The organism is Brevibacillus sp. SAFN-007a (assembly GCF_051967035.1).
Classification (GTDB): Bacteria; Bacillota; Bacilli; order Brevibacillales; family Brevibacillaceae; genus Brevibacillus.
The window spans coordinates 226,422-283,052 of the sequence record NZ_JBQCKK010000003.1 but is presented as its reverse complement, the minus strand read 5'-3'; the positions used below and the strand labels follow the sequence as shown (position 1 = coordinate 283,052).

The window sequence follows — 56,631 nt, the reverse complement described above, 5'->3', positions numbered from 1 at the left end:
GGATGGCGAGAAAAACAACGGGATTGCCAAAGCGCTCGGAGTGTCGCGGCAACGCTATTACGAGATCAAGCGGAGCGCCGTCATGAAAATGGCGTGGGCGATGTACGGAGATGAGATGCAGCAGACGGGGTGAGTTCATAACAAAAAGATCATGTGCACAAGGAAAAGACTCCGCTTTGGTGAGAAACAGTGCCAGGGGCGAGTCTTTTTTTGTTGTTGTGAAATCATGTTGTTGATCGTTGAAAACAAGAATGTTTGCTCTGTAATGAGGGGAGCATTCATCTCCTTTGGGAACAGGACCGATTTTTGGAGAGCAAGGATTATGAGAACGCAACGGAGAAGTGGATAACTATTCCGATAAATACCAAACTCAGAAAAACATCTATTTTCCTCTAGCGTATCCCTTCGAGTACTATTGTAAGGAGTTGTGTCTATGATTACTTGGGACCAAGTAATGGTGTCAACGAGTCGGGGGACTTTTGAAGTCTTTGTTGCTGGTGAAGGTATGCCTGTATGTGTAACCCATTACTACTCGGCGTTTACGAAACGCGGAAATTATTTTGCAGACCCGTTTGCAGAAATAGGCAAGGTCATATTGGTTAACTTGAAAGAATGCGGAAATTCTGAACGTATTGTTGAAGAATCAGAACTGAGCATGACTGATTCAGTTGAGGACCTTGAAGCCATAAGAGTGGCTCTTGGTTACAAGAAATGGTCATTTGCAGGACATTCAACAGGTGGAATGCTGGGGCTTGTGTATGGAATAAATCATTCAGATGCACTTGAGAATTTAATCGTAGCAGGTGCTGCTGCTTCAAACGAATACATGCGGTCGGCGGATTCGATTTATTGCATGGAAAACCGTAAAAATCATCGTCTGCGTGAAATTTTCTCCATTCTAAATTCCGCCGATGCAAGTAATGAACGAAAAGCACAGGCAGCACGCGAATGGACTGAAATGTCGTTACACCACCCTGAAAAATGGGATGAATACTTCCGTATACCCAGTAGCGGAAGAACCGTTCAGAAGCGTTTGGATTATTATAATCAGCAATTGTCCTTGTTCGACATTCGAAACCATTTGCATTTAGTGAAAACGCCAACTCTCGTCATGTGCGGTAGATACGATGCTCAGTGCCCTCTTGCATTTTCGATAGAGATACACCGTTTACTTGCAGGTTCAAAGCTTTGGATATTTGAAGAGAGCAATCATTGCCCTCATATTGAAGAACCAGAGAAATTTCGAGAAGCAATAGATCATTTTTTAAAGTGAGCGGGTGCGAAAGGTCCATTCACCGTTTGATTGCTTCGCCAAAAAGGGTGGCGAGGCTTTATTTTTTATTGGAGTGGATCGGGCGGAGGTGGGGGGCTAGAGGGAGCAGGCAGAACCGCTGGAACTAGCGGAGCTACAGGAACCAGCAGAGCTACCAGAACCAACGCAACTAGCACCCTCCGCCCCACCCATGACTGACACAAGCTGACACCCCCTGACACTTCCGTGAAAAATCCACTTCTCCACGCGCTTCGCGTTATAATCGACTCAAGCGAATCAAGCAAGAACCAAACGAGCCATCTGGTGACGAACCGGGTGGCTTTTTCCGTTCGCTAATCAGACAGAAGGGAGTTGACACGCGGCGAAGGACGAGAACAAAAGGGAGGTGGGAAGATGGAGGATCGCGAGCTCGCCATTTTGACCGAGCTGATCGAAGAAGCTTATCCGCAACTGGCAACAGTCTTGAATGTCGATGACTGGATGGCTCGGCGCTTTTCGCCGCCAGCGGCGTTTCTGATGACGCAAGGGATCGGCGAAACAGGCCGGAGCCACACTTCCTATCAGGTGGAGGCGGAGGCGCTCATCGTGCTCCATTATCCCCAAATAGAGGGCGTGTATCAGAGGCTGTCGGCCGAGCCGCTGCGCCAGCTGTTGCGCCAGTCGCAGTACAGCTACCGGGGCAGGGCGTCCGGGATGTCCATCGAGATCGACAGCTCCACGTTGCGCATCTGGCGGGATAGACGAGACCGCACGGAAATGGCTTTTCGGTTCACGTACATCGTGACGGTACCGAGAGAGGCCGAAGGAACAATCAACGAATTTGAGATCGAGGAGGGACAGTCCTAGTGGCAAAAAAAGAACAACAGCCTGAGGTTGTGAAAACCAAGCAGGAGTGGATCAGGAGCGCCGCTTACCTGGAAGCCGAAAGGTTCGAGGTAGCAGGCGCTCTTTTTCAGGCAGCCGATCACGAACGGTTGCCGGAGGGCCAAGTGAAAAATCGATTGACCAAATACAAAGGCGGGGTGTAATCATGACCATTCAACGTGAACGGCCGGGGGTAACGGTCGAACTGATCGCAAAAGCAAAAGAACGCGTCGTGCCAAAGAGCGGCGTCGTGCTGGTTCCGTACCAGGCGGAGTGGGGGGCGCCGGACGAACTGGTGAAGCTGGGCAGCTACGAGGAGCGCATGGCGCAAACATTCGGCAAGGCCGATACGGTTGAACTGGCGGGGGAGGGGGGCGCGACGATTTTGGCCTACCGCATGACGAACGGAAATGCAAGCAAAGCTGCTTACGAACAGGCGGACGCGATCCGGGTAGAGGCGCTTTATCCGGGCTTAATCGGCAACGATCTCAAGGTCGTCATCAGTGCGTCCACCTCTGAGCCAGGCAAAAAGGAGCTGCAAGTAAAAGGGCCGCTGCAAACCGAGAAGTTTTCGTTTGCCAACGCGGACGAGCTGGTGGGCAAAACCGGCCAATCGATTTACGTGCGTGTGAAAAAGCTGGGAGATGCGGCGATTGCAACAACTTCCGAGACGAATTTGGCAGGCGGGGCGAGCGGGACAGACACGCTTACTGCGGCTGATGCGACCAAACTGTTCATGGCTGTATCCGGCGCCGATTTTGACGCGATGTATCTGCCGTTCGATGATCCGGCTGTGCAGGCGGCAGCCAAGCAGTTTATGAGCGATCGCCGTACGCTCGGCAAAAAGCTGAGCACGCTGGTCATCGGTGGAAAAGCGGCGGAAGACGAGAGCATGGAGAAGCACGTGGAGCGTTCTGTCGCGCAAAACGCCCGCTTTGTCGTCAATTGCGCCATCGCAGGCCAGCACAACAACGGCAACGTGTACGGAAGCCTGGAGTGGGCTGCGTGGGTAGCGGGCATGATCGCGGCGACGCCTGCCCATGAGTCTTTGACGGCGGTCGTCGTGCCGCTGAAAAAGGCGCAGAAGGACTGGGGCCACAGCGATATTTTGCAAGCGCTCGGCTCCGGCACGCTGGTGGCGACGCGCGATGGCGATGTGTACATCATCGAGAGCGCCGTCAACACGCTGGCTGTGCTGGGCAACCATGAACGCGAAGACTACGGCAAAATCCGCGTCAGCATGACGCTCGATCAGATCGTCAACGACATTAATGCCGTGGGCAAAAAGTACAAAGGCAAGCTCGGCAACAACGACCTCGGCGGCGCGGTGTTCGTCTCGGCGGTCAACGCCTACATGACCGTTCGCGAGCAGCAGGGCGCGATTGAAGCAGGCTGGACGTTTACCGACAAAAAGAACGGCAACGGAGATCGCCGGGGCTTCCAACTGTCGGCCAAGCCGCTGGATGCCATCGAATACTTTGACATTGACTGGGAGGTGCTGTAAGTGGCTATTGCACGCGATATCAAACTGAAAAATTGCCAGGTGTACGATGAAAATGGAGATCCGATCTACGGGACATTGGAAGGCAAAATGGTCCTCAAGGTCGAGTACGGCGACACGAACCGTCTGCAAAAAGGGAAAATCCAGACGGTCAATGACTGGCATGTCGAGGTGACGCTGAAAATTACCGCCACCAACGCTGCCCTGAAATACTACGTGGTCGAGCAACTGACGCAGGGCAAGACGCCTGTTCTGCCGTTTTTGATCGGCGAGACGCTGGACAAGGAAGCGGGCCATTCCGAGCGCGTCCGCATTTCCAACATTGTGCTCAATCCGGACGAGATCACGCTGTGGGAAGCGAAGGCAGACGGCAACGATCACGCTACCTACGACCTGAAAGGGATGTCCATCGACAAGCCGGACTACCTGGATGAACTGCCAACCTACATCGAATAGGAGGAAGAAAGATGAGCAAGCTGCAAAAATATTTGGCAAAAGCGAATGAACAGGCCCCGCGCAAAGAGGTGACTGTCGTCATTGACGGCGACGAATGGAAAGTGCGCCAACTGAATCTGACAGAGCTGCGCGAATGCGAGCGGATGGCGGACAAAGGGGAGCAAACAGACTGGTTCCTGTACAACGATGCCCGGATTGTGAAGTCGACCGAGCACGATTTTCCGTGGAACCAGGAAGAACTGAAAAAGGCGTACAAGGCAGGAACGAAGTACGAGCTGGTGGAAAAGATTTTCCGCGACAACCCGGAAGGCTACAGCAAGCTGCTGCAAGCGGTGCGCGAAGTAAACGCGGGCCAATCGGAGGAAGCGGCCATTGAAGAAGCAAAAAACTGATCCGATCTGACGGAGAGGCCTGGCATATGTGCCGCGCTTTTTTAAAGGGCAGAGGCCGTCCGTCGGATCTCGTGGAGTACGAAGTGGATGCGTACAAGCAAAAGCTGTTCGTGATGGCTTGTCAGATGATCGAACTGGAGGATGAGGAGAAGGCTGGGTGATCGCACTCGGCCTTTTTCCTGTCGGCTCTCTCTTCGAGTCAATCAGATCGGACAGGAGGTGAAAAGATTGGCAACAGATGTTGCGAGACTGAAAGAAATGCGCAAGGAAATGAACAGGCTGGTGAAGGAAGCCGGCGGGCTGGCAAGGGAAGTAGACCGGTCCAGCCGGGGGGTGCAGCGCATGACCAGGCAATTTTCTGCGGGAATGGGGCAGATGAAAGCGGACATGCAAAACATCCGGAACAGCCTGAAAGAACTGAACCAGGTAAACGTAAAGCCGAAAGTGGAGTTCGGGGAGGTCACCGGCAAGCTCCACGACTTGAAAACGGAGTTGGCGGCTGCCGGAGGGATTTTGGCCGGACTTGCGATAGGCACGACGCTCGATGGAGCCAAGACCGAAGCGCAGGCAGCGGCACGGGAGCGGGCGCTGTATGCGGCCAGAGGGAAAACAGAGGAGGAAATGAAGCGTTTTGACGAGCTGACGAAAAAGCTGACAACGCTCAATCCTTACCTGAAAGCTTCCCAGGCCATGGCCCTGATCGCCAAAAGCGAGAACGACCACCCGAACTTCGCGCTGGAAGCGGCCAAGCTTGGCGTCACGACGCGGTTTGCTCCGGAAGACAGCGTGAAAATGATGGCGGCCATTGGCGGCACGACTGACACGGACAGCGCCGTGCGGCTGGCGAATGCGCTCCAGTACATGAACAACACGGGAGAAGGCAACCTCAGCGTCAAGCTGGTCGAATCCATCTCGCAATTCAACGCGCAAAACGGAAAATTGCTGAATACGCCGGAAAAACTGGCGGCTGTAGTGGGGGAAATCGGCAAGCTGTCCAATGAAGAGAAGTCGTTTGGCACCTTGCTGAAAAAGACACAGGAGCTTGGCGGAAGCGGAGAGCTTGCTCGCCTCCTGCAGTCCCAGTACGAGGCGCAAGGCCAAAGCGCCGCAGAGGCGAAGAAACGGGCGGAGGACGAGGCGAAGAAGATCAGCCAGGGATTGTCCTCAGGAGACAAAGACGAGCAGCGAATCGCGCTTGGAAAAACGATGCTGTCGATTGCGGCCATGACGGACAAGGCTGCCCAGCAAAAGGCGATGGCAAGCCTGGGAGGAAATGCGGGATCGGCTGTCGAGAAAACGGTTAAAATCGCCGGGGGCGAAATCAGCCCGCAAGTCGGCAACGAAGCCGACAAGTCTTACGCCGCAGCGACCAAGGCAGATCCGTTTTTTGCGTCCATGCAGGCGCAGGCAGCGGCGAAGAACGAGGCCATGGAAGCCATCGGCAAAATTTCCGGCGACCTGTCAGGCGTTTCGACGCTGATTTCCCGTACAGCGGAAGCATTGACCGGGTGGGTCAACGGTTGGTCGGACTCGGTCAGACAGTCTGCCGTGTACGTAATCGGGACTTTTGCCGTAGGAACAGCAATGGCGATCCAACTAACAAGCATGTGGGGAAAAGCGAAAGCCTTCGCTACCGCGACGCGGGACTGGTGGGACAGCAGAGGAAAAAAAGGAGCAGCTGCCAAGACAGCAGGCGGAAAAGGCGAGTGCTGCTGCTGCGACGGCTCCGGTGCAGGCATCAACATCGGCCATGAACGGAACGCTGCTGTCGGGCGGAAGAAAAAGCGGTCGAAAAAGGCAGTTCCGTCTGCCGGGAACAGACCTGTCCCGGATGCTGCTGGCAAAAACGCAGCCCCCCCTGTTGCTCCTGCCCCCAACAAGCTTGAGCCAGATAGCGGCGGCTTGGGTGGAGAGGGAAAAGCAGGCGGAAAAGGCGCTTGGAAAACGATGGCGAAAGCGGGACTGAGAAAGGTGCCTTTCGTTGGAGGGTTGCTCGGTCTGGCGACGATCGCCGGAGCCGAAAACAAGATGGAGACGGCAGCTCAAGTAGGTGCGGAAGCGCTTGGCGGGTGGGGTGGCGCTGCCGCCGGAGCCGCGATGGGCGCAACAGTCGGTTCGATTGTTCCGGGCATCGGTACGGCGATAGGTGGAGCGATCGGGGGCATCATCGGCGGCTTCGGTGGTTCTATGCTGGGCAGCATGGCCTTCGACAAGGCTGCGGAGTGGTGGCAGAGTCAATCATCCGCGAAAGCAAGTCGAGCAGGACAGGGAAGCGAACGCCCGCCAGCGGAAACAGGCGCCGGAAGCCGCCTGGCATCAGCGCCAGCCCCGACATCGGCCGCATGGCCGGGACAGCCTGCCCCTGGCTATTCTCCAGCGGCAAGCGCTGCTTCCCGACCACAGAGCGTCTCCTTGACCCTCCCGCAAGTGACGATTTCGTTGCAGGCGGCAGGCGTACTGCAAGATATCCCGACGATGCTGAAAATGCTCAACGATCCATCCGTCGGCCAGCGAATCCGGGCCATTATCGAGAAAGCGCTGCTGGATGCATTGGAGACGAGAGGAGGAGTGGCTACATGATCCGGCTGCAAGGCAAATATCCATTGACATTCCCGGTCACGCCCGCTGACATTCAGTTTCGCGGATACGGCAACGATGTAGAAGGGACCACGTCCATCACGCTGCTGGCCGGAAATCGCATTTCGGCCAGACGGCCAAAGGCGATCAGCTTCGACTTCCTTTTGCCCGGCGACATCTCGGCCCCGTACATCGAGGTAAAAGGCTACCAGGGGCCAAGGCCGTGGCTTGCCGGGCTGGAGCGCCTGACGGGATCGGAGGCGCTTTTGACCATCGACGAGCTGGACCTTGCCTGGAACGTGCTCATCGGGCCGTGCGACGGCAAGTTTCAGGGGAAAAACGTCGACTTTCACGGCTCGATCGAACTGCCGCTGTTTGTCAAAGACGAGTTCATCACCTGGAGCAATCAGACGCAGTTGCTTTCGCCCGGCTCGGTCATTTCGCGGCAGCAGCCAGCTCGTCCCAATACGAGCGGCAAGGTAGCGAAAAAAACGCAGAAGCAAAAAGCGTGGGCGCAATCCACCGACAGCAAAAAATCGGAGGACATGCGCATGCGTATCCAAAAAAAGCTGGAAGACGAACGCGGTTTTTCACGGAGATGATGAGATGAAAGTCATTTACGGCAAGGAGCAGACCCGCTATGACCTGTCCCCGGCCGTCATCGAGCTGTCCTGGTCTTCGTCCCGCGGCCAGATCGCCCAACAGGCAGAGGTGAAAATCAAGGAGGCCCCGCCGCTGCAAACGGCGGGCTTTTTCATGCTCTTTTCGGGCGTGCAGCTAAAGGAAGCGCAGCAATTTTTCCACGGCCCGCTTGTCCGCCTGGAGCGCGACGACCGGACGGGAGACTTGTCGGCAACCGCCTACGAGTTGGGCTGGTACCTGCAAAAAAACGAAACCTCCCGGATCAAGCTGAACGGCGATGCCGGAACCGAGCTGGCGCGCATCATCAAGGCGGCTGGGGTCAACTTCAGTTGCCCGCCTTTTGGTTTTACGACTAAAGAGCGCATCTCGCCGCAATCGTACACGGCGTTGTTCACCTCGCTGACCGAGCAAGCTTACGAGAAAACAGGCATTCGCTATTTCGTGCAATACCAGCGCGACAAGCTGACCGTTTTGCCGGAAGGGAAGAACAGCATCGTGCCCTTGTTCAAGTCGAGCATGCTCGCAAACAGCGCGACGGGGGAAAGCATCGAGGACGTCTACACGGTTGTCACAGCAGAACGCTATCGGGGCGATCAGGTGGCGAGTAGCGCGACGAAGGCAAACGAAAGCCTCGTCAAACAGATCGGCCGCATGCAAAAGGTCATCGACGCAGGCGAGGACAAAAATGTAGCGGCTCTGGCCGCGAAGCAGCTTGCCGAGCTGTCCAAAATCCCCCGGACGCGCTCGATTACGGTCCGGCATGAGGACGAGCACGCGGCGCGGCTTCGCGCGGGCTGGCTCATCAAGATCATGGAAAAGAACAACCAAACGATTACCGATTGGATCGTCACCAGCTGCCAGGCGCACTGGAAAGGCGGCCAATACACGATGGATCTTCAGTTGGAAAGGAGGACGTAACGATGCAGTCCGTCATTGCAAAGCTGAAAGGCTACACCCGCGACGGCCTGAATAACACGCAGGGCGAGCTGGGACGGCTTTTGTCGCTGTCCCCGGTGTCCGTCAAACTCGACGAAGACCCGACCCCATTGGAGCCAGACGAGATTGTCGTCCTGCGCTCCGCCCAATTGCGCCAGGAGGATGTAGGCAAACAGGTCGCCGTGCTTTTCTGCACAAACGATCAATACCTTCTGCTCGGGGTGGTGGAGTGATGTTTCCACAGTTGCCCGGCACGGAAGAGAACATGCTCCCGACCGCGGCGGACGTGTCGATTCCTTGGACGTATCGCTTCGATTGGGAGACCAAACAGTTGAAGCAAGGCCCGGATGGCAGGTATGTGCGCACGAAGACGTACGAGGAGTACCTGGAGGAAACGGTGCAAAAAATTCTCCACACCCGCCGCTTCCGCTATGCGATTTACTCGGAACGGTACGGCGTCGATTTTTTGGCCGACAAAGGCAGGATGCGCTCAGACATGTCGCTGTCTGTCATTAAAGCGCAAGTCGAGGAAGCCCTGGAAGCCCACAGCGAAGTGGAGCGGGCACAGGTGCAGGACATTCGCTTTGAGGGAGACAGAGTCGTTTTGCATCTGGAGATGGAAGGAGTTCGAGGCACAACCCGAATGGAGGTGGACGCATGGAAACGGTAAAAAAGCCGGAGATGCCCATTCTCCGCGAGACGCCGGATCAAATCTACCAGCGGATGGCGAACCGGATGGCGATGCTCGCCCAGAAGCGAGGGGAGACGCCGCCGGCTACGGGCGAGGGGGAAATCCATTACGATCTGGCTTACCCGATCGCAGAAGAGCTGAGCGAGCAGCAGCAGCTTCTGGAATACGGCTTTTTGCAAGGCTTTCTTCCCTGGGCAGACGGCGAGTTTTTGGATGCGGCAGGTGTATTCTTCGGCCTGACTCGCAACGAGGAAGAAACAGACGACGCCTATCGCCAGCGACTCATCGACCGGGCGCGCAGCGAAGAAGGAGACGGACGCCGCCAGGACTACGAGCGATGGACGCGCAACATGGACGGCGTAGGCGGAGCTGTCGCGATCGAAAAGGCGCGGCACGATCTTTCCATCGACGTGTACATCACGGACGTGGACGGACAGCCGGCTACGCCGGAATTGGCTGCGCAGGTTCGAAGCAAGCTGGAAGACAAGCGGCGTGCGCTGCACGATTTGCAGGTGCTTCCGGCCAATGTCTATCCGGTAGCAATCGCCGTGAAGGTCAGTTTGCGGCCAGACGTCGAGCTGGCAAAAGTCGAGGAGCAAATCGCCTCGCACGTAAAGACATACCTGAAAGGGCGTTCCCAGATCGTGTATCAGCAGATCGGATCGCTCTTTTTCGTGGACGGCGTAGAGGACTTCACCGACTACACGCTGAACGGCGAGGAAGCCAACCTGACCGTGCCTGCTGATTCTGTCGCCACTCTGCAACTGGTGGTGACGACATGATCCCTGAACGGTACAGACAGATGATGCCGCCTTACTGGTATGAGAATGAGGTTGCGGAGTATCATTTCGAAGGAACGGCTTCAGCGGTGGACGCTTTTCACGCACAGAGGGAGGACCTGCAGCAGCAGCTCACTCCGTGGTCGGCCACGTGGGGATTGGATATTTGGGACTGGATTTATTTCGGGAAAAAGCAGCTCTTGAGCGTGGAGGAGCGGCGCAAGAATATCCTACGAAAACATTGGGCTCGACTGCCATTTACCTTACCGGTTCTAAGAGCAATGGGTCAGGCGGTCGGGAAGCTGGAGAAAGTTACGGAGGATTTCGCGAACAAGGAAGTAGTGTTCGAGTTTTCTGATTCACAACCCGTCAACCTCCTTGATTTATCCAAGGATTTTGAAAGGATTAGACCTATCCATGTCAATTGCAGCAAGGCAGTGGTTAACAGTAGAGGCGAAGACATTCTGGTTTCGGTTGCAGCACGCTTTTTCGAGGTTGACTACATTCTCTGCGGTACCTTTTCCGCCGAGGATGACCTGGAAGGGCGCATTTATAAAGAGAGCGTAATGGTGGGAGAAGCAGCCCGGACGAATACTGTGGACCACCCTCTGACCAATACGTTCTACTCTGTTCCTGAATAGGGGGTGAGAGCATTGGCAATTGTTCAAAATCGGCTGTTGGAACTTTTGCGAGACGATCTTAACAATCATGTTGCGAATGCGCTGATCAATGTCGATGGTCAACTGAAGACCTATCCAATCTTTAAGACAAGCATCAGCGGCATGAAGGTCACCAAATATATCTATCTGGACGACGTGCAATCCCAAGGTCAGATTCAGGCTGCATCATTGGTTGACAGTGGTGGTAATGCTTTGGCGGTAAAGCCTTTAAGCATCACAAAAGGCGACAGCGGACTGCTGATCGCCTTTGAATTTGAGGTCAAAGTGGAGGTGAGCGGATAGTGAGCTATCAAAAAAATACGTGGGTCGATCATATCGTGGATCCTGGCACTGGAGAAATCGTTCAACAAGGGACCAAATTTACGGCCACCCGGGCAAATAACATGGAATCTGGAATTGAAAGGGCTCATCAGCTTGTTGAAGGATTGGCTCAAAATATTCTGGGCAGCTCCGTGATCTCGGGGCTTGCATTCACGACCAATGGGTTGACGGCCAACTATACGGCTGGTGCAGCTTATGTCAATGGAGTCAAAATTGATGTTGCTGCAGGCAGCATCCAGTTAAATGGAACCCAAGGACAATACATCTACCTTGACACGGACGGTTTGGTGAAAAACACCACTTCTCAAGCAACTGCTGACGCCAAGTGCAAACTTTGGTACTTCGCCACTGATGCTACTTCAGTCATTACTTCGACCGACAGCCGAACCATCGTATCGAAGGACGCTTTTGTCAAGCAAACAGATGTAGCCGCCAACGGAGCTAATAAGATTCCTCGGCTTGATGGACAAGGCAAGGGAGCATTTAGCATCACCGGCGACGCGTCGACTGTTGCAGGAAAAACGGTAGGAAACGCAGCCGACAACGTCCCATTATCCAATGGAACACTGAACACCAACCTGAATGCAGACATGGTAGACGGCTATCATGTAGGAACAGGCGCAAACCAGATTCCCACCCGCGATGCCAACGGCAAGTTGGTAGCGGATCAACTCGCCCGGCTGAAGATCACAAAGAGTGGGAAGGACGCAAGCGGAAAATTCACACAGGTCGATTACAAACGCGAGTCTGATAATACCCTGTTCATGCGCTCTGTCCTGTCCAACCCTGACGCAAATGGTAACTATCAAACGGACACCTGGACGTATTACAAGGCGGATGGGACGACTGTCGCTGAAACGAAAATATGGACGATCACATATGACGCTGATGGAGATATCACCAGCGTTGCATAGAAAGGGGTGAGATTATGGATGTAATGCAGGTATTAGGAGCGCATGGAATTGGGACAGGGGCACCTGCTGGGGCTGAAACAGCAAATGAGATTGCGAGAAGCTATTCCGTCGCATCTTCCTCGTCAGCACTTGCGGCCGGCAGCCTGGTGGAGCTTGCAAACACGAATCAGGTAAGAGACGCGGTTATTACTGGGGATGGAGTTATTACAGGTGCCACTAATCTGGTAGGTACTATCGCGGCATCAAGCGCGCGCGAAAGTCAACAGATAAAGGTTAAGGAGATCAGCCCCGGACTGTTTTTAATGGCCTGGTATGACAGTGGTGGTTCTAACTGTACCAAGGTAGCTGTTGTGCAGGAGTTGAACGGTGCTTTTACTGTAGGCACGCCGATTGCCATCACTGATGCAACTGGGAATTCTCGTTTCGCTCTGGCTGTTGTATCCCCAACTCAGGCCGTTATTCTGTACGGGGTTGGTTCTCCTAATGTAAAGGCTCAGGAGTTAGTAATCAACGGGTTTAATATCACGTTAGGCAAGTCATCTACCTCTACATCCGGCGTAGATCAGAATAGCGTCCTTGATATGGTGTATATGGGCAACAATTTCTTTGTCTGGACAGCCATGGGAGGCACCTATTCCTATGGGAAAATCGCAACCATGACCATGACCGACACAGGCTTTACCTTTGGTCTACAAGCAGCTTTTCAAGGCGATTTGTCTTACTTTCAGCAGTTGTACCGAGTTGGCGCGAACGAACTGGCCCTGATTTACGACTACTTTGTAAATGCAGTCGGCTACTACCAAGTTATTAGAATATACGAAGTAGACACCCTCGCACAAACACTGGCACAAAAAACAGCTCTTACCATGAACTCAGCAGCTGGCGCGGCGAGAGGTATGGACCTTGTTCAGATCGACAGCTACACACTTTTAGTCGGGTACTGCAACCCTCAACCAACACTTCGAATTATTACCCTAACCCGAGATAGTAATGGCAAAGTAAATGGTATCAGCCAAGGAAATCCCGTTGTTTTGGATACTGGGTCAGATGATATAAGGATCATCCCTTATTCCAATTCCCGGTTCGATATTCTTTATGCTACAGGCACAGCGATCAAGAGCCGTGGCACTAGCATCGGCCCAGGTGGGGCTGTCACCACCGATCCGGTTATTACTCTATCTTCGTCAGCGACCAGTACCGTTGAAGGACTTCGAACGAACTCGGGTACTGTTGTCATTTTCGGGGATAGCACAGATTCGTTAAAAATTAAAGGTCTGGTGAAGCGAATTACCAACGTAATCGGCGTGGCCATGAACGCTGCTACACCTGGACAAATGGTTAAAGTCCTTCTAAAGGGAATTGCAAAAGGCTTTTCGAGTCTTACACCAAACGCCACCTACTACGTCGATTCATCTGGGAATCTGACAAAAACGGGGACAGCTACCAAGCTTGGGGTAGCGATCAGCGCGACCGAATTACTAATTAAGAAAGCCTTCTGGGAAAGGTAGGTGAAACCATGGCGAAGGATCAAATTACCAGAACATATCCAATTTATCAGGGAAATAAGGCGACGCCGGGAAAATTCGTTCAGCTGCTGGATAACGGTCAGGTATCAGACTTGCCCCTGAGAAAAGTGGGATTGATGTACAATACACAACGGGAAATCGTGACTGGTGGACAGAATGGAGCACAAACATATTACCCAAAGACGATCTCACTGGCCGCAAATAAATTCTTGTACTTCTATACAATCATCAGCGGCGGCACGTACACGACCTACGCGGTCGTGGTTACGATCGATGCAAACGAGAATTTCTCATCGGGGACACCAGTCGTTATTCAAACCGCATCTGATGCAAGCGCGGCAATACAGGACGTCGTTGACCTTGGTGGTGGCAAAGCATTTCTGGCTACTAAAACCGCATTTATTGTACAGGCGGATGCAAATGACGTGATCACAGTAGGAACGGGAGTTGCGATCGATACAAACCCAACGAACTTGTGTCTGGAAAAAATCGACGCTAACCGAGTGGTGGCGGCATACAGGCAAGAGAACGCCAGCGGGTACGGTGCGGTTCGGGTATTTTCTATAACGGGCAACACGATTAGCCCCGGAACAACCAACGTCCACTTCACAACAGGAGCAATCTCCACTTCGGATGTTGTTCTCCTAGGAACGGACAAGGCTTTGCTTGTCTTTTGGTACAGCAGCAATTATTACTGCCGCGTCCTTACGTTTTCTGGTACTAGCGTAGCTGTAAATACATCAGGCGGTCTAACAAAAAGCGCGTCAGGTCAGGGGACTCCCATTCTCAACAAAATCTCAACGGATCGGGTACTACTTACGACGACAACCAGCGCGACCGGCACCTGCGCAAATATGATCTTCGCGATCAGCGGAACGACCGTAACCCTTGCCGTGACAAACGCCAGCGATTATGCCTTGACCTTTAGCGGTAACTTTATGTACCCGGACGCAAAAACTTTGCAAGAGTTGGATCGGGTGCTTATTGCATGGATCAGTGCAAGCGGATCAGGGAACCTGTACTGCTGCTCACTTTCAATTTCTTCTGACGGAAATACAGTTGCCCTAGCTGACCCACAGACAAATTTGGGTGTAAATGACGGATACAATTGGACGCATATTCTCTTGTTGGATCCGGGAACATCCGACCTTCAGCGGGCACTCGTTATTCCTGCAGGAGGCTTTTCTACGATGGTCAAGCACTCGCGGAGAACTGGAAAGTTGATTGGTTACTTGCAAGATGCAGCTGGAACAGTTGTCCTGAAAGGTAACGTGAAGGGATTGACAGGGCTTGGAATTGGACGACCGTATTATGCAGATTCCATTACCGGCCTCCCTAACCTAAACAATGGGACGATGGTGGGTGTAGCATTAACTGACTCGGAATTACTTATTACTGACTATGTGATCGACTAGAAAGGGGAATCTAAATGTTTATTATCGTGCAAAAAGCAACTAATAACGTCCTGTGGGTAAGCAGTAAGGCGGAATTAAAAGAACACGGTTTAGAAATCGATGGCATAATCATCGGAGACTACGAAAACGTGGATGCAATCGACTACGCTGGAGAAATCCCTGCCGATTTTGAAAGTGGAAAATATCGGTACGTCGACGGGGCGCTCGTAACGAACCCAGACTTTTCAATTTACCTGCCGGCAGAAGAACAACTCAAATTGCTTCAATTGGAAACAAGGGTGGATGTGGCACAGGCGAAAAAGGAACAGGACATCCGTGATAAAATCGCTGCCGGTGAAATCACCGCAGCCACTTATCCCTCTCTCTCCCCCGAAGAGCAAGAGCTGGTAACGCTCGTCCTTTTCAAAGACTACTCCCCCGCAAAAGAGGAAGTCCCTAAAGCACTGTCAGCCGTCGAATTCGGTCTGGTAGTGCTTTTTAAATTGCTGGGCAAGGCAATCGATCGTACAAAGCTTTCTGCCGAAGAACAGCAATATCTGGACGCGATGCTCTCGACGATCAACCTAAACGACATGCCAATCAACGACACGACCGATTGGCGATACCAGTATTTCCATCAGCAGTTTGAAAAGACCCAGCAAAACCGGCAAGAATACTACAATGCGAAAATGGCTGTAACCGGTACTTGGTAGGAGGCGGGGCGTGTGGAACTCAGACGCTTCGATCTCCTTTTTTACAAGGGGGATTCATGGATAGGAAAGATCATCATGGGGGTCACGGACTCCCCTTATTCTCATGTTGCGATCGTCTTGGACGATCTCCACCTCGTGGAAACCGATTGGCGATATCCTTTTCAGATTCGTCATTTGGAATACCGGCCCGATGAATACGATGTATTCCGTCTCAAAGAGACATTATCTAATTTGCAAAAACATCGGATGCAGCAATTTATCAACGAGCATTTGCGGACGCCCTATGACCTCAAACAATCGTTGAGCAACGGCTTGTTTATTCTTTCGCAAGGCAGAATCCATGTCATGGATGCCGCAAACAAGATGAATTGCTGCGAGTCAGCTTACAAGATGTATCAGACCGCGTGGATTGAGCTTCTTCCAGAGAGGCCGAAAGATTATCTGACGCCTGGTCTACTGGCTTCTTCAGAGAAACTAATCCAGGTTGCTTAGGTGGCTGCTGTGCCCTTCTCTTGCCACCATACCGATGAGTTTGCCTCGTGCCTAGCGAGGCTATTTATGTTTCGCCCCAAGGGGGTGAGGAGGTTATGTGCTAGTGGCGGACGAGATCAAAGATCTACAAAAAGGAATCACTGACATCCTGGTTGCGATCGGGAAAATCGAAACGGAAATCAAGCAGCTCGGCAGCATGGCAAACAAGCTTGATTCGACCGAAAAGCTGGCCATCGAGGCTATGCAGAGTACGAAAGTAGCTCACAAGCGACTCGACGAGCTGAGCATGGAGATCACCGATCTGACCAAGAAGGCCGAGGACATCAAGAAAGAAATCGAAAAACGAATCGAGGACGACAAGCAACAAGGCAAGGACGATAAACGCTGGATCGTCGGGACCGTGCTTGGTGCTGGGGCCCTCATTTGGAAACTCATTGAATCGCTTGCGAAAGGTGGAGGGGTATCATGAACGAAACGGATCTCTTGGCATTGGCCAATCAATTCCTGCTGGATAAGGCACTCATCGTAGTTGTTGCACTCCTGGTGGTGGGCTACTTTCTCAAGCGGACGCCGCATGTGCCAGACTGGAGCATTCCGTGGCTGCTCACGCTGGCAGGCATTGTGCTGGCGTGTGGCATCTTGCAGGCGTACACCATGGAGAATAGCGTGCAGGGCATTCTGGCTGCGGGCGTGGCGAGCCTGACCCATCAGCTATGGAAGCAGACGACTAAGAAAAGGGGGAGTGAGCAGTAGTGCAGATCACCGAGCTATTTATCACCAACAAATCCGCCCGGCCGGGCATCCGGATTGTCCCGAAAGCGCTGGTCATCCACTGGACCGCCAACGAGAAAAAAGGCGCCGACGCAATCGCCAACCGGAACTACTTCAACAAGCCGACGACGGAGGCCAGCTCCCACTATATCGTGGACGACCGGCAGATTGTCCGGTGTTTGCCGGAAAACGAAATGGGCTATCATGTCGGGGCGAAATCGTACAAGCCGGAAGCTGTCGCCATGCTGAGCAAGTACCCGAATGACTGCACGATTGGCATCGAGATGTGCGTCAATGCGGACGGCAGCTTCGCCAAAACGTATCAGCAAACGGTACAATTGGCAGCGGATATCTTACAACGATACGGGTGGGGTGTGGATAAGCTCTGGCGTCATTATGACATCACCGGGAAAAACTGCCCCGCTTTTTTCGTTGATGACCGCACGGCCCAAGCTTTTTTGGGCCAAACGGCACAAGCGGCATGGAATCGTTTTAAACAGGATGTCCACAGGTTGCTAACAGGTTTTCCACAAAAACCACAGGTGGCTGTTGATAACTGCGCCATCAAAGTCGAGCTGACGCTAGCGACGACAGGCAAGCTGGTCGCTGGCGTTTCCTATGTCCCGGTGCGAGCGCTCGCCGAGGCGGCCGGGGGAAAGGTCGAGTGGGAGCCGCACACCAAAACCGTAACGGTAAACGGGCAAAAGCTGGCCTGCCTGTTCGACAACGGCACGGCTTTTGCGCCTGCAAGAGAGCTGGCTGCCTTGCTGGGACTGAAAGTAGAGTGGGATGGAGCGCGAAAAGCGGTGGGGTTTCGGCGGGAGATCTGAACGGATTTACCTGGCTCTTTCTTTCGAAAAATCAGGAGGGACGTAGCTGATGATAGTATCGTCAAGCTCGTATCCATCTGGCGTGACGAGCTGAATCAGCAAGTTTTCTTCCGGATTGGCGGGGCGAAGCTGCCCCGTTTTCACCGTTATGACTTGCACGCCGCGTTTTTTCGGGAGGCCCGTCACCACGATCTGGTTTCCTTTTGTATAGACTTCTGTAATCTTGGTCTGAAAAGCTACGATGTACAGATCGAGCGACTGCTTGTCCTGGCGCATCGGGATGGAGAGGCCGAGCTGCTGCCCAAAATCGTACCAGCTGGACAGCCCAATATCGTACTGGGCAAACAGGCGATGCAGCGCGTAGTGAGCGCGGGTAGGCAAATCGCTCCATCTTCCGAGCTTGCTGTGCCAGTGATCCTCGTAGGCAGGACGGCTGTATTTGGGCTTGTCCACAAGCAGTTGATGGCGGATGCGAGTTCCGGTGCGAAGGATGTCGGCAACAGGCAACACACTGGAGGGAAGGGCGGGCCGATAGCGAAAAGGCGCGTCGGGCAACGTGCGGGGAGTGGCTGATTCCAGGCTCTCCAGTTGGCCCTCCCGTTGGTGTAGCCGCTTTTCCGGCGTTTCGACTTTCTTTTCCGGTTGTTTGATCGGGTCGTGGTCGTCGCCAACGTTTGCGTCTGCGGCGGGCAAGCCGAAAGCGGAGACATATCCAACAAGCAGGATCCCCGCGAGAAAAGCGATTCGTTTTTGGCCCCTCATTTGTGCCTCGCCTCCTTTCTCCTCGTATTTTTTCCATTTTCGAAAGAAGTACACCACTTTGGCTGCTTAGGCGCACACATGGTTGAGGCTGTGACACGAGCGCGTGGAGCAGCGCCAAAAAGCAAAAGGCCAAAAGCCAAAAGCCGCAGAAGGAGTCTGCGGCTGGCTTTCCTTGTATGTCTGCTTCGCAAGCAAAGGCCCGTTTGCACCTGGGGCGAAAACGCAACCGTGTTTTGCTCCGAGCAAGACGATCCGGTTTTTTCGGGATTACTCCTTCCACGGCACCAGGTTTGGCTCTGCATCCAGAATCGACTCGTACTGTTCCTTCCAGCCATACAAGGCGCCCGGGTCCAACAGCTTGTAGCGGGTGTACTTTTCCAGGCGAATTTTTTCCGAGGACCAGCCCAGATGCTTGACGCGATAATGGCTGAGAAACGACGGCAGCTCGAAAATATTGCTGGGAAAGCGTCCACAATGCAGTGGCTGTTCTTTCCATAGATAGCGGTGATTCGGGCGGTAGCGGATGATGAACGGCCGGTATACATGGTGGGCCCGCCAGTAAGGGTCCTCGCGGTAGTGGGAATCTGACCACATATCGTACAAGCGGAAGCAGCAAACATCGCCGTGTTTCCTGGCGAGCAGCGTATGGACACCAGCCGCGAATCCGTCCTCGAAGACTTCGTCGGCATCCATATTGACGATCCATTCGGGATGGCGGGAGACGGTTTCCATCCACTGCTGTTTGCGCAAGGCGACTTCATTGGTAAACTGCGGCGTCGGGTTGGAGACGAGATGAAGCGGGATCCCTTTTAACAGCTCATGGCAAATCTCGACGCTGTCGTCTGTGCTTCCATCGTCGATGATAACAGCTTCGTCAATGTATTCCCGGTGCTTCGTGAGAACCTGGGCGAGATATTTGTCTGCCTCGTTGTGAATCACCATGGACAAGGTAATTTTGGGACGGGGCAGGGGGCTGGTGATCGCATGGGACATTTTGACGCGGACAGGCGCAGAGCCATAGATTTGCTTCATCCAGACTGTCGCTTCCGGAAAGTCGCTTTCCCGGTACAGATGGAACGCGGGATAGTGGGTATCCACGAACAAAGAGAAGCCGAGCGCGACCGCCCGGATGCAAAAATGGCGGTCTTCTCCCCAAAACGTGACATTGTGGATGCGGGAAAAGCTCAGGCCGGCCAAAAGCGCCTTCCGACGAATCAAGGTGCAGGCACCGAGGCCGCCTACCTCATACAAGCCGGGAACGCGCAACTGTTCGTAGAAGGCGAATTGTCGCAAATATTGTTCTTCGGTGGTGAGTGTCTCCTGATGGTGGTCCCTTTCAAATTGCGTGTACTGATCCGTAAGCCAAACTTGCGGCATGGGGAGACTGTCTGGCGTCCAACTCGTCCAGAAGATTTCAGAGACGATATCCTTGTCCGCCGCGATCAATGCTTCCAGCGTGGCAGGCTGAAGCAGCAAATCCGAGTCGAGCAAAAACAGCCCGTCGTAGTCGCCCTCCTTCGCGCGGGCGATCAGTTGATTTTTGAAACCGGCCACCCGCCAGACCAGCTCATCTGTCCAGACATGGGTCGATTCGTTGCAGGTGTAAGCAGACGGCGCTTCTTGACTGCGAATGATCTCTACTTGCCCAGGATGCTTTTCGGCAAAGCGGTGGAGCAGCTTGCTCGATGCCGGGTCGGTATTGTCGTCGATAAACAGGTAGTGAATCGCAAGGCTCGACGTCGAAAGCTTCTCCAGCGAAAACAAAAACATACGCAGCACATCGGGCTTTTGGCAAACCGGACTGCCAATGAGAATGCGCTGTTTCATTGTCATTTCATCGCCCCCTTGGTCGCTGGCGCGTTGGCGTATGCATATGTACGAATCAAACGGGCAGAAGTCTGATCGTATACGTGCGCCTCCTGTTTTTTACCGAGGCGCTGCATGCAGCGTCCGAGATAGTGCAGGGCATGAAAGCTGCCCATGCCAAACTGACTGAGATGCTCCCATTGATTTTCCCCGATCTCCAGGCAACGCTCGAACGACTTGATCGCTTCGGCGTACAGCCCGTGCTCCATCAGAAAAACGCCCTTGTAAAAATGCAGGTCGACATAGTCCGGGTAGAGCCGGATGGCGCATTCGATGCCAGGCCACGTTCCCCGCATGCTGCCGTGCCTGAACAAGATTTCGTATTTCAATTTGTATAAAAGCGAGGGCGGGAGCTGCTGTTTTTTCAGAAAGCCTTCCAAAGCTTGGTTGACGAGCGTAAAGGCGTGTTCCCATTTTTGGGCGCGGGAAAACTCGCTGGCCAGGTGGTAGTCGCACCACGGGTCGCGATCCGGATTTTCCCTTTCCCGCAGCAATAGCTTGAGGTTGCGTTGCGCCTTGTTTTTTTTCGTGACAACTTCCTCTATATAGCCAAAATGGTAGATGCGCACGGGCAGCAGCGGGATCGGACGATGGTTCGGAAGAGAAGCAGGCCACTGGAGCACTTCGTGAATGTCCCTGACAAACTGGAAGCCTTTTTTGTTGCGAAACAGACGGATTTGCGCGTAGCGGCTGGCCAGGTGCAGGGAGGCGGCTTCGATTTGTTGGCCCTGATAATGAATGAGCTTGAGAAACAGCGCATCGGCCTTGCTTGAGAGCGCCGCCTGACGCAGCGCTTCCTGATCTTCTGTCTCCAGCCGTTCATCTGCGTCCAGCCACAAAATCCACTGGCCCCGGGCAGCTTTCAAGCCGATGTTGCGCGCTTTGGAAAAGCTGTCTTCCCACGGTACCTCGATGACTGTTGCCCCGTATTTGCGACAAAGCTCCTGAGTGCCGTCCGTTGATCCTGTGTCCACGATAATGATTTCATCTACGACTGAATGAACGCTTGTCAGACAAGCTTCGATCTGATCGGCCTCGTCCTTGACAATCATGCAAAGCGAGAGGAGCGGGGGTGTCATGGACGCTATCACCTTCCTTGCGTTGTGGTCAGAGCATCTTGATACACCATATTCTCGCGATCTTGCGGTTATGTGAGGGGATATACATATTGTGCTTTAGCTGGAAATAAGATGGTAAAAGATTCGGCCAAAGGAGGGCGATCTGCGTGTTTACGATCAGCTTGTGCATGATCGTTCGCAATGAAGAACAGACGCTGAGGCGCTGCTTGTCGACTGTGTATGATCTGGTGGATGAGATGATTGTTGTCGATACGGGCTCGGACGATCAGACGAAAGAAATCGCCCGGTCATTCGGTGCCAAGCTGTATGATTTTCCCTGGATCGACGACTTTGCGGCAGCGCGCAACTTTGCCTTCAGCAAAGCGAGCAAGGACTACATTTTTTGGCTCGATGCCGACGATGTGCTCGAAGAGGTGGATCGCTCTCGTTTTCTGGCATTGCGCCGCATGGAGCCGTTCGAATACGATTACGTCTCCATGCCCTACCACCTGGCATTTGACGAGAGAGGCAGGCCCGTCAAATATTTGCGGAGAAACCGCCTGGTCAAAAGACAGCGCCAGTTTGTCTGGCACGGTGTCGTCCACGAATATCTGGAGGTTGCGGGAAGAGCTTTTCACAGCGACATTGCTGTTACGCATCGCAAGGAGAAGCCGTACACCGACCGCAACCTGCAAATTTATGTGAAGCGCAAGGAGCGCCAAGAGCGGTTTTCCCCGAGAGACCAGTATTATTTTGCCAACGAGCTATTCGACCACGGCCGATGGGCGGAGGCAGCCGAGCAGTACCAGCTCTTTTTGGATGGCGGGCTGGGGTGGGTGGAGGACCAGATCATGGCGTGTTACAAACAGGCAGACTGTTATGCCCAACTGAAACATCCTGAAAAGCAAATTCAATCGTTGGTGAGAACGCTGGCCTTTGACGCGCCGCGGGCGGAGTTTTGCTGTAAGGTGGGAGCCTTTTTCCTGGAGAAAAAAGATTTTCCGAAAGCCATCTATTGGTTCCGGCAGGCGACGTTGCTGGAGCGGCCGCCAAACATGATGGGAATGACGGATGAATCGGCCTGGTCGTGGCTGCCGCATCTGCAACTATGCTACTGCTACGATCAGATAGGCGAGTACGGGCGGGCCAAAATCCACCATGAGATGTCAAAGCTGCATCATCCGACGCATCCGAGCGTGTTGCACAACGAAAGGTACTTTGCCAGCCGGGAAGCGGCGCAGTCTTCGGGAGCATGAGGGGTGCACCTCTACATGTCTGGAAACGGAGGTTATGAGACATGTCATTGCCGAATGTGCCTGACATCACCCCGCGCATTACGTTGACGCGCGAGGAAGTGTTTCATCTGCTGCTTACCTCTGTGGCCATGGAAGAGATTAGCCTGTCTCATATTATGAATGCGGAAGGGGAAAAAATTCAGCGTTTGTTGCAAAAAGAAGACATTTGTCTGGAGGATATGCTTCGGATTAACCGGAGCGTGGAAAGAATGCTGCGTAGCATTATCAGCAAGCAAATTTTGCTGCAATTCAAGCTCGACAACATTTTGGAGATGGAGAGGAAAACGTACGATCCGGGCGAGAATAGCGGGGATTGTCATGAAGAATAGCTTGTTGGACCATATGATTGAGGGTGTGGTGGATTGGAAGAATCGTCAGGGAGACATCGGGAAAGCAGATGGACCAAAGCGTCTTTTTGAAGCTGCGTTTGCCATGGAAAAAGCCATGGCTTCCCTTGTCCAAGGTCAGTCCGGCCACACCATCGCTTTTTTGCTTGCCGCCAAAACGCATCCAAAAGAAGAAGCGATCCCACTTTTATTCCATGCGCTACAATCGTCAAATCTTTGGCTGGAAGCGATGATGATGTTACAATGGATGGCTTTTCGCCGAATCAAGGGGATGGCTTCTTTTTTTGAATGGGAGAAGGATCTGGCAGGAAAGCCGGAGCAGGCTGTTCAAGCCGTCGAGGCATGCCGGCTTTCCTGGATCGCGATGTACTCGTTGGCACTCGCGTTCATTCGTTTGGTGGAGCAGATCATGCCAGACATAGCCCATCCCCGCCGCCCATTGCCCGATCTGCGTCAGGCTGAACAACAAATGATCCAGATGTTTGAACAGTTGGACGACCTTTTCCGCGTCCTTTTGCGAAAATCGGATTTTGTACAGAACCTTTTGGGCCATCCGAAACGAGAGGTGGAAGCATCTGTGCGAGAGCTACGCTTCGCGCTCTTTTCGTCTTTATCGGATTTGGAAGGCTACAGCGCTTCTTCCGTCGTTTTTTCTACTTCTTTTAAACAAAAATGGAAATATTCAGTTGAATTGTTGAAAAAGTACGGTGAACCTGGGGGACCTGTGCGTTCTGTTGTTCAAAGTCACGTTAGTTATCAAGCTCCTTGGTTGAATCGCGAAGTGTTGCCAGGTGGGACAAAGAGCCACAAGGTTGTGGGGCCATCGAAAAAGTGGATGAAGGAGCCGTAAAAGCGTGGCGGACGGACGGCTTGTCGTTAGCTGAATCATGGATGAAGGGGAGGTTACGTTTTTTACGGGAAGGTGGGGAGTTATGTCGTTTCCAAATATCCCAAATATCAGTCCGAATATCACCATCACGCGTGAGGACGCGATCAATCTGCTGCTGACTTCCATCGCGATGGAGGAGTTGGGACTCAGCCATATATTGAACGCGGAAGGCGAAAAGATTCAATATGTGCTCGACACGCTCCCCGGTGTGAGCGGAGTGTCGGGAGCTACGATTGACGATTTGCTGGCAATTGACAAAAGCGTAAGGGAAACGGTCGATGCGACGATCAGGAAGGAGATGCTGCTTCAGGCGAAGTTGCAGGCAGTATTAAACGCTTCTGCTATGCATGGCCCTACAGGCCCAACCGGGCCGACTGGAGCGACCGGGGCTACAGGGGGCGGGACGGGAGCGACTGGAGTAACTGGGGCGACGGGGGCAACTGGGGCAACTGGGGCGACGGGAGTAACCGGAGCAACGGGAGCCACGGGAGTAACCGGAGCCACGGGAACAACCGGAGCCACGGGAGCAACCGGAGCCACGGGAGTCACGGGGGCAACAGGAGCCACGGGAGCAACTGGAGCCACGGGAGAAACTGGAGCGACGGGGGTAACCGGAGCGACGGGGGCAACAGGAGCAACGGGAGAAACTGGAGCGACGGGAGAAGCCGGAGCTACGGGAGTCACGGGGGCAACTGGAGCAACGGGAGTAACCGGAGCAACGGGAGCAACCGGACCCACCGGAGCAACTGGAGCAACGGGAGCAACCGGACCCACGGGAACAACAGGAGCTACGGGAGCAACTGGAGCCACGGGAGTAACCGGAGCGACGGGAGTAACTGGGGCAACGGGAGTAACCGGAGCGACGGGGGTAACCGGAGAAGCTGGAGCAACCGGAGCAACAGGAGCTACGGGAACAACAGGAGCTACGGGAACAACAGGAGCAACCGGAGCCACGGGAGCAACCGGAGCCACGGGAGCAACCGGAGCCACGGGAGCAACCGGAGCCACGGGAGCAACAGGGGCCACGGGAGCAACTGGAGCAACGGGAGTAACCGGAGTGACGGGGGTAACTGGAGAAGCTGGAGCAACCGGTGCAACCGGAGCAACAGGCGAAACCGGAGCAACGGGAGCAACCGGAGTGACGGGAGTAACCGGAGCAACGGGGGTAACAGGGGCCACGGGAGCAACTGGGGCGACGGGAGAGACCGGGGCAACGGGAGTAACCGGAGCAACGGGAGCAACGGGAGTAACCGGAGCAACGGGAGCAACGGGAGCTACGGGAGCTACGGGAGTAACGGGAGCTACGGGGGAAACCGGAGCAACGGGAGCAACCGGAGCCACGGGAGCAACGGGAGTAACCGGAGCGACGGGGGTAACTGGAGAAGCTGGAGCAACCGGAGCCACGGGAGAAGCCGGAGCAACTGGAGTGACGGGAGCAACCGGAGCCACGGGAGAAGCCGGAGCAACGGGAGTGACGGGAGCAACCGGAGCCACGGGAGAAGCCGGAGCAACGGGAGTAACAGGGGCCACGGGAGCAACTGGAGCGACGGGAGAGACCGGGGCAACGGGAGTAACCGGAGCTACGGGAGCAACGGGAGCAACGGGAGTAACGGGAGCTACGGGAGTAACGGGAGCTACGGGGGAAACCGGAGCTACGGGAGCAACTGGAGCCACGGGAGAAGCCGGGGCAACGGGAGTGACGGGAGCAACCGGAGCTACGGGAGCAACTGGAGCCACGGGTGTAACCGGAGCGACGGGGGTAACCGGAGAAGCTGGAGCAACCGGAGTGACGGGAGCAACAGGAACCACGGGAGCAACCGGAGTGACGGGAGTAACCGGAGCCACGGGAGCAACCGGAGTGACGGGAGTAACCGGAGCCACGGGAGTAACAGGGGCCACGGGAGCAACTGGGGCGACGGGAGAGACCGGAGCCACGGGAGTAACGGGAGCAACCGGAGCCACGGGAGCAACAGGAGCAACGGGGGTAACCGGAGCTACGGGAGAGACCGGAGCAACCGGAGTGACGGGAGCAACCGGAGCCACGGGAGCAACCGGAGCCACGGGAGCAACTGGAGCGACGGGAGTAATAGGCGCTACGGGAGCAACCGGAGCTACGGGACCCACGGGAGCCACCGGTCCCACAGGCCCCACCGGAACGGCCTTTACAGACATCAACGCCTTCGCAGCCAATACAGGTGGAGCCGTGATCGCTGTTATTTTAGGGGGAACCAATATTCCTCTGCCCAACAACCAGGTGCTAAACGGCATTACGGTAGGGGGAGGCAACACGACCTTTACGGTGCCAACGGCAGGAAACTATCTGATCTCGTACTCTGTCAACACAACAGTGGCTCTGGCTGTCAACACGCGGCTGTTGATTAACGGGACGGCATTTGCTCCATCGGTAGTCTCGCCATTGCTGTCGCTCTCTTCCTTCCACAATACTGTGATCGCTCCACTAAGTGCTGGATCGACAATCACGCTGCAGCTTTTCGGCCTGTTAGGAGCCGCTACTTTACTGACAGGCGCAGGAGCGACGTTGACAATCGTCAGGCTGAACTGAAGAAGCAGTTGTATGGGCAAAGGGGCTGAGAACGTGCTGTCCCTTTGCCCTTTTCTTTTCGGGAGAGCCGTTTGTGCATTTTAGGAGGACTTTCAAATGTAATTCGGGCACAAACGGTGTACAATGGGAAGAGTAGTAATATTTAGGTAATAAAACGTGGATGGTAGTATAATAGTAGTCGGAATAAGTATGTCGATCATTCGGAGTGGGGACAGATGGCAATGGACGACTTGGCACTTTTTTTGAACGAGCATGAGGAAGAAGCGGTAGAAGAGTTCAGGAAACGGATCATGGTGGGGGAGCACGACCAGTTCAACGGGATCATTCATCTGAACGGACAAGCCATGTACCGCATGGTGGCCGACTATCTCCGTTCGAAAATTACGCATGAGGATATCAAACAGCTTGCCTATAAAGTAGCGCATGAGCGGAACCAAGCCCAGATCAACATCGGCGATTTCGTTTTTAACGTTTGCATGGGCCGTGAGTTGGTGCTCAAAGTCCTGCAAAAAGGTCCTTTTCCGGCCGCTGCCCTATTGCCAGCCATCATTAAAATAAATGAATGCTTCGATATTTTTCTCGTGCATGCCGTGTCCAGGTACACAGAGCTAAAAGAAAGCGATCTGGAGGAGAAAAAACTGTTTATTGAGCGGTCGCACAAGGACAGGCTGACGATTTTAGGGCAGATGGCTTCGAGCTTTGTCCATGAATTCCGCAACCCGCTGACTTCCATTATGGGATTTTCCCGCTTGCTAAAAGAAGACTACCCGAACCTGCCGTACGTGGATATTATCGAGAATGAGCTGCATCAGTTGAATTACCGCGTTTCTCAATTTTTGCTGGTTTCCAAAAAGGGAGCTGTACATAAGAACAAAGAAGTGTTTAGCATAGCTTTACTATTTGAAGAAATACTTTCCTTTCTCTATCCGAACATCGTGGATGTGAACGCGCAGATTACGTGTACGATCGATCCGATGCTGCTTTTGGATGGCTACCGGGACGAGATGAGGCAAGTGTTCATCAACATTATTTCTAACGCGCTGGACGCCCTGCAACGCAAAAACGGCGACAAGGAAATTACGATCAACGGATATCGCAACGACGAGATGACGGCAATTACGATCTCCAACAATGGCGCGCCGATCCCGCGAGACTTGCTGCCGGTCATTTTCGAGCCGTTTTTTACCACCAAAGAGTTGGGGACGGGAATCGGGCTGTACGTTTGCAAGGAAATCATCGAGCGGCACGGTGGAGTGATTACGTGCGAGTCATCTGACCAGCAAACGGTATTTTCCATGTACTTCAAGGATTCCTGACGGCGGAAGCCTTTGGTGTATCTCCTATCTCCCCCAAAACAAAGCAAGAACGACCGGTGCTTTCGCCACGAAAGTCAACAGGTCGTTCTTTGTTTGCCACGGACACACGGACAGCCGTTTTATTGAAGTCGTTCCCGCCGTCCTTTCCCCAGCATTTTCCCCACACGCTCCAGCCCTTTCACCAGATAGACCAGCATGAGAGCCAATAGACAGCTGCATCCCAGGATCAGGCCCAGGTACACAAGCGAGTACCAGGTGTTTTGAAAGACCCAGGCGACCTCTCCGTATTGTTCAAAAAGAAAGTCTTTGAACAGGATCAAAAAAGCGGAGTGGAACAGGAAAATGAAGTAGGTCAAGCCTTTGCGGAACTTGAGGCGAAGATGATCCACCAGTTCCAGAAAGAAGACCATGAGCACGAGAAAAGACAGCAGTGTCGCGAACACAAAGCTCAGATGCACAGCCACATACAGCTTGCTGGAGACGACAAAAAACATGGCCGCGGCGGTAGCGATCCCCGTCACGAGCATCAGGATGGAGCGGTTGTTGCGCAAAAAAGACAGAATGGCTTCCCGATACCAGTACAGCAGATGCCCCATATACAGCGTGAAAATCCAGCTAGGCAGCATATGCCGGGTGGACAGCCCGAGCCAGCCTTTGTGCAAGTAGTTGATGTACACGTATTGCACCGCAAGGAGAATCCAGATGACATACAGAATGTTCTGTTTCGTAATCCATTTGCGAAAAAAGAAGGCAAACACGTAATACTGGCAAATCATGAACACAAAGTAGAGATGATCGCCTGTTTTCCCCATGAAAATGTTGGCGAAATCCTGAAACGTATGGGGCATGTCCTTTTTCAGCAAATAGTGATACAGAATGCCGGAAACCAGGTAGGGCAGAAAAATGTACAGGAGCTTGCCCGTAAAAAATTCGCGGAACGACGGACTTTTGGCTTCAAACGAGTAGGCGGTCAAATAGCCGGTCGCGATTGTCAGCAGCACGGTGCCGTAACGACTGATCTGATTGAGGGCGACCACCCAGAAAGGATCGTTGAAATAAAGCACCGATGCCGTAAAATGGCCGACTACCACCAAAAAGCTTGAGAACAGCTGAATGTAAAACAGCGATTTCAAAATTTTCGAATCTGTGTACATAGGCATTCCCCTTTTATTTGTTCGTCGGCTTGCGAAGTCGTCAAAATGCTGAAAAGCCAACACAATAAAAAAGCGAATGCCCCTATCTTAAAAAATGAACTTTTGAATGAGATTTGAGGAGGGGATGACAACCAGACATCGCCCGGCAGACAGGAAAAAAGCCACACCATCATGTGCGGCTTTCGGCATTATTTTGGAGAGCGGTCCCGCGCTTCGATCGCCTGGCTGACCACGAAGGCCAAATCGTCGTTGCCAAAAAGCGACAGGACGCCAAGGAGGGTGGCGTCAGGGATTTCTTCTGCTTCCTCTCTCGGAACCGTGTTGTCCAGCATTTGGGCCAAGAGCTGATTTTCCCCTTGAGCGGGATAGGCTTGGGCGTACAGCTCGCGCGCATCCAGACTGTGGTTGACGCACCACTGGGCAAAGACGAGAATCATCATGCCCTCATCGCGCTGATAAGCCTGGATGACTTGTTCTTCCATCTCTTTTCGGTTCATGGGCATCTCCTCTACCAATCGTTCGTGTCCTGTGCTTAATTGTAGAGAAGAGGACGAAGGCCCGCAAGAAAAAAGAAGGGCAGTCTCATGGGGTTCGCTTGCTGTGATTGGTCAGCACCGGAAGCATGCGGGTAGCCTTTACCATTTGCGAATGGCAAAAAGGGCAGCTCGGGCTGTTGTCAAAGGAAAAGTTATCTCTCATCCAGCACGTACATCCATCCTTGCTGCACGTCCACACATCTGTTTCCTCTTCTTCGACCGGAACAACTGCTTTCTTCGAGAAATACACAGGAACTCCTCCTTTGCAGGACATCGTGCTTTACAGCAACCTCTATTAATGTGTGAGGGAAGGTCCGTGAATATACCAAGATTTTCTGTTTCACCAAAAAGCTTCCTGGCATGGAAGGCATTCGCGGGAGTGTTCCGCCTACAGGCAACCGTGGTTCGCTCGCTGCCCTGTGGGCGAAAAGAAAAGTCACAAGGAATCGGGAATGAAAATTTGTCCGGTCGGTTCCCGGCTGGTGACGGCGAGCAGGACCGCCTTCACCAACGTGCCGGGATGGTACGGTTTGATCAAATAGCCCTTGGCGCCCAGCTCGAATGCCTTTTTCTTTTCCTCCAGGGCGCTGGAAATGACAATCGGAATCGTTTTCAACGCGGGATGATCTTGCATCGCCTCAATCACCTGCCAACCGCTCTCGCCATCCTGCAAGATCAAATCGAGCACGACGGCATCCGGGCGTAGGCTGTGAATGGCGTCAAGCGCTTCCTGTACCGTGGCAGAAGGATAGACCGCAAAGCCAGCGCCGAGCAGTTCCTCGCGCAACAGCTCGGACAGATGAAGATCATCCTCGATCATGACTACTTTTCCGATGGAGGGGCCGGAGGGGAGGAGAGCGGCGGTCGGGCCGTTTTGCTGTTCGATCTGCGCAGAGGACCCTGGCAAAGGAAGCGATACGGTAAACGTGCTGCCTTTGCCAGCCTCGGAAGCAACGGTGACCTCTCCGTGGTGAATCCGCACAATCTCCGACACGATGGCAAGTCCGAGTCCTGTACCGCCAATCTCCCGGCGATCGGAGTTGTCTACCCGATAAAATCGGGTGAACAAATGAGGAAGAGCCTCGGCAGGAATGCCCAATCCCTCATCGTGAATGTCGACGAACAGCCTGTGGCGGTCGTTGCGCAGGACGACTCGGACAGGCCCGCCGCGCGGTGAATATTTCACGGCATTGCTAATCAAGTTGACGAACACCTGACGCAGCTTGTCCCGATCGCCACAGACGGTCGTTTGCTCTGCCGCAAGCTCAAGCTCAAACGAATGCAGCGTGGACTGCACGCGATACATGCCGAAAACTTCGCGAATCAACGAAACGATTTCCACTTTCGCGATCTCGTAGCTCTGCCGTCCTGACTCCATGCGCTGCAAGTCGAGAAAATCGTTGATAAGCGCCGTCAGCCGCGTGGCCTCCTGATAGATGGCCGTCATGTAGCGCTGCTGTCGTTGTGGCTCCAGATCTTTGTGCAGCAGCAGTTCGGCAAAGCCCAGCACGCTCGCCAGCGGGGTCCGTAATTCGTGGCTCACTGTGCTGACGAATTCCGATTTCATCTGGTCGATCTCGTATTCTTTGGTAATGTCCCGATACACCAGGAGCGTGCCCCACTTTCGCTGATGGCGGGACAAAGTCTTGGCGTAGAGCTGGATATACCGTTTGACAGGATGGGTCAGTTCAAAAACGAGGCTGTCCGCCGGCTTACCGCTTTCGTCCAGCGCGACTGCTTTGATGTACGGGACAAGACGGGCAGGTTCTGCCGTGCAGCTTTGCAGATGAGCCAAAAATGCCTCGATGCCAGCATCAGCCGCTGCCTGCCGGCGATCATAGCCAAGCAGTTGGCAAAAAGCGTTGTTCACCTGAAGCGTATCGCCGTGTGGGGAGAGCAGCTGTATGCCTTCCTGCACAGAGTCGAGCATGTCCTGCGTATTTTGCCGCTGCCTTTTTGTTTCCTCCTGCATGGCCAGCTTGTCCAGCGCGAGCGAGATTTGCTTGGCCATTCCGATCATGACGTGTTGCTCGTGCTCGGAGAACATGCGGTCGATGCGGGCGAGAATGAGGCAAGCCACGACCTCTCCGTGGGAATCCAATACAGGCAGATACAGCTCGTACGTACGGGAAGGGGCTATGTGGAAACTTCGTTCGCCCCCTGAACTCTCTCGCTTGAGGACAAAAGGAAGTCCCGTCTCTTTGATGCGGACAAAAGGCCCGTCCTCGATTCCTTGCAGCAGCTGATCCATTCCGTGCTGGGAAACGCCGAAGCTGGCGAAGTCCCGCTCTGCTCCCGACAGGACGATGACGCCTTTGTCTGCCTCCATGATTTCCACGACGCTCGAAATGATGCTCGACAATAGCTCGTTTTTGTCCTGTGTACGGGTGAGCGCAAGCACAAAGCGATTCTTTTTCTCCAGATCACGCTCGCTTTCCGCCATATGGGCCAGCGCTTCCTGGAGCTTTTCCTGCTGCATCATCAGCTCGCCTTGCTGGGCGTGCAGTTTTTCGTTTTGCGCCATCAGCGCTTCTTCCTTCTGGTGAATTTGTTTCATCATATAGTCGAGAGCGCGGGAGAGCTTGCCGATCTCATCCGCCCGCTCCAGACTGTCTAACTGGGGCGTCTCTCCCTTGGCAAAGCGGTCGGCATCGGCCGTAAGCCGCAGTAACGGCCGACCGATATCCCTCGTGGTTTTGATCGTCACCCAGAGCAAGATCAACAGCGCCATCAGCACGTAAACCATGAACCAGGAGCTTTGCGCGGACAGCTCCTGGAACAGGCGCTCGTTTTGCGCCAGCATAAGCTGCTCGTTCTGCTGCTGGTAGCGGGTAGCGGAGCTAATCAGATCGTTGACCTCCCCATTGATGCCGCTGGACGCGAACTGGCGCAAAGCTTCATAATCGCCTGTCTGCGCATACCGGGAAGAAATCGGGAACACGTGGCTGAAAAAATGGCCGACAAACGATTCGATCGATGCGGCCATTTCGCGTTCTTCCCTGTTCAGCGGCATTTGCTTGAAGGCATCGAGCGCTTGCTCCAGCCTCGTTTTTTCAAGGAACAACTCATTGAACTCGTGCGGGCTTAAAAACGCGTAGTACCCGCGCGCCCGAAAAAAAATCTGATTCGTATGCTCGGCGATTTGCTTCAGCAGCTCCTGCTTCTGCCTGGACGTCTGCATCGCTGATTGAAAATTCGCAAAAGCATAGTGGTTCAGCAACTGCACGACCAGCGCGCCTGCGACCATCAGCGAGAAAAAGAGGAGCATCAGCAGGGCAAAGCGGCGCGTCATGCTTTCATGGACATATTTCCGAAAGAGACTCATGTGAGCATCTCCTCCACTTTGCGAACAAGCTCCAGCGGGCTAAACGGTTTGGGCATGAACCCATTGGCTCCGGCCGCGAGCATTTTTTCCTGCTCCGCATGCTGGCTTTTCGCGGAAAGGATGAGAACCTTCACCGCCTGTTTGTCCGCCATCTGCTTCATCCGGATCAACACTTCCAAGCCGCTCAGCTTGGGCATCATGTAATCCAAAATCAGTAAATCGTACCGATTTTGATGGATTTGTTGCAGCGCTTCCTCTCCATCGCAGGCGATATCCACCAGGTGCCCTTCATCCCGCAGCGTATCGCCGATCAACATGCGCAGTACGGCGTCATCTTCAGCCAGCAAGATCATTGCCATGTTTGTTCGCCCCCCATCTGGTTTGGCCTACATCATTCCCTTGGCTAACCGCTTGATACGCGCCTCCAGCTCTTTTGTACGGAAGGGCTTGGTCATATAGTCGTCAGCGCCGAGCTGCAGGGCGCGGGCCATGTGCAGTTTGTCACTGTGGCCGGTCAGCATCAGCACCCTGTATTGCGGGCCGTTGGGCAGATTGCGAATGTGCTGCAGAACCTCAAGCCCATCCATGTGCGGCAGGATGCCGTCCAAAATGACGAGATAGGCTTCCGGTCCCTGATGCCAGGAGGATGCAAAAAAGGCAGCCCCTTCGTAGAAGGTCCGAATGTCCGTGTGAATCCAGCCGCCGAGGCTTGCCCGCGCCGAGTCGGCGAGGACGGTGCAGACCAGCGGATCGTCTTCGATAATGGCGACTTTCAGCTTCACTGTGCGCGTATCCGGAGCCGTGCTGCTCACAGCGGCTTCAATCCGGCAGCGTCCCGCATTTTTGGCGGAGTACAAAGCCGTGTCTGCTGCGTCGATCCAATAGGAGAGCGGCTTTTGCGCATCATCGATTTGCGCGACGCCCGCGGAAAAGCTCAAGGAAAACGTTCCTTCGGCAGCTTCGAAGGTAAGGGCGCAAAAATCGCGAAGCATTCGTTCCAGCCGCAGCTTCGCATCCTGTACCGACGTCCGCGGCATGAGCAGAATAAATTCTTCTCCGCCATAGCGGAAAAAGACATCCTGTTTTTCCGAGCTGGACTGGATGAAGGCGGCGAAGCGGCTCAAAACGCTGTCTCCAACGAGATGCCCGTAAGTGTCATTGACCTTTTTGAAATGATCGATGTCCAAAAAGGCGAGGGAAAAGGGATGGTGGTTCCGCAAGGCATCGGCAAGCAGCTTTTGATACGTATCTGCGAGAGAATTGCGGTTGAACACCCCCGTCAATTCATCGAGGAACAAGATTTTGTCCATCCAGCGTTTTCGCCGGAGCTGCCTTTCCAGTCGGGCAGTCAGCTCCTCCAGGTCAAGCGGCTTGCACATGATGTCGTCAGCGCCCATTCGAAAGGCGCGCAGGCGCGTGTCCCGCTCGCAGTCTACGCTGATAATCGTCGTGGGCACGTATTGCCGTTTAATTTTTTCGCTGAGCGTTTGCATGACTTGAAAACCGCCCGTTTCGGGAATGTGTAAATCGAGAATCAGGCAATCGGGGGTGAGGTCGTGGAAGTAGTCGAGTGCCTTGTGAGGATAAACGGTTGCGATGACCGACCAGTTTTGCTTCTCCAAATATTCTTTGAGGTACATCAACAGCGTCGCATCGTCATCCAAAATGAGCAGGAGAGGCTGATGCTCATAGCTGGACTCTTGCGGGAGCGTAGGGTCCTCCAAACGGATTTCCTGTTCGGGACGATGCTCGTAGCACAAGGGAATCAGCTCTTGCAAAAAGTCGCGCCACTCGTGGGTTTGCCAGGCTTTTGCATCCTGGTGGTCCAACTGCTCCAGTAGCGATTGGGACAGCGCGGACAGATCCGCAAGGCCAATGGTTCCGGCTGTGCCCCGCAACGAGTGGACAAAGCGATACAGTTCTTCATGGGAGACTGGCCCTTCCTGTGTGAGCCAGGCTTCCAGCTGCTTGTGGACTTGAAAGAGAAGTATGTCTCTGTATTTCATCATGGCGCATGATCCCCCTGTTTTTCAGGAAGGCCCGAGCACGTCGAAAAGACTGCCGGGCCACGCTCATAAAAGGATTGTACATCTGGCTAGGTGGAGGTGTACCATATCAGGAGGAGTTCTCCCAGGAAAGGATTGCGTCTGCTGGAAGGAAGGGCAGGGCGTGACTACTCTCGTGACGAGCTAGTTGCGCAACGAAAAGCCTTCTTCTTTCAGGTACTGTTCCGCTTCTACGTAGGACTCGAAGGAAGCTTCCAGATTCATGCCGTGGTAGACGTTCCACAGCGAGTCCTCCTGCAACAGCAATAGCGTAGTGTTTTGCTTGTCGACCCAGGTTTGCTCGACAGGCTCGTGCGCTTCGCCTTTTGGCTCTGGCTCGCGTTTGACGGAGAGCGACTGGATGGAAGCCGCGATGATCGTACGCAATTCCTCTGCGGAGAAATCGCGAATGTTGACGTATCCTTTTTCGTCTTTGGGATAGCCCTTCAAAAATCCCGCGAATACGAAGCCGTTGCCATTCGGGTGCAGGTGGTAGACAACCGTCTTTTTGTCGTGGAGACTCGCCTCGTAGTGAAAATTAACCCGCTTGAGCGAGACGTTGTGTTTGGTCAGCTGCGGGAATGATTCGATAATCGCCAGTTTTTCTTCAAAAGTAAGCATGAATTCCTCCGATGAGAAAGGGTTGTTTGTCGATTATATCACAGGTGGGACAAAGAGCGGAAAAGGGATCGAGCCAGAAAAGGAGGTTATCGAGCATGAACGGAAAAAACCGCAAAGACATCGTACCTGGCCTGGAGGTCGAGATCGTTCTGAAACAGGATCAGCGCACGGGCAAGCGCACGCGCGGGATCGTCAAGGACATTTTGACCAATTCCGGTACGCATCCGCATGGCATCAAGGTTCGTCTGACGGATGGACAGGTCGGCAGAGTGCAGGCGATCATTCGAAAAGGGGAGTAAGACAGCAAAACGGGACGAGAGCCGCGAGGGCACGCCCGTTTTTTTGTTTGCAGCCAGGGCGGAGCCGAGAAAAGCGAAAAACCGTCCAGAGTGAACGGCAGACGGTTTCTTCGGCGCGACCGGGAGTGGCTAGCGGTATGTATCGTGGGGAGGAGTCAACGTAAAAAAAAAGACTCATTCCTTCCTGTCTGCCAGTCAAGGAATGAGTCTTCAAAGCGGCGCCAAGCCGCCCTACGAATCGCTTGATTTTTTGGGGACAAACTGAAAAATCTCGTGGGATTCAAAGGTGTCGATCAGACGAGACAGCCACGAATAATACTCCAGGCCGTTTTCGATCCGGCTGATGCTCAGCTCGACGCGCGCTTTCAGTTCCTCTGACAGCTCCTCCGATTGCTGGAGCGTGTGCAGCTCCTGAAGCGACTTTTTCAGGCTGTGCATGTTTTGCTCGATAGCATGGCGCCACTTTACGGAGAACAGGTCAATGAAGTTTTGATACCAGTCCAGATTGACCTCGTAATGGTCTTTCCGCGTCCCCTTTTTCCAAATCTTTTCTACCATATTTAAGTCCATCAAGGTGCGAACGCCGTTGCTCATGCTGGTTTTGCTCATTCCCAGCGCTTCTCCCATTTCATCCAGCGTCATGGACTTGTCCTGAAACAGCAGCGTACCGTACAAGAGGCCGGTAGACATCGTAATGCCGTACAAATCCATGTTGCGGGCCAACGCTTCAATCACGCGTTCTTGAGCCTTTTGGAGGATTTTTTCCTGATTCGTATCCATTTTGAGAAAAGCAGCTCCTCTAGTCATTTTACCTGACTAGAATTGTACGTTTCCGCAAGCAAAAAGTAAATGGAGATATCAAGCAGTATATACGAGATAAACTGCGAATACGGAAAGAAAAGTACGTAAAGTTTTTTCTGAACGATGAAAATGCCCGATTATCGAGTCTCACCCCGTTTGAGGGAACAGGCAAGGGCTGGTTACAATTGTAAAGGTAATGAACAGTCCGGATACGGGCGTAACAGTTGGAGGTGACCCTATGCCCAAGATCAAAGTAGAGAATTTGACCAAAATCTTTGGTCGACAGCCCCAACGCGCACTGCCTCTGGTCAAAAAGGGGAAGACCAAACAGGAGATCGCGAAGGAAACCGGTCTTACTCTTGGGGTGAACCAGGCGAGCTTTGAGGTGCATGCCGGCGAAATTTTCGTCATCATGGGGCTTTCGGGTAGCGGGAAGTCGACGCTGGTTCGACTCCTGAACCGGCTGATCGAGCCGACGGAAGGCAGAATCCTGATTGACGGTACGGATATCGTCAGCATGAACACCGAACAGTTGCAAGAGGTCAGAAGAAAGAAGCTCGGGATGGTATTTCAAAAATTCGCCCTGTTTCCGCACCGGACCGTCCTGGAAAACGCTGCATATGGCCTGGAAATCCAGGGCATTCCCAAAGCCGAGCGCGAAGCCAAGGCGAAAGCATCCCTTGAACTGGTCGGTCTGGCAGGCTGGGAAGCAAGCTATCCCGATCAACTCAGCGGAGGAATGCAGCAGCGCGTCGGTTTGGCGCGTGCACTTGCCAATGAGCCGGATGTGCTTCTGATGGACGAAGCATTCAGCGCACTGGACCCGCTTATTCGCAAGGATATGCAGGATGAGCTGCTGGAATTGCAAAGCACGATGCAAAAAACGATTATTTTCATTACGCACGACCTCGATGAGGCGCTGAAGATCGGGGACCGAATCGCCTTGATGAAGGACGGCGCCATCGTGCAGATCGGCACGCCGGAAGAAATCATGACCAATCCGGCCAACGAATACGTGGAGCGCTTCGTGGAAGATGTCGACCGCTCCAAGGTGCTGTCTGCGGAGAATGTGATGAAGCGGGCCGAGACGATCACCCTGGACAAAGGACCGCGCGTCGCCCTGCAGATGATGCGGGATCGCGGGGTATCCAGCTTGTACGTGGTCGACAAAAAGAAAACACTTCTCGGCGTGCTGACCGCAGACGCCGTCAGCGAAGCCAAGGCGCAAGGAAAATCGCTGGAGGGCGTCCTGCGCACAGAGGTGCCCAAGGTCGGCCCGCAGACGCTGCTCCATGAACTGTTCGACCTGGTTGCTTTTTCCGATATTCCGGTGGCGGTGACAGGCGAACAGGATCGACTTTTGGGCGTTCTCGTAAAAGGAGCCGTATTGGGCGGTTTGGCAGGAAAGGTAAACCAGGAATCGTCGCATGTCGCCCATGAAGAAAGGCGGGTGGATCAATGATGGATCGACTTTTTCCGAAGCTGCCCCTCGACAGCTGGGTAGAAACTATCGTGGACGGACTGGATGAGCATTTGGGGTTTTTGTTTGATTTTATTTCGACGTGTATTGGCGGGTTGGTCGATTTCTTTCAGCTGATTTTGACCGGACTGCCGTTCTGGGTGATTATTCTGTTGCTGACACTGCTGGCGTACCGCGCCGGGAAGCTGTCGATTGCTCTTTTCACATTCATTGGCCTTCTCTTGATTCAAAACCTGGGTTATTGGGAGCATTCTATGGAAACACTTGCGCTGGTGCTGACGGCCGGACTGATCTCGATCATCATCGGGATTCCCGTGGGAATCTGGTGCGCGAAGAGTGAATCCGTGCAAAGAGTCGTGACACCGCTGCTTGATTTCATGCAGACGATGCCTGCGTTCGTGTACTTGATTCCCGCGATCTTTTTCTTCGGACTGGGAAAAGTGCCGGGTGTCATCGCTTCCGTCATTTTCGCGATGCCGCCGACGATCCGCCTGACCAACCTGGGCATTCGTCAGGTGCCCGAGGACTTGATTGAGGCGACAGAGGCGTTCGGCTCGACCTATTGGCAAAAGCTGACGAAGGTGCAGCTGCCGATCGCGAAAACGACGATCATGGCCGGGGTCAACCAAAGCATCATGCTGGCGCTGTCCATGGTCGTCATCGCCTCGATGATTGGCGCGAAGGGACTTGGCGCGGACGTCTATCGCGCCGTGACGCAGATCAAGATCGGAGAAGGCTTCGAGGCGGGACTGGCGATCGTGATTATGGCGATTTTGCTGGACCGCATCACGCAAGGGGTAGGAAAGAGAAAAAAAGCGTAGGAGGGGTTTTCATGAAAAAAGCAACCTGGAAAGGATTGGCCGTCGCACTGGGACTCAGTATGGTGATGGCGGGCTGCTCAAGCGCTGGAACTTCACAAGGCAACGAACCGTCTGGCGGCGATACAGGCTCGGCAGCATCCGGTAGCGTAGGAGCGGCTGTCGACCATAAAATCATCGGGATCGACCCGGGGGCAGGACTGATGAAGGCGACCGAAAAAGTCCTGGAGGAATACGAGCTGAAGGACTGGGAGCTGGTGGAAGGCTCCAGTGCCGCGATGACGGCTGCCCTGACGCAAGCGTACAAGGACAAGAAGCCGATTATCGTGACCGGCTGGACCCCGCACTGGATGTTCTCCAAGTTTGATATGAAGTACCTGGAAGACCCGAAAGGCATTTACGGAAAAGGCGAGCAAATCCACACGATCGTGCGCAAAGGCTTGAAGGAAGAGCAGCCAGGCGCCTACGCTTTCCTCGACAAGTTTGCCTGGACGCCTGCTGACATGGAAAAAGTCATGCTGGAGATCGAAAACGGCAAAAAGCCGGAGGAAGCAGCAGCCGAGTGGGTGAAAAACAACGAGGCAACGGTGAACAAATGGGTGGAAGGCGTGCAGCCAGTCAACGGCCAAAAGCTGACGCTTGCCTATGTCGCCTGGGATTCCGAGATCGCCAGCACGAACGTGGTGAAAACCGTCCTGGAGCAAAAGCTGAACTATCAAGTGGAGCTGAGCCAGGTCGAAGCAGGCCCGATGTGGGTAGGCGTAGCGAACGGCGACGTGGACGGCATGGTTGCCGCATGGCTGCCGACAACACATGCGGACTACATGGAGAAGCTCGGCAAAGACGTGGAAGACCTCGGACCTAACCTGGAAGGAACCAAGCTGGGGCTGGCCGTGCCAACCTATATGGAGATCACATCCATTGAAGATCTGAAGAAATAACTGGTAGAAGACGAGACGAAAGACAGGCAGCGCCCGTTTGCAGGGCGGTGCCTTTTTCTGTGCCTGCTTTCGCCTTCCGAGCTTGCGTGTCGCCTGTGTCCGGGGGAAAGCCAAAAGCTGTCCCAAGTCGAGAAAAAAAGCCAGAATGACAAGCAATAGGGAAAGAATACAATGGAAAGAGGATAATCACTGATGGAGGTAGCCGTGGAACATCATCTGGACCTTTTTGTGATGAAGTACGGATATGTGGGCGTCTTTTTCTCGCTTGCGCTCGGGGTAATCGGGCTGCCGATTCCCGACGAAGTGCTGATGACGTATGCGGGGTACGCGGTATCGCGGGGGATGCTGCTCATGCCGTTTGCTGTGCTGAGCGCGTTTTTGGGGGCGGCAGCAGGAATCACGATCAGCTACGCGATCGCTTGCAAATGGGGGCTACCGCTTTTGCTCAAGGTAGGGCCGTATTTGCATCTCACTCCGAAAAAAATCGAATCGACGCAAAAGCTGTTTGCCAGGTACGGCGCCATTTTGCTGATCGTCGGGTACTTTCTGCCGGGAGTGCGCCACATCACGGCTTATCTGGCGGGGATGTCTGCCATGAAGTACAGCAGATTCGCCGCTTTTGCCTACACAGGGGCGTTTTTGTGGAGCCTGACTTTTTTGCTTCTGGGAAGTATGTTGGAGCGAGAGTGGTACAAGGTAGTCGTTTACGTGCGGCATTACGGCGTGACATTTCTATGGATCGGCAGCGCGATTGGCATTGCCGGTTATTTGCTGGTGAAGTACAGGCAAAGCCTGAAAACATGACGGAAAGAAGAAGCTGGAAAAAAGTTCTTTACAAACCGACGGTCGGTATATATGATGAGACCATCAGCAAGCCATCAGGATGCCGTTCATTCTACATTTTATAAGGAGAGTTGCCCTTTGTTCATGACCTTGTTCTGGATTTTTGTTGACCTGATTCCTTTTTTCGTTGCCTTTCAGGTGCAGCCGCCTGCGCTCGGCTTCGCCATCGGTTTTGTGCTCTCGCTGCTGATCTACCTGTTTCAGAAAAAGAAGTTTGGTGAGGTAACGACGATCATTGCGATCAAGGTCGTGTACTTTTTTTGCGGTTTCTGGATTGCCTGGTTGTTCCCGGCGTTTCACCTGTTTGATTTTACCCAGTTGTTCATGTACGCCATTCTCGCTGTGGCAGCTACCTGGTCGTTGTGCATCAAAAAGCCGTTTACACTGCAATACGCGAAAAAGGTGGTGCCTGCCGAGTTTACCTCGCATCCGCTGTTTCTGGCTTCCAACTTTTGGCTGACAGTGATTTGGGCAGTTGCGTTCGGGCTTTCGCTCCTTTGCTCCGTGTTGTTTGCGTTCGCGATCATTTCAGGCGATACGGGCGTCATACTGGTCAACATGTGGAACCTCATCGGGCTTGTCGCGACGATTTTTGTCCGTCCCGTTGTGAAGCATATCTTTTTGAAAAAGCAAGGTGGAAGAGGGGCAGCACGATAGCGTGTGTGCCTGTTATTTTCCCCTCACACAAACCGGCAGTCGGTTTGTATAGAGGCTGGAGAGGATGAAATGAGACATGGAAAAGAAAAAGCTGAATCCAAAGGCAATCGTGAGCGTCGTTTTTTTGATCGTGGCTGCCGTCATGGGTTACTACGGCTACCAGAGCTATTTCTACGTCAAGACGGAGGACGCGCTTGTCACCGGGGACATATACAAGATTGCGCCCAAGCTGGCGGGAAAGCTGACCCATATGCGAGTGGATGTGGGCAGCCAGGTCGAGAAGGATCAAATCGTGGCTGAGCAGGAACAGCTTAATGCGGCCAGTCCCACTCAGGTGGAAAGCTTGATGATCCGCTCGCCGATCAGCGGGGTGATTTTGCAAAAAGCGGCCAAGGAAGGCGAGGTAGTCGGCGCAGGTAGCACGGTGGCGCTGGTCGTGGACAAACGGCAACTGTACGTGGAGGCCCATGTGGAGGAAGCGGAGGCCGGCTATGTCCAGGTCGGGCAAAAGGTCGATATCGAGCTGGATAAGTACCCAGGCCAGCGGTTCCGCGGGACCGTCAGCCGCATGGGCGAAGCCACGCAGTCGACGTTCTCCCTGCTGCCTCCGATGAATGCGAGCGGCAATTTTACCAAGGTGACACAGCGCATTGCGGTGAAAATCACCTTTGACGAAGGTCCGTATGATTTTCAGCCGGGCTTGAATGCCCGAGTATCCATCCATGTGCGATAAGGATGTGCAGCCGATGAGTCCGCAGGAAAATTTTTGGCCGGGCGTTTTTGCGATCGTGCTGGGCACGTTCATGGCGGTGCTGGATACGAGCATTGTCAACGTAGCGATCCCGGAAATGATGAACGTGTTCGGGGTGTCGACCGAGGAAATCCAGTGGGTCGTGACCAGCTACACATTGACGATGGCCGCTGTCATCCCGCTGGCAGGCTTTCTCGGCATCCGGTTTGGCATCAAAAAAAGCTATCTCGCCAGCCTGTTTTTGTTCACGCTCGGCTCGCTGCTGTGCGGCCTGGCGGTCAGCAACGCCACGATGATAGCGGCGCGGATCGTCCAGGCGGCGGGCGGCGGATTGATGATGACGATTGGTCAGTCCATGATCCAGCTAGTTGTGCCGCCGGAAAAAATGGGGCCAGCCATGGGGGTTTTCGGCATCTCGGTTTTCGTCGCTCCTGCCGTCGGTCCGACACTCAGCGGATATTTTGTGGAGCAGCTCGACTGGCGCTTCATTTTTACCGTGAACATTCCGTTCGGGATGTTGGCGATGCTTCTGGTCTGGCGTTTTTTTCAGGAAAGCGAGGCGAACCGCAAGCAGCCGTTTGATCTGCCGGGATTCCTCTGGTCGGCGATTGCACTGGTTAGCCTGCTGCTCGCCGTCACCAAAGGGGAGGAGAAGGGCTGGGACTCCTTTTTCATCGTCTCCTTGCTGATGAGCGCGCTTCTATGCGGCTGTCTGTTCGTCATGCGCGAGCTGTCGACTGCCCATCCGCTGGTCGATGTTCGCCTGCTTGCCAACCGCCCGTTTACGCTCGGGCTATTGGTGAACAGTCTGATTATGGTCGGGAATTTCGGTGTGATCTACCTGCTTCCGATCTATTCGGAGAACATGCTCGGCAAAACGGCGATGGATACCGGGCTGATGATGCTGCCGCAGGCGCTCGCTTCCGGGGTGGTGACGCCGCTATGCGGCATGCTGGTCACGCGCATCGGTCTGAAGCCGTTGATTGTCGGCGGTCTTGTGTTGTGCATCGTGCCGGGCTATTTTCTCAGCCAGGTCGATCTGGACACGAATGTGACGACGATGTATTGGCTGCTCGCCTTGCGCGGAGCCGGACTGGGCATGTGTCTGATGACGTCCATGCAAATTCCGCTGGTGGCCGTGTCCGAGCCAGCGCGCGTGCCGGCGGCTTCGGTTATCACGAATATTTCCCGGCAGGTCGCGACCTCGATCGGGATTGCCGGACTGATTTCCTTGTTTTCCCGCAGAGGCACCGAGCATGCGGCGCAGATGAGCGAGCAAGTGACGGCCACCCGGCAGCCTGTGCTGGAGGCGCTGTCCCAGTGGCAGCAAATGTACGCGGCCAAAGGGCTGTCATGGACGGAGGCGTATGCCGCAGCCAGCGGACTACTCGGTCAGCTCGTAAAAAAATACGCGGCTGTCGCGGCGCTGCAAGATAGCCTGTTTGTGGCCATGCTCGTGCTGGTGGCGGCGTTTTTGACCGTGCTGCTCGTAAAAGAAAACAGGGCAGCCCTGCAAGCAGGCAAGGAAGCGGCACAGTCCGCGATTTCCGAGTAAAGCAATTTTTCCCCATAGGATAAAAGGAGGTTCTCTCATGAAATGGCGCAAATGGATGGCAGCGCTGGCAGGAAGCACGGCGATTGCTTGCTTGGCAGGCTGCGGCTCCGTGCAACCTGCCGCCTTAACACCGGAAACGGCAGCCTCTGCGCAAGGAGCAGCAGGGAAGGAAGCGGGTACGCACTCGTTCAGCGGGAAAATGGTTGGCATCGAGGAAGTCACGATTTATCCCAAGACGGCTGGTCGAGTGGCTGCTGTCTTCCGCGATACAGGCGATCGGGTAGAAGCGGGCACGCCGCTTTTGGCGCTGGAGACGGTCGAGCTGGAAGCGAGCCTGCAAATGGCAAAAGCCGAACTCGCCTCGGCGCAGGCAAAATGGGAGGAAGCAAAGGCAGGAGCGCGGGCGGAAGACTTGCAGTACGCCAAGGCGGGCTGGCAGCAGGCGCAAAGCAAGTACGAGGACGTCAAAAACGGCAAGCGGCCGGAGGAGCTTGCCCAACTGGCGGCGGCCGCGCAATCGGCGAAATCGGTCTACGATGCCGCCAAAGCGAAGCAGGCCCGGGCAAAGACGCTCTACGATCAAGGGGGGCTTTCCAGCCAAAGCCTGGAGGACGCACAGACAGCGTTGGCGCAGGCAGAAGCCCAGTACGTCCGTGCCCAGGAGGAGCTGAGGCTGGCCCGGCAAGGAGTGACGCAGCCGACGCTGCAATCGCTCGCAGCCAATGTCGAGCAGATGAAGGCGCTGTACGACAAGACGAAAAACGGCCCGACGAAGGAACAGCTCGTCCAGTATGAGGCAGGTGTCCAAAAGGCGCGGGCCGCTGTCCAAAATGCCCAGTACCAACTGGACAATGCGACGCTGAAAAGCCCGATCAAAGGCTACATCAGCATGAAAAGCATCCAGCCGGGCGAGATGGCAAACGCGAGCATGCCTGTCATGAGCGTGGTGAACACCGACCAACTGTATGTCGTGATCGGCGTATCGGAGGCAGAGCTCGCCCGTTTTTCCCTGAACAAGATAACCGATGTATTCGTCGAAGCGCTTCAGCGCCACGTGCCGGGCAAGGTAGCGCGGATCAGTCCAAAGGCAGACGCTGGCACGAATACGTACACGGTGAAAATTCTCGTGGACAATCCAAAAGGAGACCTCCGTTCCGGGATGACGGGCGTCGTTTCGCTTTAATGTTTGGGAAGAGCCAGGCCGCTTTCGACGAGCCGGACAAATTCGCGCTGCTCCTCGCCGGAGGCGTTTGCCTTTGCCAGCTCCAGCACATCGTGCAGAGAGCTGCGCTTTTTTATTGCGCGAATCTTTTTGCGATTTTCTGGCATGCGGCTCTTTCTGTGGGTATGATGGGGAAAAGGGAGGCGATACGATGAACGCATACAGCTATTACTGCTCTACACGCATCGAAATGGGGACAGGCAAAGCGGGGGAGCTGCCGAAGCTATTGCACGATCTGCAAAAAGGCACGTCTGTCTTGCTGGTCAGCGATCCGGGGGTCATCAAGGCAGGGCTGGTGGCGCCGATCCGGGAGGAACTGACGGCGGCCGGCTTTCAGGTGACGCTGTTTGATCGGCTCAGCCAAAATCCCCGCGATACGGAATGTCTGGAAGGGGCAGCCCTGTTTTGCGACACAGCCGCCGACATGGTCGTAGCGATTGGGGGCGGCAGCGCGATGGATACGGGCAAAACAATTGCGCTGTGCGGGCCAAACGGCGGTACGCCCGCCGACTACGCAGACGGACGCCTGGCCTATGAACGCATCGCGCCGATCATCTGCATCCCGACGACAGCGGGAACTGGCTCGGAAGTGACGCGCTCTGCCGTGATTACGGAGGCTGCCACGCACCGGAAAATGACGCTCAAGCACGCAGCGCTGCGGCCCGTCTTGGCCGTGCTCGACCCGGTTTTGACGTACAGCGTGCCGGCTGCCGTCACTGCTGCTACCGGAGTCGACGCGCTTGTTCACGCCATCGAAGGCTACACGTGCAAGGTGACGAATCCGATCTCGCAAGCGCTCGGGGCCAAAGCGATGCAGACGATTGTGACCGCTCTGCCTGCAGCCTACGCAGACGGGCGAAACGAAGCGGCCCGGCACGCGATGCTCGAAGGCAGCCTGCTTGCGGGACTGTGCTTTGGCTCTGCGGATGTGGCCGCTGTTCACTGCCTGGCCGAAGCGTTGGGCGGGCTGTACGATACGCCGCATGGAGTGGCAAACGCCGTCTTTTTGCCGCACGTCCTGCGCTTCAATGCTGCGGAAGACAGGCCGATGCACGCGGATCTCGCCCGCTACATGGGCTTTGCCACGGATGCCGACAGCGAAGAGGGTGCAGTCGACAAGCTGATCGCGGGCATTGCCGAGTGGACAAGCAGCTTGCACATCCCCAAGCTGAAAGACTTGCCCGGCGTGCGCGAAGAAGACTTCCCCCGCATCGTGGAGTTGTCGATGCAAAACGGCTCGACACCAAGCAACGTTCGCACGATTACGCCGGACGATTACATGAGCATTTTGGTCGAAGCTTATCAGGCGTAGGTGCTTTTTGTCAGGAAAGCTTTGTGCTTTGACAGTGCGCCGGAGGAGGGGACGTGCCGGAATATCCCAGATACTATCTATGCCACGTGATGCATAGGATGTACTACTGGGAGGTAACCCTTATGACCATGAAAATACGTCGGCGACGTAGGATAAAGCCATGGAAACCGATATCGAAAATCAAAGCGTATTTCTATGCGGCTTTACTCTTTTTGATTTTTATGCTTGTGTCCTTTGTTCTGATAAACAAAGCGTTGCAACCAACCTTATTGCTTATGGCTAGCGAAAAAGCGGAGCAGTTGGCAAAAGAGGCCATTACAGACGCGATTACTACAGAGCTTAAAGAATTTAATATAGATTTCAATAAAATGATTAAAGTAGAAAAGGACACAAATGGGAAAGTGAGAAATCTTGCTCTGGAATATCAAGAGCAAACCAAGTTTATGAGTGAGGTTACGAACCAAATCAAAAGAAATTTAGAGGGATTTGAAAGCAACAAGGTGGTAGGATCGATTCCTTCGGGGGCAGCAACGGGAAACAGCTTTTTAGCAGGATTGGGTCCGGATATACCGGTGACGTTCATCCCTCTTGGGAACGTGAAGACGAGACTGGATTCCAAACTAAAGGAAGCCGGAATCAATATGGTTCTGGTCACGGTTTTCATTAAGGTAGAAGTGAATTTACAAATTATTATCCCGTTTGCAACGGAAAAGATTACAGTGGTAACAGAAATCCCCATTACGGATTCGCTGGTTGTAGGTGACGTCCCCAATTATTTCTACAATGACCCGAGTGCAAAACCAGTGATTCCTGCTGATGGAAAATAGTTGGAAATAAGGAAAACGCACCGTCTAGTGGCGGTGCGTTTTCCAGAGGGGGTTACCAGCCTGGATCAGGGTAGTGATTGGGTTTGGTCGGCTTTGGCTCTACGGACAGTTCAGGCGTCAATGGAACTACCAACAGTGCAGATAAGATGCATAAAGACAGAATCCATTTTTTCATGCGTACCCTACCTTTCTTGACTGGATCATACATTCATTATACATTTTTTCTAATTTTTGTAATAGTTAGAAAGATAAGTTTTTGCTTGCTATGCAGATGTACAGGCCTGCTCGTGTCGACCGCGGCTTTACAGAAGAGATGAAAGCAGCACGGTATGAGGTGCTGGTGATCGCCCTAGGCGTACAGCACTTCCCACGAGAGAAACTAAGCCTGCCCGGATGATGCCGCGCAAAAAAGTCCGGCATGCATAAAAAACCTCGCCTCCCGCAAACTATAAACAATCATCAGAAGAGGAAGCGGGGAAAAGAAATGCTCCACTATCCAGGCATGTACTATGTCATTTTTGGCCTGATTTTTTTGGTAGGGCTGTTTTTGACGATACGCTACGCCAAACGCCAGGAGACGAAGGAAGTGGACAACAACATCAGTCAGACGACCGTCAAGCACAAGGTTCTCGGGAATGTGGGGATGCTGTTTTACTTGGGGGCGTTTGCGGTGCTGCTAGCGATATTATTGATCTCCGTACTTGTATACTAGCGTTCGGAAGGCGGGAGTCATCATGGACAAAAAAAGATACTACGTATCCGTTCAGGCAGGAACGATTCTGGAAAATCAAGGAGATTCCGGGTACGAGTTCGAGATTGAAGCGACGGATCGTCAGGTTCACGCGTTGAAAAGCTTGTTTGAGGAACGAACCGAGCATGAATTTGGCACCTATTTGCGCAGTCATGTCGTCGCCATTCCGTATCATTTTGACGAGGAAAACGATCGGTACGATGCGTGTCTGAAGGAAATATACAACGTCCTTTACGAGTGCGGGACAGAGGAAACGAAGCAGCACATTCAATCCATGGGCGTGTTGAATCTGTGAGCAGGCTGGCAATCTGCCAGCCTGGACCCGCAGCCAAACAAAAGCTCACAGAAGCTATCTTCTGCTTGGATCGTAGCCGTACCCGGGATATTTGACGACGGGCCATTTTTGCTTGCGCAAGGCGTCGAGCAGCTCCGGGCCCACGTTCAGATTGGAAGCGACAAGCTCGTGCGGAGTGAGCGCCATCCACTGGTTCAAGGAGACGTCGACGAAGCGGTCGCTTTTGAACATTTCCAAAAACCAGACCGTCTCGCTTCCTGTATTTTGAATATAATGCCCTGTCGCAAAGGGCACATAGCCGACATCCCCCGCCCGGTAGTCAAACGTGCGGGCTGTTCCGTTTCCGGCAAAAACGGTCATGCGAGCCTGACCGGAAATATAGTACTGCCATTCATCGTTGTTGGGGTGCCAATGCAGCTCGCGCATTCCCCCCGGACGAATCTCGACCAGGGCGGCGGCGATCGTTTGCGAGATGGGGAAATTGCGGGAATCGACGATGCGAACACTGCCGCCGGGAGTGATGATCGGCTTTTGGGCGAGCAGACGATGGGAAAAGGGGAGAGGAACGGTTCCGTAGGGTGACTCGACCGCATCGGCTTCAATCGGACCTGGTACCTCCGACTGATAAATGTAGACCTGCTTGGAAGGAATGCAGGCAAAAGCCGATTCCGGCACCCCGAAATTATCGGACAGCACATCTGGTGGTGTATGGGCAAACCAGTCGGAGATGGACAACGTGTTCAGATCAGAAAAGTGGCCATCGTCGAACACAAGCAAAAACTCGCAGCCCTCCTCCAAGCCTTGGATCGAATGCGGGATGCCGGGAGGAAAATACCACAGGTCGCCTGGACCGATGTCGGCGATAAAATTCCGTCCGCGCTGATCTACCGAAGTAATCCGGGCACGGCCCAGCAGCATGTAGGCCCATTCCGCCTGCTGGTGCCAGTGCAGCTCGCGCACACCGCCCGGGGTGAGGGCCATGTTCACGCCCGCGAGCGTCGTTGCAATCGGCAGCTCGCGCACGGTGACTTCACGCGACCACCCGCCGTGATTCAACGTCATGGTGGCGTCGGAGAAGGAAAACTTCAAATTCGGGAGCAAGCCTGCATCGGTCACGGGCGGTACGAGCATATTCGGATTTTGCCGATCTCGCTCCAGATTGCGCGGGCCGAGATCAAACCACCCGGTACCGTCTCCCCGCATCGGCTCTGGTAGACGCTCCCCCTTATCTTGTGAAGTCATGTTCGACCAACCTCCCTTGTCCTTGCGACAAGTATCGTCTGCTTTTTGCCTATCCACTCGCCATGTGTATGGCTGCTGGCTTGCCTTTTATGCCAAAAAGAAAAGGAGCAACTCTCCTGCGCCGGGCGCACTGGTTTCGCTGTTTCTGCATCGTCTCTGGGCCGACCCTGGCTTTGGTCTGGCATCAACGGTTAGGAGCTGGTGTTTTTGCTTCGTTTGGGCCAAATAAAGACGGGCGGAGGTAGAGGTGTGGTTTGCATTCACGGCGTATTTCCGGCACAAAAAGGAGGGATACGACCCCCAGCATGACGGGATTTACAGCGCGATTCGCCGATTGATGGACTATGACACGCAGAGGGCTTGCTCGCAAAAGGGCTGGACATGGAAATGGAGACGGAAAAGCTGTACGCGCTCGTTGATGGCTTGGCCTTGCACGCTTACCTGGAACCGCAGCGGCTTGACGGCGAGTGGGTGGAAGAAGTGCTGCGGGAATACCTCTCTCGTCTCTTTACCATATCCTAACAATTCTTTACGCAAAGACCGTTCAAACTCAACACAAGAGAGATAAGATCAGGTCAGGCTTCTGAACATTTCCCATAACAGGAGGTACACGATGCTTCGTACATTCCCGAAAAAGCTTGTCCCTGTGTCTGCTCTTTCTTCTCTTGCTGTTGCAACGGTCTTGTTTGGCCTGCATCCTGGTCCGGTCCAAGCGAGTGCCGCTCCGGCGAAAAACGTCATTTTCCTGATTGGCGACGGAATGGGAACGGCCTATACGACGGCGTACCGCTATCTGAAAGACGATCCGTCTACGCCAGTCATGGAGCCAACCGAGTTCGACAACTATTTGGTAGGGGCGCAAATGACCTACGCGGAAGATGACAAGCAAAACATCACCGACTCCGCCTCTGCTGCGACTGCCATGTCTTCCGGCGTGAAAACGTACAACAATGCCATTGCCGTCGACAACGACAAATCCGAAGTAGAGACCGTACTGGAGCGCGCCAAAAAAGTAGGCAAATCGACTGGACTGGTAGCTACCTCGGAGATTACGCATGCGACTCCTGCGGCCTTCGGTGCGCACGACGAGAGCCGCAAGAACATGGACGCGATCGCGAATGACTATTACGATCTGCGAATCAACGGCAAGCATTCCGTCGATGTATTGCTCGGCGGCGGTTTGAGCAACTTTGTACGCAAGGATCGCAACCTGACGGAAGAGTTCAAGAAAGACGGCTACAGCTACGTCACGACCAAGCAAGAGCTTTTGAACGACAAAAATGACAAAATCCTCGGTCTGTTCGCAACAGGCGGAATGGACAAAATGATCGACCGCACGGACAAGACACCTTCGCTGGAAGACATGACGAAAGCGGCAATCGAGCGACTGAGCAAAAACAAGGACGGCTTCTTCCTGATGGTAGAAGGAAGCCAGATTGACTGGGCGGGTCACGACAATGACATCGTGGCAGCGATGAGCGAGATGGAAGACTTTGAAAAGGCGTTCAAGGCAGCGATCGACTTCGCGAAAAAAGACGGCAACACACTGGTTGTCGCCACGGCAGACCACTCCACAGGCGGCTTGTCCGTAGGCGCGAAAGAGGAGTACAACTTCCTGGCAGGGCCGATCAAAGCGGCGAAGCGCACCCCGGATTTCCTGTCTGCCGAAATCGCCAAAGGGGCAAACGTAGAGGAAACGCTGAAAACGTACATCGATCTGCCTCTGACTCCAGAAGAAATGGCTTCGGTGAAAAAAGCGGCAGCCACCAAAAAGCAGGTGGACATCGACAACGCGATCGAAGCGATTTTTGACAAGCGTTCCTTCACTGGCTGGACAACAGGCGGACATACCGGAGAAGACGTCAACGTGTACGCGTACGGCCCAGGCAAAGAACAGTTTGCCGGACTGATCGACAATACGCACCATGCCGAAGTGATCTTCGCGATTCTCGGCCAGGCGAAAAAGTAAGAAGGGAAGAAAGCGGCTGCCATGCTCTCATGGCAGTTTTTCTTTTTGGCGGGCACGGGCTTTCCATGCGTCCAGAGGGGTTTACAACCCGAACGTCCATTCGTAGAATAAGGGCAAGAAGGTGAGCCTGGTGAAGATGAAAAAAGACATGGCAAGTATTTTGGAGCAGTTGAAAACAGACGAGCGGTTTCGCGACAATATCGCCCACTGGCGGGTCATTCCCGCTCGCGAGGCCAGAACGGTCCCGTTTCCGGCGGAGCTGGATGCGCGTATCCGGGAAGCGTTGACGCGAAGAGGGATTGCCTCTTTGTACACGCACCAGGAAACGTCGTTTCGCCACGTGCGAGCGGGCAAGCATATCGTCGCGGTCACGCCGACTGCGTCCGGGAAAAGCATGTGCTACCATCTGCCGATTCTCCAGACGCTGGCGGAGGACGCGCAGGCGCGTGCGCTCTACCTGTTTCCGACCAAGGCGTTGGCGCAGGACCAGAAGGCAGAGCTACACGAGTTGATTGGCGAAATGGGGCTGCCGATCAAATCGGAAACGTACGATGGCGACACCCCGGCCAACATTCGGCAGATGGTGCGCAAGGCGGGCCATATCGTCATCACCAACCCGGATATGCTGCATTCCGCCATTTTGCCGCACCACACCAAATGGGTTTCGTTTTTTGAGCATTTGAAATACATCGTGATTGACGAGCTGCATACATACCGCGGCGTGTTTGGCAGCCACGTCGCCAACGTGATTCGCCGCCTCAAGCGGATTTGTGCTTTTTACGGCAGCGCGCCGCAGTTCATTTGCACGTCGGCGACGATCGCCAACCCGCGGGAGCTGGCGGAAGCGCTAACGGAGGAGCAGGTAGAGCTGGTCGACAACAACGGAGCGCCGTCCGGCGTCAAGCATTTCGTCTTCTACAACCCGCCTGTGGTCAACCGCCAGCTTAACATCCGGCGCAGCGCCACGCTGGAGGCGCGGGACATTACCGAGCAGTTTTTGACCAACGGCATTCAGACGATCCTGTTTGCGCGCAGCCGCGTCCGCGTGGAAATTTTGCTGACGTATTTGCAGGAGCTCATCAAGCGCAAGCTCGGCCCGAAAACGATCCAGGGATATCGCGGCGGCTATTTGCCGAGCCAGCGCAGGGAGATTGAGCGCGGCTTGCGGAGCGGCGACATCATAGGAGTAGTCAGCACGAACGCACTGGAGCTGGGCGTAGACATCGGACAGTTGCAGGCGTGCGTCATTACCGGGTATCCCGGCTCTGTCGCCAGCACATGGCAGCAGGCGGGCCGGGCAGGCAGGCGTCAGGGCGAGTCGGTCGTCGTCATGGTCGGCAGTTCGACGCCGCTGGATCAGTACGTGATCGCCCATCCGGAGTACTTTTTTGACCGCAGCCCGGAGACGGCGCGGATCAACCCTGACAACCTGATCATTTTGGTCGACCATCTGAAATGCGCGGCGTACGAGCTGCCGTTTCGCGAGGGAGATACGTTTGGCCGTGCGGAAATCACGGAAGTCCTGGAATTTTTGACCGAGGAGCAAGTGCTGCACTATTCGCGCGGCAAATGGTTCTGGATGAGCGATTCGTTTCCGGCCCACAACATCAGCCTGCGGTCAGCCTCGCAGGAAAACGTGGTCATCATCGACATCAGCGAACGGGGCAACGAGCGGGTCATCGGGGAAATGGACCGCTTCAGCTCGATGACGCTGCTGCATGAAGAAGCGATCTACCTGCATCAAGGGACGCAGTACCAGGTGGAGAAGCTCGACTACGAGGAAAAGAAGGCGTACGTCCGGGAAGTGCAGGTCGACTATTACACCGATGCGAACCTCGCTGTCCAGCTCAAGGTGCTGGAGCAGGACCAGACCCGTCGGCACGGGCAGAGCGTATTTGCCTACGGGGAAGTTTCCGTCCATGCGATGGCGACGATTTTCAAAAAGATCAAGTTTGAGACGCACGAAAACATCGGCTCCGGCCCGATCCATCTGCCGGAGGAGGAACTGCACACGAACGCGGCCTGGATCGGCTTTTCCGATTCGCTTCTGGAGGAGATCGGCACAGAGGACGTGGAGCGCGGTCTGGTCGGCCTCGCGCATGTGCTTCAGCACGTGGCCCCGCTGTTTGTCATGTGCGACCCGATGGACTTGCACGTCATTCCCCAGCGCAAGGCGGTTCACTCGCAGGAGCCGACGATTTTCCTGTACGACCGCTATCCGGGCGGCATCGGCCTGTCGGAGCAGGTGTACAAGGAAATGGAAACGATTCTCGCCCAGGCCGAGCGGCTTATCAGCTCCTGCCCGTGCGCGTCAGGCTGCCCGTCGTGCGTCGGTGCGGCTGACGACGGCAGCAAGGAGCTGGCCATGACCTTGCTGCGCGTCGCCCAAGGAGGAAGCGCCTATGTCTCTTAAATCCAAACTGCAACGGATGAGGGGGCATATGTCGCTGGACGGGGACAAGGCGGGGGCGGCAGTACCTGCATCGTCTCTTCCGCCAGAAGAAAAGGCGCCTGGGGAGCTGCCGTCGTCGGCCGGAAAGCCGCCCATTCCGTTTGCCGACAGATGGCAGGCATTGCAGGCGGTCCCCTACTTTGGAGAAGAAGAGCACGTCATGATCCGCGAGGTGCGCTACCCGAGCGGCCAACGGCACGGTGCCTATACCTTTTCCCAGCTGCACGAGGCAATCGCCATCTGGGAAGCGTCCGGCAGGGAGCATCCGCTGTCGGCGGCGGGCAGGAAAGCGGACGAGCTGCTGTTTTTTGACACGGAGACGACCGGGCTGTCCGGCGGCGCTGGCAATGCCGTCTTTTTACTCGGCTACAGCCGCCTGGAGGGGAAAGAAGTCGTGGTGCGCCAGCATTTTTTGCCCGTTCCCCATGCGGAAGCGACCTTGTACCAGTCTTTTCTCGCGCAGGCGGAAAAATCGTCGCATCTGGTGACGTTCAACGGAAAGTCGTTCGACTGGCCGCAGGTGCGGACGAGGCACACGCTGGTGCGCGATCAGGTGCCGGCCTTGCCTGCCTTTGGGCACCTGGACCTTTTGCACGGCGCGCGCCGCCTGTGGAAGACCGAACTGGAATCGTGCCGCCTGGGAATCATCGAGCAGGAAAAGCTGGATATTTTCCGCGAGGACGATTTGCCCGGCTACCTCGCCCCTGTGCGCTACTTCGACTTTTTGCACTCGCAAGACCCGGACGTGATCGAGGGGGTGCTGCGGCATAACGAGACAGACGTCCTCTCGCTCATGACGCTCTACATCCATATGTCCCGGCTGCTGACGGATCAGCCGGACGTGGCCGCTTCTCCGGAGGAACGCTTTGAAATGGCCAGATGGTACGACGCGCTGGGCGACCAGGAAGCGGCGCTGGCCGGCTACCGCTTCGTCGCGGACAGCGGCCATGCCTGGAGCAACCGGGCAAGGCTTGCTATCGGTCACCTGTACAAAAAGCAAAAGGACTGGCGGCAGGCTCTGCATGTCTGGGAGTCGTGCATGGCATCGTCCGGCTATGTTCCGGAAGAGGTGTACATCGAGGCCGCCAAGCTGTGCGAGCACCAGCTCGGGGACGTGGAAAAGGCGCTGCGCTATACACGGCAAGCCTACGAGCAGTGGAAAAAACGGGGCACGCTGCTGCGCAACCGTTCCCGGTCCGAGGCGCTGGCCTACCAAAAGCGGATCGATCGCCTGGAAGCGAAGCTCTTGGGAAGCGCGGCCGAGCAGGTGAGTCTGTTGTCCGGGTTCTGGGATGGGCCGGATGAATAAAGAGAAGACAGCCTCCTTCCCGGTTGGGTGGAGGCTTTGTTGTGTGCAAGAGTGTTTGGCTTGGTCATGAAGAGGTCAATCGAATACATGACATGGCGCCTGGCTTCCCTTCATAACATCGAACAAAGCGATATTTCTTGTCGCATTCTCTTGTTCATCTCGAACAATCTTGGGGGGACATACCTTGGAATACTTTGTTACGGTAGAACCCGGCGTTCAAGTTTTTGTTCAGGATTTGAATCCCGCGGGGGCCAATCCGATTTTGTTTATTCATGGGTGGCCATTGAGCCATAAGCAGTATGAATATCAGTTTGACGTTCTTCCGTCCAAAGGCGTGCGCTGCATTGCCATGGACTGGCGAGGATTCGGGTATTCGGATAAGCCATACAGCGGATACAGCTTGGATCGGTTGGCAGACGACATTCTTGCCGTCGTGGAAGCCTTGCAACTGGAAAACATTACGCTGGCGGGCCATTCCGCAGGCGGTGCCTTAGCCATTCGATATTTAGCAAGACATCAAAGCTTTGGCGTGTCTAAGCTCGTGTTGATTGGCGCACAAGCACCGGGTTCTGTGCCGAGGCAAGCTGCCGATCTGTATATTTCAGAGACGTTATCTGACCGTCCTAGCATGCTGGCCAACTTGTCCAATCAGTTTTTCTTTCAACATGTTACAGGGCCTTTTTCCGACTGGTTTTTTCAAATCGGATTACAGGCAGCCGGTTGGGCGACTGCCGCCGTTATGATGACGTTGCGAGATCAAAACGTACGAGACCAGCTCGAAAAAATTAACGTACCGACATTGATTATTCATGGTACCCATGACAAAGTCATACCATTTGCCAATGCCGAGGAAACCAGCCAACTCATCAAAAATTCACTCCTTATTCCTTTTCATTACAGTGGCCATGTTCCTTTTCTGGAGGAAAAAGAGAAATTCAATCAAGTTATTCTCCGATTTATTGGCGAGCGTTCGATTACAGCTTGACCAAACTCTGTGGCGGCTACCAAGTTCGCCCGAACGATAAACAAAGCCAACTCCCCTTGAAAACGGATTCTTGACAGATTTTACATGTCCGCTATATAGTAGAACATAAGTTAATCGTGCTGTGGAGATTGGGAGATCAGCTAATATTTGCAAAAAGAGGGTAGCGCCCTGCATTTTTGCGAGTATTGGCTTTTTTGTTTTTTCCGAGAACGCAAAGGAATGAGGTGAAATGTAAGCGCTTCAGAAAGTGGTTTCACCGCGTTGTTTGTTTTGTTTCCATAATCGAATCGTTTTTCCGAAAAAGGGGGTAGGGACATGTCTGTTTACGTAGGAGAGTGGATCGGGACGATGATCCTGATTATTTTGGGGGCAGGGGTATGCGCGGGCCAAAGCCTGAAAAAGACATACGCGCAAAATGGCGGCTGGATCGTCATTACGCTCGGCTGGGGGCTTGCCGTGGCGTGCGGCGCTTACGCGGTAGGCGGCATCAGCGGCGCGCATTTGAATCCGGCGCTCACCATCGCGCTGGCGAGCATCGGGCAGTTTCCCTGGGAGCAAGTGCCGGGCTACGTCATTGCGCAATTCGGCGGAGC

The 56,631-nt window shown here is 54.3% G+C and carries 61 protein-coding genes (2 of these 61 running past the window's edge); 48 read left to right on the top strand and 13 right to left on the bottom strand.

What is annotated here, in order from left to right; genetic code table 11:
* The 24 genes from ACTHO6_RS06630 to ACTHO6_RS06515 form a co-directional block, all read left to right on the top strand.
* Positions 1-133, top strand: partial view of a hypothetical protein gene (locus tag ACTHO6_RS06630; RefSeq protein WP_440240649.1) — the final stretch only. Its footprint begins 542 nt before the window's first position; only the last 133 of its 675 coding nucleotides appear in the window; its start codon lies beyond the left edge, outside the window; it ends in the stop codon at positions 131-133.
* A gap of 300 nt (positions 134-433) precedes the next feature.
* On the top strand, positions 434-1,273 hold the full coding sequence (locus ACTHO6_RS06625) for an alpha/beta fold hydrolase (protein ID WP_440240647.1): 840 nt from the start codon (positions 434-436) through the stop codon (positions 1,271-1,273).
* Between the two features lie 393 nt (positions 1,274-1,666).
* On the top strand, positions 1,667-2,119 hold the full coding sequence (locus tag ACTHO6_RS06620) for a hypothetical protein (RefSeq protein WP_440240645.1): 453 nt from the start codon (positions 1,667-1,669) through the stop codon (positions 2,117-2,119).
* Positions 2,119-2,301: a hypothetical protein gene (locus tag ACTHO6_RS06615; RefSeq protein WP_440240643.1), complete on the top strand. Its 183-nt coding sequence runs from the start codon at positions 2,119-2,121 to the stop codon at positions 2,299-2,301. Before ACTHO6_RS06620 ends, ACTHO6_RS06615 begins: the two co-directional genes overlap by 1 nt.
* Before the next feature lie 2 nt (positions 2,302-2,303).
* Positions 2,304-3,641, top strand: a complete 1,338-nt coding sequence (locus tag ACTHO6_RS06610) for a phage tail sheath subtilisin-like domain-containing protein (RefSeq protein ID WP_440240641.1) — start codon at positions 2,304-2,306, stop codon at positions 3,639-3,641.
* Positions 3,642-4,094, top strand: a complete 453-nt coding sequence (locus ACTHO6_RS06605; protein ID WP_440240639.1) for a hypothetical protein — start codon at positions 3,642-3,644, stop codon at positions 4,092-4,094.
* A gap of 11 nt (positions 4,095-4,105) precedes the next feature.
* Complete coding sequence (locus tag ACTHO6_RS06600; protein WP_440240637.1) at positions 4,106-4,486, top strand: phage tail assembly chaperone; 381 nt, start codon at positions 4,106-4,108, stop codon at positions 4,484-4,486.
* Between the two features lie 26 nt (positions 4,487-4,512).
* Positions 4,513-4,647, top strand: a complete 135-nt coding sequence (locus tag ACTHO6_RS06595) for a hypothetical protein (protein ID WP_440240635.1) — start codon at positions 4,513-4,515, stop codon at positions 4,645-4,647.
* A gap of 67 nt (positions 4,648-4,714) precedes the next feature.
* Positions 4,715-7,066 (top strand): hypothetical protein, encoded by a 2,352-nt coding sequence (locus tag ACTHO6_RS06590; RefSeq protein ID WP_440240633.1) that lies wholly within the window; start codon positions 4,715-4,717, stop codon positions 7,064-7,066.
* The gene (locus ACTHO6_RS06585; protein WP_440240631.1) at positions 7,063-7,665 is read left to right on the top strand and encodes a hypothetical protein; all 603 of its coding nucleotides are present in this window, start codon (positions 7,063-7,065) and stop codon (positions 7,663-7,665) included. The genes ACTHO6_RS06590 and ACTHO6_RS06585 overlap by 4 nt, the downstream gene beginning before the upstream one ends.
* Before the next feature lie 4 nt (positions 7,666-7,669).
* Positions 7,670-8,623, top strand: a complete 954-nt coding sequence (locus tag ACTHO6_RS06580; protein WP_440240629.1) for an XkdQ/YqbQ family protein — start codon at positions 7,670-7,672, stop codon at positions 8,621-8,623.
* A gap of 2 nt (positions 8,624-8,625) precedes the next feature.
* Positions 8,626-8,874 (top strand): hypothetical protein, encoded by a 249-nt coding sequence (locus ACTHO6_RS06575; protein WP_440240627.1) that lies wholly within the window; start codon positions 8,626-8,628, stop codon positions 8,872-8,874.
* Entirely contained in the window at positions 8,874-9,311 is a 438-nt protein-coding gene (locus ACTHO6_RS06570; protein WP_440240625.1) for a DUF2634 domain-containing protein, read from the top strand. Before ACTHO6_RS06575 ends, ACTHO6_RS06570 begins: the two co-directional genes overlap by 1 nt.
* Positions 9,299-10,114 carry a baseplate J/gp47 family protein gene (locus ACTHO6_RS06565; RefSeq protein ID WP_440240623.1) on the top strand — a complete coding sequence of 272 codons (816 nt, stop codon included), beginning with the start codon at positions 9,299-9,301 and terminating at the stop codon, positions 10,112-10,114. Before ACTHO6_RS06570 ends, ACTHO6_RS06565 begins: the two co-directional genes overlap by 13 nt.
* On the top strand, positions 10,111-10,752 hold the full coding sequence (locus ACTHO6_RS06560) for a putative phage tail protein (protein WP_440240621.1): 642 nt from the start codon (positions 10,111-10,113) through the stop codon (positions 10,750-10,752). Before ACTHO6_RS06565 ends, ACTHO6_RS06560 begins: the two co-directional genes overlap by 4 nt.
* A 12-nt stretch (positions 10,753-10,764) precedes the next feature.
* Positions 10,765-11,073 (top strand): hypothetical protein, encoded by a 309-nt coding sequence (locus ACTHO6_RS06555; RefSeq protein ID WP_440240619.1) that lies wholly within the window; start codon positions 10,765-10,767, stop codon positions 11,071-11,073.
* Complete coding sequence (locus ACTHO6_RS06550) at positions 11,073-12,026, top strand: hypothetical protein (RefSeq protein WP_440240617.1); 954 nt, start codon at positions 11,073-11,075, stop codon at positions 12,024-12,026. The genes ACTHO6_RS06555 and ACTHO6_RS06550 overlap by 1 nt, the downstream gene beginning before the upstream one ends.
* A gap of 14 nt (positions 12,027-12,040) precedes the next feature.
* Complete coding sequence (locus tag ACTHO6_RS06545) at positions 12,041-13,534, top strand: hypothetical protein (RefSeq protein WP_440240615.1); 1,494 nt, start codon at positions 12,041-12,043, stop codon at positions 13,532-13,534.
* Between the two features lie 8 nt (positions 13,535-13,542).
* Complete coding sequence (locus ACTHO6_RS06540; protein ID WP_440240613.1) at positions 13,543-14,967, top strand: hypothetical protein; 1,425 nt, start codon at positions 13,543-13,545, stop codon at positions 14,965-14,967.
* A gap of 14 nt (positions 14,968-14,981) precedes the next feature.
* Positions 14,982-15,659 carry a hypothetical protein gene (locus tag ACTHO6_RS06535; protein WP_440240611.1) on the top strand — a complete coding sequence of 226 codons (678 nt, stop codon included), beginning with the start codon at positions 14,982-14,984 and terminating at the stop codon, positions 15,657-15,659.
* Between the two features lie 12 nt (positions 15,660-15,671).
* Positions 15,672-16,151, top strand: coding sequence for a hypothetical protein (locus ACTHO6_RS06530; protein WP_440240609.1), 480 nt, complete (start codon positions 15,672-15,674; stop codon positions 16,149-16,151).
* A 103-nt stretch (positions 16,152-16,254) separates the two neighbouring features.
* Positions 16,255-16,620, top strand: a complete 366-nt coding sequence (locus ACTHO6_RS06525) for a hypothetical protein (RefSeq protein WP_440240607.1) — start codon at positions 16,255-16,257, stop codon at positions 16,618-16,620.
* Complete coding sequence (locus ACTHO6_RS06520; RefSeq protein WP_440240605.1) at positions 16,617-16,904, top strand: phage holin family protein; 288 nt, start codon at positions 16,617-16,619, stop codon at positions 16,902-16,904. Before ACTHO6_RS06525 ends, ACTHO6_RS06520 begins: the two co-directional genes overlap by 4 nt.
* Entirely contained in the window at positions 16,904-17,752 is an 849-nt protein-coding gene (locus ACTHO6_RS06515; RefSeq protein WP_440240603.1) for an N-acetylmuramoyl-L-alanine amidase, read from the top strand. The genes ACTHO6_RS06520 and ACTHO6_RS06515 overlap by 1 nt, the downstream gene beginning before the upstream one ends.
* 6 nt (positions 17,753-17,758) lie before the next feature.
* On the opposite strand, the gene ACTHO6_RS06510 is transcribed toward ACTHO6_RS06515, so the two are convergent.
* From ACTHO6_RS06510 to ACTHO6_RS06500, 3 genes are all read right to left on the bottom strand, one after another.
* The gene (locus ACTHO6_RS06510) at positions 17,759-18,514 is read right to left on the bottom strand and encodes a hypothetical protein (protein ID WP_440240601.1); all 756 of its coding nucleotides are present in this window, start codon (positions 18,512-18,514) and stop codon (positions 17,759-17,761) included.
* A gap of 267 nt (positions 18,515-18,781) precedes the next feature.
* Positions 18,782-20,347 carry a glycosyltransferase gene (locus ACTHO6_RS06505; RefSeq protein ID WP_440240599.1) on the bottom strand — a complete coding sequence of 522 codons (1,566 nt, stop codon included), beginning with the start codon at positions 20,345-20,347 and terminating at the stop codon, positions 18,782-18,784.
* Positions 20,344-21,459, bottom strand: coding sequence for a glycosyltransferase (locus ACTHO6_RS06500; RefSeq protein ID WP_440240597.1), 1,116 nt, complete (start codon positions 21,457-21,459; stop codon positions 20,344-20,346). The genes ACTHO6_RS06505 and ACTHO6_RS06500 overlap by 4 nt, the downstream gene beginning before the upstream one ends.
* Before the next feature lie 146 nt (positions 21,460-21,605).
* Between ACTHO6_RS06500 and ACTHO6_RS06495 the strand changes: the two genes are divergently transcribed.
* From ACTHO6_RS06495 to ACTHO6_RS06475, 5 genes are all read left to right on the top strand, one after another.
* Positions 21,606-22,694 carry a glycosyltransferase gene (locus tag ACTHO6_RS06495; protein WP_440240595.1) on the top strand — a complete coding sequence of 363 codons (1,089 nt, stop codon included), beginning with the start codon at positions 21,606-21,608 and terminating at the stop codon, positions 22,692-22,694.
* Between the two features lie 41 nt (positions 22,695-22,735).
* The gene (locus ACTHO6_RS06490; RefSeq protein WP_440240593.1) at positions 22,736-23,062 is read left to right on the top strand and encodes a hypothetical protein; all 327 of its coding nucleotides are present in this window, start codon (positions 22,736-22,738) and stop codon (positions 23,060-23,062) included.
* Positions 23,052-23,930 carry a hypothetical protein gene (locus ACTHO6_RS06485; protein WP_440240591.1) on the top strand — a complete coding sequence of 293 codons (879 nt, stop codon included), beginning with the start codon at positions 23,052-23,054 and terminating at the stop codon, positions 23,928-23,930. Before ACTHO6_RS06490 ends, ACTHO6_RS06485 begins: the two co-directional genes overlap by 11 nt.
* Before the next feature lie 82 nt (positions 23,931-24,012).
* Positions 24,013-26,532 carry a BclA C-terminal domain-containing protein gene (locus ACTHO6_RS06480; RefSeq protein WP_440240589.1) on the top strand — a complete coding sequence of 840 codons (2,520 nt, stop codon included), beginning with the start codon at positions 24,013-24,015 and terminating at the stop codon, positions 26,530-26,532.
* Positions 26,533-26,747: 215 nt separating this feature from the next.
* Entirely contained in the window at positions 26,748-27,848 is a 1,101-nt protein-coding gene (locus tag ACTHO6_RS06475; RefSeq protein ID WP_440240587.1) for a histidine kinase N-terminal domain-containing protein, read from the top strand.
* A 119-nt stretch (positions 27,849-27,967) separates the two neighbouring features.
* Here the strand turns inward: ACTHO6_RS06475 and ACTHO6_RS06470 are convergent, their stop codons facing one another.
* The 7 genes from ACTHO6_RS06470 to ACTHO6_RS06440 all read right to left on the bottom strand — a co-directional run bounded on the left by ACTHO6_RS06470 (position 27,968) and on the right by ACTHO6_RS06440 (position 35,529).
* Positions 27,968-29,002, bottom strand: a complete 1,035-nt coding sequence (locus ACTHO6_RS06470) for an acyltransferase family protein (protein WP_440240585.1) — start codon at positions 29,000-29,002, stop codon at positions 27,968-27,970.
* Between the two features lie 188 nt (positions 29,003-29,190).
* Positions 29,191-29,499, bottom strand: a complete 309-nt coding sequence (locus tag ACTHO6_RS06465) for a hypothetical protein (RefSeq protein WP_440240583.1) — start codon at positions 29,497-29,499, stop codon at positions 29,191-29,193.
* Between the two features lie 85 nt (positions 29,500-29,584).
* Entirely contained in the window at positions 29,585-29,788 is a 204-nt protein-coding gene (locus ACTHO6_RS06460) for a cold-shock protein (protein WP_440240581.1), read from the bottom strand.
* 186 nt (positions 29,789-29,974) lie between these two features.
* Positions 29,975-32,863 (bottom strand): ATP-binding protein, encoded by a 2,889-nt coding sequence (locus ACTHO6_RS06455; protein WP_440240579.1) that lies wholly within the window; start codon positions 32,861-32,863, stop codon positions 29,975-29,977.
* The gene (locus ACTHO6_RS06450) at positions 32,860-33,222 is read right to left on the bottom strand and encodes a response regulator transcription factor (protein ID WP_440240577.1); all 363 of its coding nucleotides are present in this window, start codon (positions 33,220-33,222) and stop codon (positions 32,860-32,862) included. The genes ACTHO6_RS06455 and ACTHO6_RS06450 overlap by 4 nt, the downstream gene beginning before the upstream one ends.
* A gap of 27 nt (positions 33,223-33,249) precedes the next feature.
* Positions 33,250-34,872 (bottom strand): diguanylate cyclase, encoded by a 1,623-nt coding sequence (locus ACTHO6_RS06445; RefSeq protein ID WP_440240575.1) that lies wholly within the window; start codon positions 34,870-34,872, stop codon positions 33,250-33,252.
* 180 nt (positions 34,873-35,052) lie between these two features.
* Positions 35,053-35,529, bottom strand: a complete 477-nt coding sequence (locus tag ACTHO6_RS06440; RefSeq protein WP_440240573.1) for a hypothetical protein — start codon at positions 35,527-35,529, stop codon at positions 35,053-35,055.
* Between the two features lie 95 nt (positions 35,530-35,624).
* On the opposite strand from ACTHO6_RS06440, the gene ACTHO6_RS06435 reads away from it, so the two are divergent.
* Positions 35,625-35,828 (top strand): YwbE family protein, encoded by a 204-nt coding sequence (locus tag ACTHO6_RS06435; protein WP_440240571.1) that lies wholly within the window; start codon positions 35,625-35,627, stop codon positions 35,826-35,828.
* Positions 35,829-36,059: 231 nt separating this feature from the next.
* Here the strand turns inward: ACTHO6_RS06435 and ACTHO6_RS06430 are convergent, their stop codons facing one another.
* Positions 36,060-36,608, bottom strand: coding sequence for a GbsR/MarR family transcriptional regulator (locus ACTHO6_RS06430; protein WP_440240569.1), 549 nt, complete (start codon positions 36,606-36,608; stop codon positions 36,060-36,062).
* Positions 36,609-36,867: 259 nt separating this feature from the next.
* Here ACTHO6_RS06430 and ACTHO6_RS06425 point away from each other — a divergent pair, with 259 nt between their 5' ends.
* From ACTHO6_RS06425 to ACTHO6_RS06390, 8 genes are all read left to right on the top strand, one after another.
* Positions 36,868-38,091, top strand: coding sequence for a quaternary amine ABC transporter ATP-binding protein (locus ACTHO6_RS06425; protein WP_440240566.1), 1,224 nt, complete (start codon positions 36,868-36,870; stop codon positions 38,089-38,091).
* The gene (locus ACTHO6_RS06420; protein ID WP_440240564.1) at positions 38,091-38,930 is read left to right on the top strand and encodes an ABC transporter permease; all 840 of its coding nucleotides are present in this window, start codon (positions 38,091-38,093) and stop codon (positions 38,928-38,930) included. Before ACTHO6_RS06425 ends, ACTHO6_RS06420 begins: the two co-directional genes overlap by 1 nt.
* An 11-nt stretch (positions 38,931-38,941) precedes the next feature.
* Positions 38,942-39,868, top strand: a complete 927-nt coding sequence (locus ACTHO6_RS06415; protein ID WP_440240562.1) for a glycine betaine ABC transporter substrate-binding protein — start codon at positions 38,942-38,944, stop codon at positions 39,866-39,868.
* Between the two features lie 192 nt (positions 39,869-40,060).
* Positions 40,061-40,672, top strand: a complete 612-nt coding sequence (locus tag ACTHO6_RS06410) for a DedA family protein (protein ID WP_440240560.1) — start codon at positions 40,061-40,063, stop codon at positions 40,670-40,672.
* Between the two features lie 123 nt (positions 40,673-40,795).
* The gene (locus tag ACTHO6_RS06405) at positions 40,796-41,368 is read left to right on the top strand and encodes an amine oxidase (RefSeq protein WP_440240685.1); all 573 of its coding nucleotides are present in this window, start codon (positions 40,796-40,798) and stop codon (positions 41,366-41,368) included.
* Between the two features lie 76 nt (positions 41,369-41,444).
* Entirely contained in the window at positions 41,445-42,101 is a 657-nt protein-coding gene (locus ACTHO6_RS06400; protein WP_440240558.1) for an HlyD family secretion protein, read from the top strand.
* Between the two features lie 13 nt (positions 42,102-42,114).
* The gene (locus ACTHO6_RS06395; protein WP_440240556.1) at positions 42,115-43,674 is read left to right on the top strand and encodes a DHA2 family efflux MFS transporter permease subunit; all 1,560 of its coding nucleotides are present in this window, start codon (positions 42,115-42,117) and stop codon (positions 43,672-43,674) included.
* Between the two features lie 37 nt (positions 43,675-43,711).
* A complete protein-coding gene (locus ACTHO6_RS06390) occupies positions 43,712-44,857 on the top strand; it encodes an HlyD family secretion protein (RefSeq protein WP_440240554.1) in 1,146 nt (381 codons plus the stop codon).
* Here the strand turns inward: ACTHO6_RS06390 and ACTHO6_RS06385 are convergent.
* Positions 44,854-45,003 carry a hypothetical protein gene (locus ACTHO6_RS06385; protein WP_440240552.1) on the bottom strand — a complete coding sequence of 50 codons (150 nt, stop codon included), beginning with the start codon at positions 45,001-45,003 and terminating at the stop codon, positions 44,854-44,856. The two genes, ACTHO6_RS06390 and ACTHO6_RS06385, sit on opposite strands and share 4 nt — an antisense overlap.
* Before the next feature lie 44 nt (positions 45,004-45,047).
* Between ACTHO6_RS06385 and ACTHO6_RS06380 the strand changes: the two genes are divergently transcribed.
* The 4 genes from ACTHO6_RS06380 to ACTHO6_RS06365 all read left to right on the top strand — a co-directional run bounded on the left by ACTHO6_RS06380 (position 45,048) and on the right by ACTHO6_RS06365 (position 48,081).
* The gene (locus ACTHO6_RS06380) at positions 45,048-46,208 is read left to right on the top strand and encodes an iron-containing alcohol dehydrogenase (protein WP_440240550.1); all 1,161 of its coding nucleotides are present in this window, start codon (positions 45,048-45,050) and stop codon (positions 46,206-46,208) included.
* A gap of 122 nt (positions 46,209-46,330) precedes the next feature.
* Positions 46,331-47,035: a sporulation protein YunB gene (gene yunB, locus ACTHO6_RS06375; RefSeq protein WP_440240548.1), complete on the top strand. Its 705-nt coding sequence runs from the start codon at positions 46,331-46,333 to the stop codon at positions 47,033-47,035.
* A gap of 484 nt (positions 47,036-47,519) precedes the next feature.
* Positions 47,520-47,747, top strand: a complete 228-nt coding sequence (locus tag ACTHO6_RS06370; protein ID WP_440240546.1) for a hypothetical protein — start codon at positions 47,520-47,522, stop codon at positions 47,745-47,747.
* A 22-nt stretch (positions 47,748-47,769) separates the two neighbouring features.
* Positions 47,770-48,081: a hypothetical protein gene (locus tag ACTHO6_RS06365; RefSeq protein WP_440240544.1), complete on the top strand. Its 312-nt coding sequence runs from the start codon at positions 47,770-47,772 to the stop codon at positions 48,079-48,081.
* Between the two features lie 54 nt (positions 48,082-48,135).
* Here the strand turns inward: ACTHO6_RS06365 and ACTHO6_RS06360 are convergent, their stop codons facing one another.
* A complete protein-coding gene (locus ACTHO6_RS06360; RefSeq protein ID WP_440240542.1) occupies positions 48,136-49,323 on the bottom strand; it encodes an oxalate decarboxylase family bicupin in 1,188 nt (395 codons plus the stop codon).
* A 381-nt stretch (positions 49,324-49,704) separates the two neighbouring features.
* Here ACTHO6_RS06360 and ACTHO6_RS06355 point away from each other — a divergent pair, with 381 nt between their 5' ends.
* The 6 genes from ACTHO6_RS06355 to ACTHO6_RS06330 form a co-directional block, all read left to right on the top strand.
* Positions 49,705-49,845 carry a TetR family transcriptional regulator C-terminal domain-containing protein gene (locus ACTHO6_RS06355; protein ID WP_440240540.1) on the top strand — a complete coding sequence of 47 codons (141 nt, stop codon included), beginning with the start codon at positions 49,705-49,707 and terminating at the stop codon, positions 49,843-49,845.
* Positions 49,846-49,936: 91 nt separating this feature from the next.
* A complete protein-coding gene (locus tag ACTHO6_RS06350; protein ID WP_440240538.1) occupies positions 49,937-51,292 on the top strand; it encodes an alkaline phosphatase in 1,356 nt (451 codons plus the stop codon).
* A 130-nt stretch (positions 51,293-51,422) separates the two neighbouring features.
* Positions 51,423-53,705 (top strand): DEAD/DEAH box helicase, encoded by a 2,283-nt coding sequence (locus ACTHO6_RS06345; RefSeq protein WP_440240536.1) that lies wholly within the window; start codon positions 51,423-51,425, stop codon positions 53,703-53,705.
* On the top strand, positions 53,695-55,053 hold the full coding sequence (locus tag ACTHO6_RS06340) for a ribonuclease H-like domain-containing protein (RefSeq protein ID WP_440240534.1): 1,359 nt from the start codon (positions 53,695-53,697) through the stop codon (positions 55,051-55,053). Before ACTHO6_RS06345 ends, ACTHO6_RS06340 begins: the two co-directional genes overlap by 11 nt.
* Positions 55,054-55,237: 184 nt before the next feature.
* Entirely contained in the window at positions 55,238-56,038 is an 801-nt protein-coding gene (locus ACTHO6_RS06335) for an alpha/beta fold hydrolase (protein ID WP_440240532.1), read from the top strand.
* Positions 56,039-56,353: 315 nt separating this feature from the next.
* On the top strand, positions 56,354-56,631 hold the 5' end (the start) of the coding sequence (locus tag ACTHO6_RS06330; protein ID WP_440240530.1) for an MIP/aquaporin family protein. It continues 577 nt past the right edge of the window; 278 of the gene's 855 nt are visible here — the first part of the coding sequence; its start codon is at positions 56,354-56,356; its stop codon lies off the right edge, out of view.

Coding starts and splice junctions, on each gene's coding strand:
- ACTHO6_RS06380 (WP_440240550.1), top strand. CDS start 45,048: ATGAACGCATACAGCTATTACTGCTCTACACGCATCGAAATGGGGACA.
- ACTHO6_RS06485 (WP_440240591.1), top strand. CDS start 23,052: ATGAAGAATAGCTTGTTGGACCATATGATTGAGGGTGTGGTGGATTGG.
- ACTHO6_RS06340 (WP_440240534.1), top strand. CDS start 53,695: ATGTCTCTTAAATCCAAACTGCAACGGATGAGGGGGCATATGTCGCTG.
- ACTHO6_RS06445 (WP_440240575.1), bottom strand. CDS start 34,872: ATGATGAAATACAGAGACATACTTCTCTTTCAAGTCCACAAGCAGCTG.
- ACTHO6_RS06470 (WP_440240585.1), bottom strand. CDS start 29,002: ATGTACACAGATTCGAAAATTTTGAAATCGCTGTTTTACATTCAGCTG.
- ACTHO6_RS06350 (WP_440240538.1), top strand. CDS start 49,937: ATGCTTCGTACATTCCCGAAAAAGCTTGTCCCTGTGTCTGCTCTTTCT.
- ACTHO6_RS06400 (WP_440240558.1), top strand. CDS start 41,445: ATGGAAAAGAAAAAGCTGAATCCAAAGGCAATCGTGAGCGTCGTTTTT.
- ACTHO6_RS06580 (WP_440240629.1), top strand. CDS start 7,670: ATGAAAGTCATTTACGGCAAGGAGCAGACCCGCTATGACCTGTCCCCG.
- ACTHO6_RS06610 (WP_440240641.1), top strand. CDS start 2,304: ATGACCATTCAACGTGAACGGCCGGGGGTAACGGTCGAACTGATCGCA.
- ACTHO6_RS06405 (WP_440240685.1), top strand. CDS start 40,796: ATGACCTTGTTCTGGATTTTTGTTGACCTGATTCCTTTTTTCGTTGCC.
- ACTHO6_RS06475 (WP_440240587.1), top strand. CDS start 26,748: ATGGCAATGGACGACTTGGCACTTTTTTTGAACGAGCATGAGGAAGAA.
- ACTHO6_RS06355 (WP_440240540.1), top strand. CDS start 49,705: ATGGAAATGGAGACGGAAAAGCTGTACGCGCTCGTTGATGGCTTGGCC.
- ACTHO6_RS06410 (WP_440240560.1), top strand. CDS start 40,061: ATGGAGGTAGCCGTGGAACATCATCTGGACCTTTTTGTGATGAAGTAC.
- ACTHO6_RS06415 (WP_440240562.1), top strand. CDS start 38,942: ATGAAAAAAGCAACCTGGAAAGGATTGGCCGTCGCACTGGGACTCAGT.
- ACTHO6_RS06490 (WP_440240593.1), top strand. CDS start 22,736: ATGTCATTGCCGAATGTGCCTGACATCACCCCGCGCATTACGTTGACG.
- ACTHO6_RS06560 (WP_440240621.1), top strand. CDS start 10,111: ATGATCCCTGAACGGTACAGACAGATGATGCCGCCTTACTGGTATGAG.
- ACTHO6_RS06595 (WP_440240635.1), top strand. CDS start 4,513: ATGTGCCGCGCTTTTTTAAAGGGCAGAGGCCGTCCGTCGGATCTCGTG.
- ACTHO6_RS06575 (WP_440240627.1), top strand. CDS start 8,626: ATGCAGTCCGTCATTGCAAAGCTGAAAGGCTACACCCGCGACGGCCTG.
- ACTHO6_RS06365 (WP_440240544.1), top strand. CDS start 47,770: ATGGACAAAAAAAGATACTACGTATCCGTTCAGGCAGGAACGATTCTG.
- ACTHO6_RS06430 (WP_440240569.1), bottom strand. CDS start 36,608: ATGGATACGAATCAGGAAAAAATCCTCCAAAAGGCTCAAGAACGCGTG.
- ACTHO6_RS06370 (WP_440240546.1), top strand. CDS start 47,520: ATGCTCCACTATCCAGGCATGTACTATGTCATTTTTGGCCTGATTTTT.
- ACTHO6_RS06395 (WP_440240556.1), top strand. CDS start 42,115: ATGAGTCCGCAGGAAAATTTTTGGCCGGGCGTTTTTGCGATCGTGCTG.
- ACTHO6_RS06570 (WP_440240625.1), top strand. CDS start 8,874: ATGTTTCCACAGTTGCCCGGCACGGAAGAGAACATGCTCCCGACCGCG.
- ACTHO6_RS06420 (WP_440240564.1), top strand. CDS start 38,091: ATGGATCGACTTTTTCCGAAGCTGCCCCTCGACAGCTGGGTAGAAACT.
- yunB (WP_440240548.1), top strand. CDS start 46,331: ATGACCATGAAAATACGTCGGCGACGTAGGATAAAGCCATGGAAACCG.
- ACTHO6_RS06505 (WP_440240599.1), bottom strand. CDS start 20,347: ATGACAATGAAACAGCGCATTCTCATTGGCAGTCCGGTTTGCCAAAAG.
- ACTHO6_RS06500 (WP_440240597.1), bottom strand. CDS start 21,459: ATGACACCCCCGCTCCTCTCGCTTTGCATGATTGTCAAGGACGAGGCC.
- ACTHO6_RS06465 (WP_440240583.1), bottom strand. CDS start 29,499: ATGAACCGAAAAGAGATGGAAGAACAAGTCATCCAGGCTTATCAGCGC.
- ACTHO6_RS06435 (WP_440240571.1), top strand. CDS start 35,625: ATGAACGGAAAAAACCGCAAAGACATCGTACCTGGCCTGGAGGTCGAG.
- ACTHO6_RS06545 (WP_440240615.1), top strand. CDS start 12,041: ATGGATGTAATGCAGGTATTAGGAGCGCATGGAATTGGGACAGGGGCA.
- ACTHO6_RS06535 (WP_440240611.1), top strand. CDS start 14,982: ATGTTTATTATCGTGCAAAAAGCAACTAATAACGTCCTGTGGGTAAGC.
- ACTHO6_RS06540 (WP_440240613.1), top strand. CDS start 13,543: ATGGCGAAGGATCAAATTACCAGAACATATCCAATTTATCAGGGAAAT.
- ACTHO6_RS06620 (WP_440240645.1), top strand. CDS start 1,667: ATGGAGGATCGCGAGCTCGCCATTTTGACCGAGCTGATCGAAGAAGCT.
- ACTHO6_RS06520 (WP_440240605.1), top strand. CDS start 16,617: ATGAACGAAACGGATCTCTTGGCATTGGCCAATCAATTCCTGCTGGAT.
- ACTHO6_RS06440 (WP_440240573.1), bottom strand. CDS start 35,529: ATGCTTACTTTTGAAGAAAAACTGGCGATTATCGAATCATTCCCGCAG.
- ACTHO6_RS06360 (WP_440240542.1), bottom strand. CDS start 49,323: ATGACTTCACAAGATAAGGGGGAGCGTCTACCAGAGCCGATGCGGGGA.
- ACTHO6_RS06600 (WP_440240637.1), top strand. CDS start 4,106: ATGAGCAAGCTGCAAAAATATTTGGCAAAAGCGAATGAACAGGCCCCG.
- ACTHO6_RS06385 (WP_440240552.1), bottom strand. CDS start 45,003: ATGCCAGAAAATCGCAAAAAGATTCGCGCAATAAAAAAGCGCAGCTCT.
- ACTHO6_RS06455 (WP_440240579.1), bottom strand. CDS start 32,863: ATGAGTCTCTTTCGGAAATATGTCCATGAAAGCATGACGCGCCGCTTT.
- ACTHO6_RS06390 (WP_440240554.1), top strand. CDS start 43,712: ATGAAATGGCGCAAATGGATGGCAGCGCTGGCAGGAAGCACGGCGATT.
- ACTHO6_RS06510 (WP_440240601.1), bottom strand. CDS start 18,514: ATGAGGGGCCAAAAACGAATCGCTTTTCTCGCGGGGATCCTGCTTGTT.
- ACTHO6_RS06425 (WP_440240566.1), top strand. CDS start 36,868: ATGCCCAAGATCAAAGTAGAGAATTTGACCAAAATCTTTGGTCGACAG.
- ACTHO6_RS06480 (WP_440240589.1), top strand. CDS start 24,013: ATGTCGTTTCCAAATATCCCAAATATCAGTCCGAATATCACCATCACG.
- ACTHO6_RS06450 (WP_440240577.1), bottom strand. CDS start 33,222: ATGGCAATGATCTTGCTGGCTGAAGATGACGCCGTACTGCGCATGTTG.
- ACTHO6_RS06565 (WP_440240623.1), top strand. CDS start 9,299: ATGGAAACGGTAAAAAAGCCGGAGATGCCCATTCTCCGCGAGACGCCG.
- ACTHO6_RS06625 (WP_440240647.1), top strand. CDS start 434: ATGATTACTTGGGACCAAGTAATGGTGTCAACGAGTCGGGGGACTTTT.
- ACTHO6_RS06585 (WP_440240631.1), top strand. CDS start 7,063: ATGATCCGGCTGCAAGGCAAATATCCATTGACATTCCCGGTCACGCCC.